Source organism: Ureibacillus aquaedulcis (assembly GCF_030418165.1).
Taxonomy (GTDB): domain Bacteria; phylum Bacillota; class Bacilli; order Bacillales_A; family Planococcaceae; genus Ureibacillus; species Ureibacillus aquaedulcis.
On the sequence record NZ_JAUHTQ010000015.1, the window covers coordinates 57,502 to 97,919 of the forward strand.

Below are 40,418 nucleotides of genomic sequence, written 5' to 3' on the forward strand. Positions count from 1 at the left end.
ATTGCCTTGTGTAATTGTGATATATGCTGTAGGTTGCTTGGAATTTCTTTTTGTTGCTCGGTTAAAACCGTACTTTCTCTTAAAAGTTGTTCTTTCATATGATAGTGCTTGTCCACAAGCTGTTTTTGTTCAGACTCCAGTTGTTCAAGCATGGATTTCAATTGTTTTAAATTCTTTTTATAGGCCACAAGCTTTGCGTCATCTTTTTTTATTTGCTCAATTTTCAAGTTTAACTCGTTATATTGCCCAGTAATTTCCTGTTCTTTTTCAAGAGGTGCACTAAATTTCTCTAGTTCTTGTTCACATTGTGTTACCTGTGCTGCATGTGCACTCATTTTGGCTTCAGCTCTATATTTTTTTTGCTCAGCCTCAGCCAAACGTGCCTTAAGATTCTTGATTGTTGTTTCATCAACGCTCACAGTATGCTCACTGGTAATCTGTTTGTGTTCTGTACTTCCGCATACCGGACAAGGTGCTCCTGGAACTAAGCTGGACGCCAGGATGGAAGCCTGATTTGTTAGCCATTTTCCTTCTTCAAGGTCGTACAATTGTTTAGCAGACTGGTATTCCTTCTCAGAAGTATTTACATTCATCTGCAAGCCCTGCAGCTCATGCTTTAACTGATTATAAAGTGAGAAAAGATTTATGATTTGTTTCAACTTCGTTTGCTGCTCTAGATATTCATTGAAGTTTCCCTTCTTTTCTTCGAGCTGTTCGATAAGTTGGTGAAGCTGATCAACTTTCTCTTTTTCCCCATTAAGCTGCTTTTCAATATTGGCTAGCGCATTATGAGCTTCTTTCTCTGCTATCTTTAGCGATTCAACTTTTTTGCTCAATAATTCAATTTGTTCATAGCGGGGCAATAATTTTTGAAGATCATTTAGCTGTTGTGAAGCTTGCTCACGCTCTATTTGTTTAGAACTCTCAATCTCAAACACTCTAGTTGCTTCTGCCAGATCATTTTTGGCCAGTTCCAGCCTTTGAGTTGCATTTTCCAGATGGTTTTGCTTGTCCACCTTTTCTTTGTGCAGGGCATGGCATTGTTGATTTAAAGGCTGAATCTTACTTGCTCGGATGGCTGCTTCATAGTCACTTTTCATCTGCTCATAAGTAGGCTTTTGCTGTTCCAGCTCTTGAAGCTTTTGCTTTCTTTGTTGATAATTATCGATTCGGTCATTAATGGCTTTATCTTGAATGAAACGATTGTATTGATCATCATGTTTTATTCTTGCTTCTTCATAGTGTTTTCTATCTTCTTTAATTTTTTCTCTATAAAATTTCACTTCTTCATCTAGTGCATCCTGAATCTGATAAACATTGGATTCTTGCGCAAGCACGGCAAATAGGAACGAATCCCTTTTTGGCAGGGCCCCTTCGATTTGAGAAATATAGCTATTTTTCAATGTACGTGCCCGATCTAATTCCATCTCTGCCTTGCGTTTCTTTTCCTCTAGCTTTTGAGCCATTTCGCCATATCGGTTTGTTTTAAAAATCTTGCGCAAAATTTCTTCTTTGTTATCGGACTGGGAAGTCAGCAGCTTGCGAAATTCACCTTGCGGCAGCATGACAATTTGATTGAATTGATCATAAGATAATCCAATAAGTTCTTCTATTTTTTGATTGATATCGGTTACTCTTTGTCTTTCGACTATTGCTGCTTCCTGACCATCTACTTGAATTTCAAACAGCTCGTATTTTTCCCCTGTAGCTGTTTTTCGCCCTTCCTTCACATGGGAAAGCTGGCGTAGAACACGGTAGGTCCTTCCATGGATTTCGAACACTAATTCCACCGCTGTATGAACCGTATCTTCCGCAAAGTCGCTTCTTAGCGTTTTTGTTTCTTTCCGGTCTTGTCCACTGCCGAAACCATATAGAGCAAAGGAAATCCCATCAAAGATTGTCGTTTTTCCCGCTCCGGTTGAACCTGAAATCACAAATAATCGGTTGTCTTTTAGCTCATTGAAATCAATTACTTCTACATTTTTATACGGCCCGAATGCCTTCATTGTAAGTTTAATCGGCTTCACTTTGCTACCACCTCCTTCGTAGTTTCACGTTCCTCGCTTAGCATTTCCTGCAAAACTTCTTCAAATAGTTGCTGAGCAATCTCACCTGGCTCCTGCCCCGAGATTTCCTTATGAAAAGCCTTGAATAAGCTGAAGTCATCCATTTGCTCTCTTCGAATTACCTCCGCTTCCCCTTCAAACGATTCTCGAGGAATTGCCTTACGTTCAACATGCATCGCATTTGGATAGACTGTTCGAATTTGTTCCATTGCCCCGATTACCGGCGTTAAGTCAGTTAGTCGAACAAAAACATAATCTTCGCTTACAGTTTTTCTCAGTATTTCTTGAATCGTCCCTTCGACAATTCGTAAATCGCGTCTTGGAGTAAATTTGCGTTTTTCAATTGAAGCTTGTCCGCACTTGTCCAGTTCCACAATTAAATAACCCTTTTCATGATTTGCTTCCGAAGAAGAATATTTTAGAGGTGAGCCAGAATAACGGATTGTTTCGTTCATGACATAATGCGCCTTATGTAAATGGCCAAGAGCAGTGTAATGGAATAAATTAAAATACTCCGCACTCACACATTCAGATCCCCCTATCGCTAAGGGACGCTCCGAGTCACTTGTATTGTCTGCTTTTTCTCCATATGGCGTTACAAAAGCATGTCCAACAAAAACATGACGCTTGGACTTGTCCATTTTTTCTTCAATTTTTTCTACGATTTTTTTCATCGCATCATCGTGTGTACTAATAGTGTCGTCCCCATATACACTTTTCACTGTAGATGGTTCTGTAAAAGGTACCAAATGAAAATGCACTTCCCCGAATTCATCCTTTAGAATAATAGGCTCTAGATCCTTAATATCTCCAGCGATGTGCAAGCCCGTTTCTTTCATCAATTTACGGCCAAATTGAAGTCGGGTAGGGCTATCATGATTTCCTGCGATACTTAGCACAGGCACTTTTCGTTTCAATACAATCTCGGCTAGTATCTCGTCCAATAAATCAACGGCTTCGACTGGAGGAAGTGCACGGTCATATAAGTCGCCGGCAATAATTACAGCATCTGGTTGTTCTTCGTCAATGGCTTGCAAAAATTGCTCCAATACATAGCGTTGGTCGTCCGTCATATATACACCTTGTACAAGCTTCCCTAAATGCCAATCAGCGGTATGAAATAGTTTCAATTACACTCAGTCCTCCATTTGAAAATGATTTTTTCCATTATACCATCTTTCGAAAAAAAAAGACCGACTTCTACGAACAGGCATTCGCAAAAATCAGTCTTATTTGAAGTGTAATTTTTGGTTACTTACACAGCTTTATGTTGAGCCACCATTAAAATGCCCAATTGCCTTTTCGGAAGATTGGCTGCACTGTTCCGTCCGGCAAGATTCCGTCGATGTCCATTTCGTCACTGCCGACCATAAAGTCGACATGTGTGATGGATACGTTTATGCCAAGTGATTCCAGTTGGCCTTCTTCAAGATCTTGACCGCCTTCAAAGCAAGTTGGGTACGCTTCACCTATTGCTAGATGGTTTGATGCGTTTTCATCAAATAGCGTATTGTAATATAGGACTCCTGATTGGGAAATTGGCGACCTGTGTGGAACAAGAGCCACTTCCCCTAAGTAGGATGATCCTTCATCTTGCGTGATTAATTCCTGCAGCAACTCATTGCCTACTTCAGCACGGGCTTCCACGATTCTACCCTTTTCAAAAGTTAAGGAGAAATTATCGATAATATTTCCTTGATATGCTAAAGGTTTTGTATTACTTACAACGCCATTCACCCCGTACTTGGCAGGCAAAGTAAACACTTCTTCCGTCGGCATATTGGCAATGAAAGTTGTACCCTGTGGTGTCTTGCTGCTACCAGAGATCCATAAATGTTTTTTGGGAAGCTCGATTGTCAAGTCCGTTCCAGGTGCTTTGTAATGCAGCTTCGCAAGTTTCATATTGTTAAGTTGGCCAGCACGGTCATGCAATGTCTCAATATGTTGTTGCCAGTTACTAACGGCTTCCCCTTCGCCTATGCGGACTGTTTTGAAAATCGCCTCCCATAAAGCAGGCATTTGCTCAGACTCAGGTAAATCCGAGAACACTTTTGCAGCCCATTTTTTTGATGGAACAGCAATGATCGACCACGCGATTTCATCATTCATAATGGCCTTGCGATAGCGAACCAACGCTGTACCGGATGCTTTTTCTTGGGCTGAAATACGGGAAGATGGAATCCCGGCCAAAAGGTCTGGATCCTCTGCATCTATCCATAACAGTGCCCCTTTTCGTTCAATTAGTTCATGTCTTTGGGCAACAGTCCATTTGGGAAACTTACTGAATTCTTCCTCATCACCAAGTTCATAAAAAGATCGTGTAATCTCTGGATCCGTCAGGTTTACTTGAACTCTGCCTGCTCCCGCTTCATAAGCTTTCTTCACTACAATACGCGTAAATTCTAGTGTGTCCGTAGTAGTATTAATCAGTAAATACTGCCCCTTTTGAATGTTTACGCCAACTTTTACAGCTAATTCGGCATACTGCTCTAATTTCTCCTCAAAAGTCATCCTAATTCCCTCTCTTTTGTGTAACGGTTTTTGAGTTCCCTTCCACTATACTGCCTTTATTCCATACTTTTTGAACCGCCTTGACTTTCATTTCACGTGTCAGCTTCTTATAGTCTTTTTCATCTTTGTATGAAAGCAAAGTCAGCACTTCACCATCTGCACCGGCACGTCCGGTACGGCCTGAACGGTGTGTATATTGTTCAATCGTTCGTGGGACGTCCACATGAATTACATGTGTCAAACCTCCAATATCCAATCCACGAGCAGCAATATCTGTGGCAATTAGAATGCGAGCTTCCCCTTTTCTGAATGCATCCAATGCTTTTTTACGCTCTTCTTTTTTCATCTCGGAATGCAGCGTTACAACCTTTGCATCACGGTATTTTAATTTCGTTTCTTTCATAAGTACTTGGTCGATATTATTTACGAATGCCAATCCCTGAAGGCCTTCGATATTGGAGAGTCGACGAAGCATCTCCGTTTTATCACGCTCATCAACCTTAATAAATGAATGTTCTACCCTGCCTACTTGAACCATATCTTCCGGCTTAATCGCGATATGAATCGGTTCAAACATCAAGCGGCTTGCAACTAGTTTGATTTCTTCCGTAATCGTTGCAGAAACAACCACCACTTGTCTTCCATAAGCAGCCCCCTCGATAAAGGATTTAACGGTTACACGATATTCGCGGCTTAGTAGTTGGTCGCATTCATCCAGAACGACGATTTGTATTTCTTTTAGCTTTAACTTATTGGCTCTTGCTAGTTCGTTTAAACGTCCTGGTGTTCCAACTACAATTGTTGGTTTTTTCTTTAGTTTTTCGATTTGACGGGCCGAGTTCGCTCCGCCAATTAGTTGTTGTACTGTTATGTCCGAACCAGCCGTCCACTCGCGAATCACTTCAACTATTTGCATCGCCAACTCTTGAGAAGGTGCTACGATCAGGGCCTGTGTCTGTTTTTTGCTACCATCTACTTTATTTAGTATCGGCAGTACATATGCCAATGTTTTCCCTGATCCAGTAGGAGATTCTGCCACAATGTCTTTCCCGTCGAGCATGGCTGGGATCATTTCGTCCTGAACCTTCATCGTTTTTTCATAGTTCCATTTGCTTTGTAATGTTTCGTTTAATAAATCTATTACGGTCATGATTAGTTTACCTACCTTTATTTACTTGCGTTTAGTGTACCATATATTGATTAGTTTACCCGACTTTGGAATGATTTTTCTATTCTGTGTGAAGTATTTTGTACGCTTTAAGACACAATTGGGAATTAATGTGTTCTCAATAACATGATTCATTATATTATTTTTAGAAGCTACCGCTAAAATTTACATGAAGAAAGTTGTTCTACTTAGAAATCGCAGCCTACTATGTAAGCTGCGCAAATAATCCCGAAGTTTAAGAAGGAGACACTTTCGTGAGCGGGCCTTTACATAAGCCGCTGCCAAAAGCGCCACATCGTGTGGCAATGGCAGCATGACCAACGTCGTGTTGGCCTCATAGACAAGTCGTAGAGACAATAAATTGGCTCTGCGGCTTGTGTGCTTAGACCGCTCACATTAAAAATAATAAATTAGAATCTTTATGAGTAATACCTAATATCCCAATTGTTTCTAAACAATAAAAAACCCGCCTTAAAAAAGGCAGGCTTAGACTCTTATTGGATTATTTAATTCGTAGCCGCATGCAATGATGGCACTTTCGGCCAATATCAATAGCGAATCAATATAATGGCGTTCTAATTTTAAATCTTTATTTACAATCGAAAGCTCCGTACAGCCCAGAATAATTTTGTCGCAGTCCAGCTGAAGCATGGCTTGCTCTATGACATTCCATTGTTGTACGGTAACTTCCTTTCCGGCTTTCACGTAATCATAAATGACTGACATCACTTGCTGTTGAATTGCCATATCCGGAACGACCGGTTCAATGTCTTGTTCAATCAATGCCTGTTGGTAAACGCCTGAAGCAAGCGTACCATCTGTTGCCAGAATCCCAACACGTTTTGCCCCAATAGAAGCAGCCCTTTTCGCCGTCTCGCGAATCATATGAATCACAGGGACAGGAGAGGCTGATTGTAATTCTTCGTAAAAAGTATGCGCTGTATTACAAGGAATACATATCAAATCCGCACCGGCATTTGCTAATTTTGCTGCATCTTTTATTAAGTAAGGGACTGGGTTTTCCTTTGTTTGGTCTAGAATATACGCTGTACGATCCGGAATTGAAGTATCGTTATCTATGATTGTATGCACATGCTCCTGATCTTTGGTGGCACTCGTTCGGCGGACAATCATTTCGCCGATGAACATTGTTGCCAACGGACCGACCCCACCGATAATACCTAATGTTTTTCTCATTCTTCCAAACCTTTTTTATTAAAATATTTTTTATACTTACGATAATAGTTTAAATTATTTAAGGTTATTTTAACCCAACGTTTTAAATTCATGTCCTCTTTATAGAATAAAGAGTTTGTCCATTTTCCTTGGCGGATTAAGCTTTTTGCTTCAATTTTCATTTTCTCGTTAGAAGCATATTTAAATAGAACACCTTTAGGAATAATCATCCATAGATGCTTATTATTCGCATATGTCAGCTCTTGCTTAATGTTTAACATACGATCATCCGCTACGTATTTCATTAGGTTGTAACCGGCGGCAGTAACGAAATAACTGGAACGGCCATTGCGGAGATTGATTTCAAATAACTTGTATTCGCCATCACGGGCATCGTACTTCATATCAAAGTTCGCAAAACCTGTGTAGCCAATATCCTCAAGGAAATGGCGTACTTTATCCATCAGCTTTTCATCGTAGGTTGTGATGATTGCCGCGTAACTGCCAATTCCATCCGGTGAATGTTCCTCCAGAATTGGATTACCCAGACACATTAATTTCACTTTGCCGTCTTTCCCGACATAGGCATTCAGCACACGCATATAAGAATCATCACCCGGGATAAATTCCTGTACGATCATTGTATCTTGATAGCTTGATGAATAAATAGCTTTCAGGATAGCTGTTTTCTCGGCTTCATCATGTGCTACAAACACTTTCTTTTTACCAGGGAAACTGCAAGCCCAGTAAGCGACTGAATTGGACGCCTTTAAAATAATGGGATACTCGAATGGCGGCGTGAACTCATGATGATTTTCTGCTGTAACCGTTGTGGTACCCGGATATTTGAAGTTGTATTTTTCACACATTTTATAGAAGTTTTCTTTTAATAAGATTTGATCCATTAAGGATTCATCGATATATGGAACTGTAAAGTATTTCTCAAGTTCCTGTTTATTTTTAATAATTAGCTTTGCATAATCATCGCCGCAAGCTAGCAGCAATAATTTTTTATCTGGATATTGCTTTGCGATTTTTTCCAGGGCAGGAACAAAAACTTCCTGTTGGTTCAAATTTGCGATTGCCTGGAAGTGTAGGATGCGGCTATCTTGCGTCGCCGTTAGATGGGAACGCCCTAGTATAAGCGGTTTTAAGCCGTATGCCTCATAAAATGCACGTGCCATGCCATACGCGTTCATATCAGAACCTAATAATATCGGTAAAAATGGTTGTTCCATTATCTTTCAGCTCACTTTAATCGTTATAGTATTTTAGAGATCAAATGTACACAAAGTGTTTTTTGTGCACTCATATTTATTAAAGAACAAATTATGTTATTTTTATTAGTCTAAATGATAGTTTAACACATTTTACTTAGATGTTAATATCCATCTGCAACTTAAAAATCTCTTCTTAATATTTCTGTAAAGAATGAAAAGTTCCACATCTCATAATTAGGATTTTATACTAATAAAACAAGTTTATTGGAAACTATATTAAATCTGTTTACGTCCTTCCCCGTTTAAGGCCAGTTCTTCTTGTTGCACTTAATTTATACGCAAAAAAAGACCTAGAAGTTCCATTCTAAACTTCTAAGTCTAATAACCATTAAACCGATTCAATTACCATGGCGATGCCTTGCCCTCCACCTATACATAGACTAACTACGGCATACTTTCCGCCACGGCGTTTTAATTCATAGCAGCTTGCCAATGCGATTCTTGTGCCGCTTGCACCCACAGGATGTCCTAATGCAATCGCCCCGCCGTTAACATTTGTAATTTCGCGTTTTAGCCCCAGCTCTTTTTCCACAGCTAAATACTGGGCTGCAAAGGCTTCATTCACTTCTATTAAATCCATATCATCCATCGTTAAATTGGCTTTTTGCAATGCTTGTTTAATCGCAGGAACAGGGCCAATTCCCATAATAGTTGGGTCAACCCCGGCAACTCCCCATGAGACAATTCTTGCGATTGGCTTCAAATTATTTTCATTTACAGCTTTTTGGCCAGCAACCACCACTGAAGCAGCGCCATCATTAATCCCAGATGCATTTCCGGCAGTCACAGATCCATCTTTTTTAAATGCCGGTCGAAGTTCCGATAAACTATCGACACTAGTGGCTTCCTTTATATGTTCATCCGCATCAATTATCTTTTCGCCTTTTCGTGTTTTTAGCGCCAAAGGGACAATTTCTTCACTAAAGTACCCAGCTGCCCTTGCCAGTGCAGCTCTTTGATGGGATAACACTGCAAACTCATCTTGTTCTTCACGGGAAATTTCATATAGTTCCGCTAATTTCTCCGCAGTCATTCCCATCCCTGAACCCGTATATTGATCGGTTAAGGTAGCTTGCAACATATCAACGAATTGCAGATTCCCCATTTTCGGTCCATTAAAGCGTTGTTCAAAATTGGAGTATGGGGATTGCGACATATTTTCAGCGCCGCCTGCCAACACGATGTTCGCTTCTTCTAGTAAAATTTGTTGAGCTGCTGTGACAATCGATTGCAATCCGGAACCGCATAGTCGATTTAGCGTTAAAGCAGGCACTTCCTTTGGAACACCGGCTTTCAATCCGATATGGCGTGCTAAATAGGCTGCATTTACATTCGATGCAATCACTCCGCCGTATACAACATGATCGACCTGTTCAGGCCGTACATCCGCTCTTTTTAATGCTTCTATTGCTGTTTGTGTACCAAGCTCCACTGCATCTACAGCGGCAAAAGAGCCGCCAAAGGCTGTAAAAGCAGTTCGTGCTCCGTCTATAATATAAACATTTCCCATATCCATTCCCCTTTATATATTAGCCTTGTGCTGTTTCACTTGCTTTAGGTTTTAATGTATGTTTTAGGACTTTACCGGATGCATTGCGCGGAAGCTCTTCCAAGAATTCTATTTCCATTGGAATCTTATAGTTGGCTAACTGTGTTCCACAATATGTCACCACTTCTTCGGCAGTCAGGGATTGTTCCCCTTTAACTACAACAAAAGCTTTCGGCACTTCTCCATATACTTCATGTGGAATCCCAACAACAGCGGCCTCCAAAACTTGCGGGATTCTATATAATACTTCCTCAATTTCTATCGGATATATATTTTCGCCGCCCCTTATGATCATGTCTTTCTTTCGATCAACGATATATAAAAATCCCTCATCATCAAAACGGCCTAGATCTCCCGAATATAACCATCCATCCTGGATAGTCCTCGAAGTTTCTTCTGGATTTCGTAAATACCCCTTCATCACTTGAGGACCTTTTACGCAAATTTCCCCGACTTCCCCGAGAGGTACTTCCTCTCCTAAGGCATCGACCAATTTGATATCAGTTCGAGCTAATGGTTTTCCTACCGATCCAATCTTCGTGAGTGCATCTTTGTCTGTTAAAGAAGAAGCAGCAGGTGTATTCTCCGTCTGTCCATAGCAATTTTGAACTTTTACTTTTGGGAACGTGTCCTTTAAACGTTTCACTAATTCGTAAGGCATTGGTGACGCGCCATAAACGAACAATCTTAAATGCTCAAAGTTAGTAGTTTCAAGCTCAGGTTTATTTAGTAGAATCGTGTACATTGCTGGAACCCCAAAGAAAATAGTTGCTTTTGTATCAACTAATTTTTTTAATGTACGTTCAGGTGAAAATGCTTCTTCAATAATGATTGAGCCACCTTGGTACATGGTTGGCACCGCAAATACGTGGCTTCCAGCACAATGGAAGAGGGGCGTACAAATGTACATGCGGTCCTGGTTTGTCATTTTCATAGATTCGGACCAAATTTCCGCCGTCTCATAAACGTTTCTATTGGATAACTGCACTCCTTTTGGTTTTCCTGTCGTACCTGAAGTATACATGACGACTGCAGTATCATCAGGATTCAATGCAATTGGGTAAATTTCATTTTTATCCGCTTTCAGGATTTCGCGAATTTTAGCAACATTGATTTTTTCTTTGAAGCTGTGTGAAGAATCAGCAACCGTTTGTTCAATTCTTTCATCAAGGAATAACACCTTTGCCTCCGAATGCGAAAATATATATTCTACTTCAGGCGGGGCAAGCTTTGTGTTTACCGGCATAATTGTAAGTCCCGCCAATTGTACGCCATAATAAACAGCCATAAACAAATCGGAGTTCAACATAAACTGCGCAACAATATCCCCTTTTTGATATCCTTCCTGCTGTAGGTATCCGGCAATTTTCTGGGCATTCTCATAAAGATCTTTATATGTCCACTCATTCTCTTCAAAAGCAACCGCCAGTGCGTCGGGTGTATTCGTTGCATGCTGCTCCAAAACATTTAATATAAACATAGTCATCCCCCTTATTTTTAAGTGAACAAACTTAATCCCCTCTACCTTAGAATCTCTTTGGCAATAATCCCCTTCATGATTTCCGTCGTTCCTGCGTAAATTGCCGCTACAGGAATATCCCTGAAACGTCTAGCAATCTCGTATTCTTCCATATAGCCATATCCCCCATGAAGCTGAAGGCAGTCTGCGGCAACCCGTTTAGCCATTTCACTAATCCACCATTTCGCCATTGATACTTCTTTTACGATTTCTTGGCCGTCAATATGCTTTACTACGAGATTGTTTATATAATTTCTGCCGATATCAATTTCAGTGGCCATCTCTGCTAATTTAAATTGTGTACTCTGGAAGTCTGCAATGGTTTGATTGAATGCTTTTCTAGTTTTCACATATTCTCTAGTTAGGCGGAACATTTCTTCCGCTTCAATTTGAACCTCAATAGCCACCAGCAACCGTTCCTGCTGCAATTTATCCATTAAATAATAAAAGCCTTTCCCTTCTTCACCGAGCAGATTCGAGACCGGCACTTTCGCATCTTCAAAAATCAGTTCGCCCGTATCCGACGAATGCATCCCAATTTTATTTAGTTTTTTACCTCTTTTAAATCCTGGTGTACCATTCTCGACTACGATCAAACTAATTCCTCTGTGTGTTGGATTTGCTTTTGGATCTGTTTTGCAAACAACGACTACATAATCCGCATTAATGCCGTTGGTAATGAAGGTTTTCTCCCCGTTTAAAATATAGTAATTTCCTTCTCTACGCGCCGTAGTCCGAATACCTGCCAAATCAGACCCAGCTCCTGGCTCCGTCATCGCGATGGCAGATATATATTCACCACTCACACTTTTGGGTAGCCACTTCATCTTTTGTTCTTCAGTCCCATATCCCTCGATATACGGGACAACAATATCAGAATGCAGAACGATCCCACTTGCCGGTCCAGCCCCGACACGTTCCAATTCTTCTGCCAGGATCATAGAGTAACCAAAATCAAGCCCCAACCCACCATAGGCCTCGCTTACCATTGGACATAGAAATCCGTGTTCCCCCAGCTTCCTCCAAAAAGACCTTGGTACTTCTTTATGTAGTTCCCATTCATCAAAGAAAGGATAAGCATCCTTTTCCAGCATTTTGCGCAGTGCGCTTCGAAACATTTCATGTTCTTCCGTAAAGATGTCACCTAACATAGCAATCCCCCTTTCAGAACTTAGAATTTTCCGAAAATATAAGTAAATTTTAACAATCGCTACTGGAATTTTCAATCATCAAAGGTTGTATTTCAGTGTTTTTTAGAGAATAATTTTCGCGCAAAGTAGAATAAACAAGAAAGTCCCATAACAAACAACACACGGAATATGGCCAATTTCTCCGTTATTATTTAAATTTCTTGTTAATAGTTCACGAGGGCCCTTCCCACTGACTATTACACATCACATTCATCTTCAATAGTCCCTTAGAACCCTACTCACGGACTGTTAACATCGTATTTCTTCTTTGATAGTCCCCGACAGCGTAAAATAAAATCTCTTCTACCTGCAATAAAAAAAGCTACCCAAGTTTTAAAACCTGAATAGCATTATCATTATATTTGGCATTCGCCTAATTATGTCTTTTTTCATCAGGAGATTCTTTTCTGAATACTTCTGTAATCAGTTCGTCATCCTCAGCTTTTACACGTTTATTTAATTCTGCCACCGGAATCGCGTCAACGGTTTGCATATCCTCATGTAAATCGAACAGACTTATGGAATCTGAGTCCACCATATCTGGTTTTTCCTTAGCCGGTAAGTCTGCAAATTCTTTTTTTGATTCTAGAAATGAATTTTGATCTTTATTCATCGTTCACATACTCCTTTCCTTCAGTATGTGAATCTATTGTTAAATTATTCTTAACTTTAAAAATCGATCATAGTCACGATTCACTTAAAACTCTATGCTAAACGCCTTTACGACAATTCCATCATCCAATGGAACAAAATCATAATCCGGTTTTCGTTTGAAACCCATATCTGTATATAATTTCACTGCTGATTCCATATAATCTGCTGTATGTAATCCCATTGCTTTGTATCCTTTTTCCTTCGAACGATCAATACATTGCTGAACCAACGCTTTTGCTACACCTTTACCTCTGGCCTTTGGAGAAACTGCTAACATTCTTAGTTCCGGATGGCTCAATTGTCTCTCTACTAGACCTTTATAAGCTTCAATTTCCGGAGAAAACAACACTACTGTCCCAACAATTTGACCATCAATATCAGCTATAATCCGTTCTACTCCTTCTTGTGTTTCTTCATCTGAAAGGATAGATTGCTTTAATGCTTCCCAATGTGCTTCTGGAATTTTTCTAGCGTGCTCTTTATAAGACTGTAATCGTAATTCTTTAATCTGTTGAAATTCTCCCTCTATTGCATCCCTAATTATCATTTCCTTCTCCTTTATATTTGGATTTATCCTATTCAATAAGGAACTTCTCCTTTTTTCCACTGATTGCTTCACGATGATGTGGCGAATGAATACCCGATAAAATCAGGACCTTTTGGTAACATATTTAAACACTTTTTTGATCATCACTAGCGATGTGATTTGATAAATGATAATGAATTTTTATGGCATTGAAGTCTGTTGTATCACCAAATCCTGGTGTTTGATATAAATCTCTTAAATAGTTCCATAGATTTGGGAAATCAACAATCCGATTCCGATTTTCCTTAAAGGCAGAATAATATGCTACATCAAATCGCACTAGTGTGGCATAGAGTCGCACATCTGAATCCGTAATGTAATCACCAAATAAGAACCGACTAGCTGCTAAACGGCTCTCCAGCTCATCTAGTTAGTTGATTGAACAATGTATCATAGGCCTCTTCGTAAGCTTCTTGGGAGCGTGCAAACCCACATTTATATACTCCATTATTTATTTCATGAAAAATAATATCATTTAGCTCATCAATTTCCTCACGCAAATGTTCTGGATATAGAGTTGGTGCATTTTCTTTATGAAACGGGGACCACACTGTTTCAAAATAATTTGTCAATCGCAAGTAATCGTTATTTACAACCTTCTTTGCTTTCACATCTACCATTGCAGGAACTGTTGGACGCCCTTCATAGCTGGGCTCTGCATTCAAATACACTTCGCTAATATATTGAACTTCTAATATAGGGTCTTCATTTCCCTCATCTAGTGAAAACTCCCAGTCAACACGTGGGATTTTAGGACGCATTGGACTAGCTGTCCCCAAGCTAATAGCCTCTTCTAATCCAAGTATTCTACGAACAATAACAGAGCGATGAGCCCAAGGACATACAGGAGACCATAATAATCGGTAACGCCCCGCTTCAACAGGTAATTCCCCTGGGTTGTTTCCAAAGGGGGTTGTGAAGCGATTTTTTTGACGATTAAACTTACCGCTTTTGTAAACTTCTAACGGTGTTTCTTTTTTGTTACCTTTTTCCATTTAGTAGTCATCTTTCACCTTCATCTTATTCATTAAATTTTAATATGTAAATTTTCTGATTTCAATTATAAAAAATGGGGTGACCAATTAGTTATAATGGTCACCTACATACATTAATTTTGAGGATGAATTTGTCTTTTCACTTCTGCTACATCTGTGTCACTATACACTTCCGTATTTCTGCCGCCAGTTTTCGCAAGTTGCTCCATTACTTCTTTATAAGACAAACCCGATTCCGCATTTTTTCTTTTTACTTCTTCAATATCTGTTCCACTAACCGTATATTTTTGATTTTGCATAGATCTGCTCCTTACAATGGATACTAATTGTACATGGATTTGCTATAGATGAATAAAAACGCCCCTAGATAGAGGCGCTTTTACTTAACTAATTAAAATTGATTCTTCCCTTGTTCAGCTTGTTGGTTTTGTCTTTTTACTTCTGCAATGTCTGTACCAGCCATTGTTTTACCTGCTGAAGGTTGTTGAGAAGGAACATTAAAAGGACCTGATTCTTGAGCAATTTCTTCTCTCACTTTCTGGATGTCAGTTCCAGAAGCTGTTTTCCCGCCAAATGATTGTGATGCTTGGTTTGAAGAGAATTGACTACTGAATGGAGCTGACTCCTGGGCAATCTCTTCTCTTACTTTTTGGATGTCAGTTCCAGAAGCTGTTTTCCCGCCAAATGATTGTGATGCTTGGTTTGAAGAGAATTGACTACTAAATGGAGCTGACTCCTGGGCAATTTCTTCTCTTACTTTTTGGATGTCAGTTCCAGAAGCTGTTTTCCCGCCAAATGATTGTGATGCTTGGTTTGAAGAGAATTGACCACTAAATGGAGCTGACTCCTGGGCAATTTCTTCTCTTACTTTCTGGATATCAGTACCAGAAGCTGTTTTCCCGCCAAATGATTGAGGGGCTTGATTTGAAGAGAATGATTTACCAAAAGGAGCTGCCTCTTGGGCAATCTCTTCTCTTACTTTCTGGATGTCAGTCCCAGAAGCTGTTTTGCCGCCAAATGATTGTGAAGCTTGATTTGATGAGAAGGAATTACCAAAAGGAGCTGATTCCTGGGCGATTTCTTCTCTCACTTTCTGGATGTCTGTACCTGATGCTGTTTTCCCGCCAAAAGACTGGGGGGCTTGGTTTGAAGAAAATGACTTACCAAAAGGACCTGCCTCTTGTGCGATTTCTTCGCGCACCTTTTGTGGATCAGTTCCAAATGATTGTGCACCCGAAAATCCTTGTGCATTTTGGCGCTTTACTTCATCGATATCTGTACCCGTTTGTGTAAAACGTTTTCCATTACCATTATTGTTTTGCATGTCAAAAACACCTCCAAAATGTTATGCCTTTATCATGTCAAAATAACGATGGTATTATGAGTAGAATAATTTAATTTCCTTTGTATAATTTCGATTTTCTTGTCTTTCCTTTATTGTTCTAGATTTTTTTACTACACTAAAATAAATATTAAACAATTTCCATGTTTGAAGGTGAAAAAATGAGATATGCTCTTTTGGGGGATCTACACTCAAATATTGATGATACAAAAGCCGTTTTACAACAAATCGAAGAAATTGCTCCAGATGCCCGTTTAATCGGATTAGGCGATCTTTTTGAATGCACAATTGGCAAGAAGAAGGCATTAACTATTTCGAATGCACCACTAAAAGCTGCCGCCATTATTGAAGATGATTTTGAAGAATTATTAACTTTCCCATCAATCCGCGGGAACCAAGAAGAGCGGATTACCAAGGTTACGGGGATTGAACGATTTGCCGCATTACCGGAAAGGTTGGTAATTGAAAAAGCGACATTGATCCACGGCCACCAAATAGAGTGGGACGAGCATTGGGAGCCAATCAATTCCTCGACTCTTGGAATTGAGACCGCACTGGTCTTTTTCGGTCATAGTCACAGAAGCGGGCTTTATAAAGAAAAAAAGAAAATTCACGATCCCATCCATTTTGGTAAAGAAATGAAATTGGAGATGAATAATTACTGGATTAATGTTGGTTCAGTGGTGGACAACAAAGAATGGTGTTTATATGATAGCTCGCAAAACTCAATCCGATTCATGAAGGTATCCAATTTATAAAGAAGCAGGATCTCTATGGATTTGTTTCTTTTATTAAAAAGCGGCTACCGTTCATTTTCTGTACAACCCTTTCATAAAATAGTGCATGTCCAGTTTATGAGGGGTTTTGCATGCAATTTATACGGAAAGGCATAGCTATCATTGTAGGCAGTATTTTCTTATCCTTGGGTATCAATGTATTTTTAACGCCCTTTGAAATTTTGGATGGCGGGATTATCGGACTTTCATTAATCATCTATTATTTGTTCAACTTAAAAATTGGTCTAATGATTATTGTTTTAAGCATTCCTATCTTTGTACTAGCATGGTTTAAATACAAGCCTTATTTCTTTAATAGTTTACATGGGTTACTTATTTCTTCAGCAGTAATCGATCTATTTAAACCATTGCGAACTTTCCTCGAAATCGAACCCATAATCAGTTCCATCATAGGCGGGGTATTTGTCGGGATAGGTATTGGACTTATGCTGCGGTTTGAGACAAGTACTGGCGGAACGGATTTATTAGCGCAGTTCATCTCTGACAAGACACATATCAATGTCGGTATTGTTATTTTTGCCATAGACGCTGCTGTTGTTTGTTTAGGTGGTATATTCATTTCATCCAATACTTTTCTTTTATCCATTGTAACCATTCTTTGTGTAGGAATCACCACCAGTGCACTTACCAAACGTCATACATAGGTGCGTAAAAAAAGCCGCCTTTCTAGTTTCAGGGCGGCAATAGCTTATATCAGTTTTTCTACGCTTTTCTTTTTTAGGAAGGATAGTTTTGTTTCGGCAATCATAATTGCACATAGAATCAAGACTGCCCCGATGATCATTCTGGTTGTTAACACTTCACTCAATAGGATGACTGAAAATACCATTCCCCAGAAAGATTCGGTTGAAAGAATAATCGCTGCCTTCGTTTCATTCGTAAACTTTTGTGCAATCGTTTGGAAAAGGTAGGCAAGGGTTGTTGAGAAAATGGCTAAATATAGAATCGCCGACACGGCTTCCATTTCAAAGGAAAAATTGATTTCCCCTTTTGCAAGAACAACAATCCAAGAAAAAACAGCTGCAAAAAACATTTGCACAATTGTTAAGGTTATGGGATCTTCGTCCTTTACATATTTGGCTGTATAAAAAATTTGATACGCAAAGGCTACAGCACAGCCAAGTGTTAAAACATCTCCTATATTTATATTGGTTGAGAATTGGAGCGATAAAAATCCAATTCCCAAAATCGCTAAAATTGCTCCGGTTAATTCGAACTTATCGATTCTTCTCTTATAAACCAATAACGCAATAAAAGGGACGATTACAACATTAACTGCTGTTAAAAAAGCATTTTTTGAAGGCGTTGTATATTGCAAGCCCACAGTTTGCAGGACAAAGGCCAGGTATAATAAAAATCCTAACACTAATCCTTTTATAATAATTTCTCTATTCAAGAGCTTTAGTTTCTTATAAAAAATTATGCTTAACACAAGAAACCCAATCAAAAACCTTCCGGCAATGACTTGATAAGGGGTATAGTGCTCCAGCGCAATACTGCTCACAACAAAGCCGCTTCCCCATATAATTGCTGTAATACACAGCATAATTTCTCCCATATACTTACGCATTTTTCCCTCCAGATTATGTATAAGTCATTTATGTAATTGTATCATTATACATCGCGCCGGGGATATATGAATCCAATATTAGCTTGGTTTTGGTTCATATTTTAGAATATCAGTTCCAAAATCCGATGAAATCCACGATTACCTTCATCGCACTTTATACAACCCTTTCATAAACTATTAGTAACAAATACTCTAAAAACGGAGTTGACAATAATGCTTCACGCTGTAAAACGAGGAGAAACACTATTTCAGATTTCCGTCGACTATCGTACACCACTATCAAGGATTATCCGTGCAAATCCTTCTATTAATCCAAATGTCATTAATGTTGGACAATTAATTGAAATACCGGGGTTTCCAGATCCCAATACCCTTCCTTACCGGATTGTAGTTTCGATTAATGGACGTTGGTTGAGGCTGTTTCACAATGGGCAACAACAAAAACAATATCCTATTGCGGTTGGAAGAATGCTGTTTGATACGCCGGTTGGCAACTATATTATTATTAATAAGGCACCAAATCCCGGGGGTCCTTTTGGAACCATGTGGATGAGTTTATCAAAACAAAGCTACGGGATTCATGGAACAAATGATCCGAGTTCTATTGGGAAGGCTGTATCAAGAGGCTGTATACGCATGTATAACAAAGATGTTGAAGAATTATCAAGAATCATCCCGCTTGGTACGCCGGTAAACATTCATCTTTAACCAAAAGGACGAAAAAATTTAGACACTCCTTTTTTCTACCAAGGAATGTCTATACATAGTGCATCGGTTATTATTCCGCAAGTTTCTTTTCTGCTTCAACAATTGCACGATCGATTTGTTCCTTGGGATTGACTAATACCTTGCCATGACCTGCAGCAAGAATTTGAGGATATAATTGCTGAATTTTTTTAGCGCTTTCGAGGGAAACTTCTTTATTCCATGTAGCAAATGTTGGGAAAGGAAACAAAGGCACCAGCTGTCCGCAGACAGCAACTTTTTGCTGGGTTTGAAAAGCATCTCCTACGATAATCATGTTATTTATTTTATCTAGCAAAGAAATAGATCCCGGAGTATGACCAGGGGTTTCAACCACTTCAAGGGATCCAACTTGATCCCCTTCTTTTAATAGACGATCTGGTACGATTTCAAGATTTTTTGGCACCCCACCTTTTATAGGTGTTGGCGGTTCGTGTTCATCCAAGGTTTTATCCCCTCGCAGCAGTCGGCTATCATGCTTTGAAATGGATACAAGAGTTTCCGGATATTCGTTCTTCAACCTCAATAACGAACCAACATGATCCCCATGCGCATGCGTTAAAATGATATTTGTCAAAGGTTTCTCTAACTTATTCAACAAGTTAACAATGCCTTTAAAACTTGCAGGCATTCCTGTATCTATTAAAATAAGTTCATTTGGTTCCTCGATTATATAACAGTTAACTGGAAAAAAGTTTGGCCACAATGTTAACTGATACATGTTACTAAACTTTGAAATTCTCAATATAGTCCCCCTCTAACTCTGCTTTCTTCATACACATTATTTATTATATAAAAAAAGGTTACAAATAATTGTAAATTATTTGTAACCTTTAAATTAGATGATTTGAACTTCCTGAATCTTGCGTTCATGCTCATTTCTTTTAATGATAATGCTGATTTTTTGGTACCATTTTGTACATTCCTTAAAGATATCTTTGTATTCATCGAGTTCTTTGGGAATTTCCTGTTCATTGTCCAAAAAGATGTATTCAAGAATCGGATCTGCTAGATCATCTACTACAATTTTAAGCATCAACTTTTTGACTTCCTTAGCCTTCTCTTTCTTCTCGGGTGATTCCTCCAACTCATTCACATGGACATCCACTTTAGCTCCCCCATCTATTAAGGACCAGCCGTGGACGCCACCTTTTGATGTCAGCGCAACATTATTGCCGTCCTCAATAATTGCTATTTCGTAGAGTTCCTCAAAATCATATTCCTTTTTATCAAAATCTTCATCTATTTCTTCTCTTTCCAGTATTCTAAATGTATTGGAGTTTTCATCAAGCATTAATGCACTTAAATAATCAGAAGCTATGATATAGCGAGTATGAGGGTGCTGTTCAACTTTTTGGATTGTTTCGTTAAGCAATGCTTCACTTCGTTTTTTCACGTCTTTGTTTAACTCATAGAGCCACCAGGCACCTAATCCTACTGCAACAATCAAATATAAAGTACTTCCAGTTTTAAATGCTAAAAAAAGATAGACAACTTCTAATAATAATAAAAATAATTGGAACAACCTACTCACCCCTTTTAGAAATTTTTTCTATCAGTTATAAAATAGTATTCAGGAACTTCTCTTTTCATTCTCTTTTTTAGTAGATTTTAATATAAACAAGTTAATTTTCTGCAATTAAAAAGACTAATCCACTATCATCGTGGATTAGCCTGCTTTCAATCATGTTATACGCTAATAATTTTTTCCTTGAGATTATTATTCACCCTCTCAATGATTGTTTCATAATTCGCCGGTTTGCTGATGAAATATCCCTGCATCAATTCACATTGATAATCGGTTAACAATTCGAATTGTTCCTTATATTCGACCCCTTCTGCAACGACTTTTAGGCCAATATTATGGGATAATGCAATAATTGTCTCGACTATTTTACTATCCTTTTTTGATTCAAGCATTTTATCGATAAAACTTTTATCAATCTTCACATGATCGATTGGTAAACTATTTAAATAATTCAGGGAAGAATAGCCGGTACCAAAATCATCAAGATGCAATGAAATGCCTTTTTCTTTTAACTCATAGAGCTTATTGATATTCTGATCGAATGATTCCATTAGCGATGTCTCAGTAATTTCTAGATCAATCCATTCCGGCTTGACTCCAGTTTCCTCTATAATCTCTTTAACATTCGACACAAAATCCTGTTGCATAATATGCAGTGCAGAAACATTCACCGATATATGCAACGGAACTTCCACTTCTTTATTGATTTTTTGTATTGAAAGACACGCTTCTCTCAAGACCCATTTATCAATCTCTATTATTTGCCCTGTTATTTCAGCGGTTTGTATAATTTGAAAAATATTAAATTTCGATAAGGCAGATGATTTACTTCTTAACAATGCTTCAACGTTTGTAATTCTGCCTTGTTGTACATTAAAGAGTGGCTGAAATACAAGTTCAAAATTATTCTCTTTTAAACATTCACCTATGCCAAGTTCAATTTCTACTTTTTCATCAACTGCTTTTTTTATATCCTCATCAAAAATCTTATAGCCATTTTTGCCAAGGCCTTTCACTTGGTACATGGCCATATCCGCAAATTTTATTAATTCTTCTGTAGAATCTGCATGAATGGGAAATAAAGCAACACCCATACTTGCTGTTACATTCAGTTGTTTTGCATCGACTATTAAAGGCTCATCAAAAGTCTGAACAATTTCTTTGGCGAAAGCTTCAATTTCGTTTTCGGATTGTAAATCATGGATAATTATTATAAACTCATCCCCGCTAATGCGGGCCACATTCTTATTGCCGGCGGTAATTGAACTTAGTCTATTTGCAACTTCAATGATTAGCTTATCACCCATGGTATGACCCAATGAATCGTTTACTGTCTTAAAATTATCCAGGTCCAAAAAAATAATTCCTTTTAGTGATTCTCCATTATGGTGTTCGATGGACTCTTCCAAGAGCTGCATCAAACTTCTTCTATTTAGCACCCCTGTTAGTGGATCATAGGAAGCTAAATGCAATATTTTTTCTTCACTAGCTTTTAGCTGTTCATATTTACTTCTTAATTGCCCTTCGGTTTTCTTCAACTCATTATAAGTAAGATTTAATTCTCTATCACGTTTCTTAATGGCACGGATCATACTATTAAATCCTTTTGATAGTTGATAGACTTCTAGATACTTTTTTTCTTTTGCATACACGTCATAGTTTCCCAGTTCGACATAGGACATCAGGGTACCCAGATTTTTTAAAGGTTTAATCCCTCTTAGAAGAACCAGATACGCCATGCTGCTAAATAACAGCAAAGTAACTATTCCGGTTAATACGATTGGATATAAACTTTTGATTAAATAATTCTGAAGTTCCTTTTCATTAATTGCCGTCAGGATGCTCATGCCATTTTGATCAATTGTCATTGTATGTATCAAATAGTTTTGGCCATCTATAACATAGGGTACTTGTTCATCGAAAGACCGCTCAAGTAATGCCTCCTGATTGTTCGCGATGATGGATTCACTAATTAAATAATTGTCCCGGTTTGCCAATATCTTACCACTACTACTAATCAACATGACCAAACCTTTTTCGCCAATTACAGATTGGCTGATGATGCTGCTTATATCATCAATACTGAATTGAATTGCTGCTATACCATTATGTCCATTATGCTTTACTGGAATGGATGCAGATATAACAAGTTCTTGTGTAAGATAATCTAAATAAGGCTCGGTCCATGAAACCTCATTTCCGTTCCCCGTGTTTTGATACCATTCTTGTTCAACCACTTTATAGCTATCTGGAAGTAGTTGTTTTGAACTGAGATAATATTGCCCATTTTCAAGACCTAAATAGATCGGGCTATTTGAAGGAGTTAATCTCTCATAAAATTGCAAAGTATTGAAGACATCAACAAAATCCTTTTCTAACTCTTCGCTCACACTAGCCAATATAGTTTGTACATTTGAAAACTGGACAGTAAAATTATTTGAAGATTGTTCCAGTACTGATTCAGATTCATTAATATACTGATCTTTTAGACTTTTAGAAATTCTGGTATAAGATAAAAAAACAAATAAAACGGTTGTAATGAAAGATACAGCCGTTATTGATATTAATGCCCAAAACCTGATTCCTCTACGCCTCAAAAGGCTCACTCACCTTCTCACAAGTTTCTCATTCTCTGTTTAAGAAATATTCCACCATATAATCTTTCCCTAGAATCGTTGCTATGTTTCTAATAGAATTATAATCCTTGCTTTCTATCTTCACGTATTTATCAAACGTACTGTCCAATTGTTTTAATTCACCAGGTATTTCAAGGTGCATTTCCAACATTGCATTTGTGAACTTCTGTTGTATTTTTTTATCTAATTCAGCATTGGCAACATAAGGTGAACCTGGTATCTCATCAGATTCCCATATGATATTAAAATTGGCATCCTCGATTTTTCCATTTTCAATTAAATCATTATATTGAATACTGCTAATTGCTCCTGCATCAACTACTTTATCCTTTATATCTACAGGAACTTGTCCATGAGATCCTGAATAGTGAATGTTATTAAAATATTGCTCCATATCTATCTTTCTGCTTTTGAATAGGGCGTAAGGGAGCACAAAGCCTGATGTCGAACCTTCATCAACAAAAGCAAAGTTTCGACCCTCCAATTCATCGATTGACGTAATACTCGAGTTTTTGCTTGATAGTATTAAGGAGTGGTAATGTATTCCTATGTCTTTTCTTTGTTCAACGATTAAAGGTATCAATTCCATTTCACTTTCAGCCGCTATGTAGGAAAAAGCTCCGTAATAACCAATATCTATATTTCCGATTTTCATGTTTTCCACTAAATCAACATAACTTTCCATTACGACAAATTCTACGGGTAAATCTAGCCTATCCTGCAAATACTCTTGAACCGGCTTATACTCTTCCAGCATATCTTCTTTGGTTTTTAACGGAATCATGCCGATTCTTAAAGTATCGCCCTCCCCTTTACAGCTTGCCAATAGAAGCGAGATTACTAAAAATAAAAAGACTTTTCTCATCATATATCTGCACCCCGCTATGAGTCCTCTATTACACTTCATACTCGTACCTATCATACTATAATATTGTAAATTTACTGTAAATTCTTTATCAAAGTGACAGTACCTATATCATTGCCTTGAAAGTAAAATTAGTCTCTTAAGGCTTTTCGTATAGTTCAACATGCATCTACCTATACTGTTATTTAGTAAATGTTGTGGAAAAGAGGGATCAATTTGTCTGATAGAAAAAGTACACTTTCGATTTTTGCTTTAGGCGGTATAAATGAAATCGGCAAAAATATGTATGTTATTGAATACGGTAACGATTTAGTCATTGTTGACTGTGGTGCAAAATTTGCAGATGAGTCGCTGCTTGGAATTAATCTGATCATTCCTGATGTCTCCTACTTACAGGAAAACAAGGATAAAATCCGCGGACTGGTTGTCACACATGGTCATGAGGATCATATCGGCGGAATACCCTACTTTCTGAAAAAATTAAATATCCCCATCTATGCAACTAGATTCACACTTGGGTTAATCGAATTGAAGCTACGAGAGCATAAAATTTTACGGGAATCTACTCTAATCGAAATTAACTCGGAATCCAAATTGGACTTAGGTGAGATGAAAGCTAGTTTCTTTAGAACAAGTCATAGTATTCCTGACTGTCTGGGAATTGTATTCGACACTCCAGAAGGCAAAGTTGTTCATACAGGTGACTTTAAATTTGATTATACGCCTGTAAATGACCAATATTCCGATATTCATAAGATGGCGAAGATTGGGGAAGAAGGTGTCCTTGCCCTGATTTCTGAAAGTACAAATGCTGAAAGGCCAGGCTCAACGCCTTCAGAAAGCAAGGTTGGTTCACATATTGAGGAAGCTTTTCTTAACGCGACGGGAAAAATTATTATCTCTACATTTGCTTCAAATGTGAATCGCGTACAGCAAATCGTCCATGCAACCATCAAAACAAACCGTAAATTAGCTCTATTGGGCCGTAGCATGGTCAATGTTGTAAAGGTCGCGAAGGAACGGGGCTATGTTGAGATTCCAGATTGGATGCTAATTGATTCGAGGGATGTGAAACAATACCCACCAGGGCGTGTTGTTGTTTTATGTACCGGCAGTCAAGGTGAGCCACTAGCAGCTCTATCTAAATTATCCACAAACAATAATAGGGATGTTCGAGTATTACCTGATGATACGGTAATTTTTGCTGCATCCCCTATACCTGGCAATGAAAAAGGGGTTTCAAAAATTGTTGATAACCTCTTCCAATTAGGGGCAAATGTTATTTACGGTTCTTCGACCATCACTGGTATGCATGTTTCAGGGCATGGTTATCAAGAAGATCTAAAGCTTATGCTTACACTTATGAAGCCGAAATACTTTATCCCGATCCATGGTGAATATCGTATGCTTCACCTTCACCGTATATTGGCTGAAGCGGTCGGTGTTGAACGCAACAATACCTTTATTATTCGAAATGGCGATGTAGTGGACATTGCAGAGGGTGAAGCTCGTCAAACCAGAAAAGTAACGGCTGGGGATACTTATGTAGACAATGTTGGGGATGATGAAATTGTTGAAATTGTACTCCGTGACCGCAAGCAGCTTTCTGAAGAAGGGATGCTGGTCGTGGTCGTCACGATTAATAAAGAAGATGGTAAACGAATCTCAGATCCCGATTCCATTTCCAGAGGCTTTGTTTATGCAAGAGATTCAGAAGAGTTGCTGCAGGGCATCAATGACGTTGTAAAAAGAACTGTAGATCCATTTAAAGATCCTAATATCATCGGCATGAAGAGAGCTATAAAAAAAGAGGTGGGTATTTTCTTATTTGAAAAAACGAAGAAAAAACCGATGATTCTCCCTATAATCATCGCGATTTAAATAATGGCGAATTGTTACTTGTCAATGTGTAACAATTCGCCATCCTTATTTCCGATTATAGATTTATATCATTATGTGTGGAGAAATGAGGAGGATTTGGATTCGGTTTTTTACCAATAGGTAATGGATCTTTCAAGTACATAAAGTCTCCCGTACCATCAGGGGCAGATCCTTGTGCCCATAGTCCCTCTGATGATTGCGTTCCTGCTGATAAATCCCAGAATTCGTAAGCATGCTGCTGAGAATCCATTTCCGCTTCTGGCGGGAATGAGCCTGGTACAGCTACACCGTTCTTCTCTTCCAGTTCAGCAATAGCTGCCATCCATTGATATTGGTGATAGCGGTCACGCGCAATCATATTACGGAAAACACTTCGAACTCCTTCATCGGTTGTCATTTCATATACACGCGCTACTTGCAGACGCCCTTGGGATTCGGCATTCAAATTGGCACGAAAATCAGCTAGTAAATTTCCGCTTGCAGCGATATAACCGGAATTCCATGGCACACCATTCGAATCTTTCGGTGTGGCTCCCAAACCACTTACAATAAGATGCTGCGGGTTTGTACCACCCATGATTGCGGCCGTCATCGGATCCTTCGCCGCTTCGATTTGTTCTGCTGGTGAAACTCCATCAAGTAATTGGCTTATAAGATTACAAAGCATCTCCACATGGCCAATTTCTTCTGTCCCGATATCCATCAACATATCCTTGTACTTTTCTTCCCCACGACAGTTAAATCCTTGGAAAAGATATTGCATCATTACACTCATTTCACCAAACTGCCCACCGAGCAATTCCTGAACCTGTCTTGCTAATACTGCATCTGGACGTTCCACCTTCACTTCAAATTGTAGTTCTTTTTGATGTCGAAACATTGGTAACCTCCTGAAAACGATTATTACTTCGATTACTTTGTTCGAAGTTAACTATCAATTTCACTAAATTTCAATGCATAAACATAAAAATATATTATTTTTAAGAATACTTTTAATTTACAGGGGGAATAGTAGTATCGGTTATTTCTAAATTTGCAAAGCTTTGGAAATAAAATTAATGCGATTAAACCAAAAGAGAGGATGCTGTTCATGGAAAAAGACCCTTCAAAACAAGAAAAATATCAAACTAACTACGAAGATGATGCAACATTAACCAACAGACAAGGACATCCGATTACAAATAACCAAAATATCCGAACTGTAGGAAATCGCGGACCGGCTACTTTAGAGAATTACGACTTTATTGAAAAAATCAGTCATTTCGATCGTGAAAAAGTTCCGGAACGAATTGTACATGCCCGTGGCGCTGGTGCCCACGGATACTTCGAAGCCTACGGTTCAGTAGGCGGTGATCCTGCTTCAAAATATACACGTGCAAAACTGTTTCAGGAAAAAGGAAAACAAACTCCTGTATTTGTCCGCTTTTCATCTGTAGTGCATGGATTGCATTCGCCTGAAACACTGCGCGATCCACGAGGGTTCGCCGTAAAATTCTATACAGAAGATGGCAACTGGGATTTGGTGGGCAACAACCTGAAAATCTTCTTCATCCGCGATGCCATGAAGTTCCCGGATATGATTCATGCCTTCCGTCCAGATCCTGTGACTAATATCCAGGATTCGCGCCGTTTCTTCGATTTCTGTGCCAATACACCCGAATCCTTCCATATGGTGACTTTCGTTTATTCGCCATGGGGAATTCCCGCGAATTATCGCATGATGCAAGGCTCTGGTGTTAACACTTATAAATGGGTAAACCAAGATGGAAAAGCTGTGTTAGTAAAGTACCACTGGGAGCCAAAACAAGGGATTAAAAACTTAACCGTTAAAGAAGCAGAGGAAATCCAAGGTAAAAACTTCAACCATGCAACACAGGATTTGTATGAAGCCATTGAAAAAGGAGACTACCCTGAATGGGAGCTATTGGTTCAAATAATGGAGGATGGACCTCATCCCGAGCTTGATTTTGATCCACTTGACGATACAAAGCTATGGCCGAATGATCAATTCCCATGGCTGCCTGTTGGACGCATGGTATTAAATAAAAATCCTGAAAATTACTTTAACGAAGTAGAACAAGCGGCTTTCGGCACTGGTGTACTTGTTGATGGATTAGATTTTTCTGATGACAAGATGCTGCAAGGACGCACTTTCTCCTATTCGGATACACAACGTTACCGTGTAGGTGCAAACTATTTGCAATTGCCAATAAATGCTGCGAAAAAACGTGTTGCAACAAATCAAGAAGGCGGTCAATTACGTTACTATAACGATAAAGCTCCTGGCCAAAATCCTCATATTAACTATGAGCCCTCCAGTATGGGTGGTTTAAAGGAAGCCGAGCAAGCAGGTGTAGAGCACACGCCTAAAGTTGAAGGGAACTTGGTGCGTGAATCCATTGACCGCAATGACAATACGAAGCAGGCGGGTGAAACCTACCGTAATTTCGAACAATGGGAAAAAGACGAGCTGATCAACAACTTGGTAAATGATTTAGTCCATTGCCCTAAAGATATCCAAGATAAAATGATTGCTCTTGCCCAGCAGGCCGATGAAGAATATGGCCGCCGTTTAAGTGAAGGCATTGCACAGAAAACAGAATCGATGTTAAAAGAAGACCCAGGATTCAGTCCACGTCCACTCGGTGCCAAAAATGCTGCACAGGCAGTGGATGATGCAGTAGAAAAAGGACATGAAGCCGATCCGTACTAATGCATATTAAAAAGCCCGCGAAATCCTCACGGGCTTTTTCGCATTTTATTAAATTGACTAATCATTATAAGGCCTTTCTATAATTTCGTTTTCCATCATACGTATAGAGGACTGGTTTATTTTCGACATATGTTTCCATATGAACGGGGCGACCCCATAGTTGATAAATGTATGGCAATACATGTTCCAGGTAATGTGGATCTAGCTCCATTCCCTCGAAACCATGCTTTAAATACAACTCACCATTTCGTAAATAGTCCCCATTGTCTACAACGATATATGGGAAACCACCATTTACTCGCATGGAAACCAGCTGGTCGCGTACATTTTGATAATCTTTATCCGTAATTTTATAATCGGTGCCCTTCTTTTCGAACAAATACATGTCTTCTTGTTCAACCAGCTCTTTTGTTAAGTAGTTTCTGATAAAGGAAATGTCCGATTCAATTTCACGGACTTCGAAGATTTTTTCCCTTCCTGAACCCGGTTTTACACCCATCTTAATCATTTCTTCAGTAGGGTTATCGTAGCGCCTTTCAATATCTTCAAAGATTTTCAACCCTAGGTAGTATGGGTTAATGGATGTTTTGGATGGCTGGACAACACCTGCATTTAGTTTTGCATACTCGATGGTTTCATCCGTCGTTAGGTTCAGTTCTCTCATAATACGTTGGTGCCAATAAGACGCCCAACCCTCGTTCATTATTTTTGTTTCTAATTGAGGCCAGAAATAGAGCATTTCTTCCCGCATCATTGTTAAAATATCTCGCTGCCAATCTTCCAGCTCTCGACTGTGCATTTCTATGAACAGAAGCAAATCCTTTTCAGGCTTTGGCGGGAATTTTTTCTTTTTGTATCGAACCTGCAACTTTGGCTCCTCTTTTTTATCTAAATCCCATAAATCATCATACGGTGATTTTGCAACGGTCACCTCATCCTCTTCAAGCTCATCTTCATATTGCAATAAATTTGGCCTGACAATGGAAGGATCAATATGTTCCTGAATTGCCAGGATTGCATCCAAGAATTCCTCAACTTCCTCTTTTCCGTAAAGCCGTTCGTAGCTTGCAATTCGATCTGCAGTAGCAGTCATGCTTTCTACCATATCACGCCTTGTATTGGAGAATCGAACATTATTTTTGAAAAAATCACAGTGAGCCAATACATGAGCGATAATTAGTTTATTTTGAGTTAACGTATTGGTATCCAGCAAAAATGCGTAACAAGGATTAGAGTTAATCACCAATTCATAGATTTGGCTCAGGCCAAGGTCATATTGCAGCTTCATTTTGTGAAATTGTTTTCCGAAGCTCCAGTGCGAAAAACGTGTCGGCATTCCATATGCACCTATTGTATAGATAATTTCTGCTGGACAAATTTCATAATGCATTGGAAAGAAATCTAAGCCAAAACCTATGGCAATGTCATTTATATCTTCAATCGCTTTATGAAGCTCTTTTTCCACCTTATCTCCCCCAATAGAAAAACACGATTTTCACCCGAAAAGTGAATTTACCTTTAAACTGCTTTTCGTTAAACAGTCGTCTCTTGCTTTTGGAAAAAGTTTTTCAATGTATCATATACATCTTTCTTCTGCCTTATCACATAGTGACGGAACTTAGGGTTATCAATTTTCTTAAAGGTTGACATCAATGAAGAATAACGATTATTTGGATTGACCTCACCATAACCAAACATACTGGAAAGCTCTATTAATTCATTTACTAACCTCAAACATTTCTCGTTGTCAGTTGAAAAGTTTTCGCCATCTGAAAAATGTACCGGATAAATATTATATCGAACTGGATTATACTTTTGCTCAATCAATTCCAGGGCTTTGGAATAGGCTGACGAGCAAATTGTTCCCCCACTTTCACCCTTCGTAAAAAACTCTTCCTCAGTCACGACTTTTGCTTCTGTATGATGTGCTATAAATTCGATTTCAACTGTTTTATATTTTGTTCGCAAAAAACGAGTCATCCAAAAGAAGAAGCTTCTTGCACAAAACTTTTCAAAATTCCCCATGGAACCACTTGTATCCATCATTGCAAGCACAACTGCTTTGGTTTCGGGTTTTGTGACTTCATCCCATGTTTTAAACCGTAAATCATCATTATGAATGGGGGTAATTTCTGCTTTTCCCTTCATTGCATTTCTTTTAATGGCGGTCAGAATCGTTCTTTTCTTATCGATATTCCCCATTAGGCCTTTTCTGCGGATATCATTGAACTCTATCTTTTCCGTTGAAATGTCGGCAGTTTCTTTTCTTTGCAGATTAGGAAGCTCTAACTCCTTGAATAGCATTTTTTGAACATCTTCCAAACTTACTTCGGCTTCATAATAGTCATCACCAGGCTGGTCTCCAGCTTTTTTGCCCTGACCCTGCGCTCCTTGATTTCCAGGTTTTCCATCACGGGCAACGACATCTCCAATCTGGCTATCGCCTTGTCCTTGGCCAACATGTTTTGACTTTCCGTAGTTATAGCGTATTTTATACTCATCCAATGAACGAATTGGGATTTTAATAACCTCTCTACCATTCGACATTATTATACTTTCTTCACTGATCAAGTCTGGTAAATTGTTTTTAATAGCATCCTTTACCTTATCCATATGCCGTAGTTGATCTTGGTACCCTTTACGATGGAGTGACCAGTTTTCCTGAGAGACGACAAAGTTTCGGTTCTGATTTTCACTCATGTTATCCTCACCCATCTTTACTAAAGTTTCAATTTTCTCATGAAAAGAAAAAGACTTTTCTTATGATATGCGAATTTTCTGACAAATTGCATTACTTTACTCAATAAATATCTACTTGATACAAAATATTCTAATGACCCAATATTTATCTCTTACAAAATTTTTGTAATATGAAGATAAAAAAATGAGTGTCCTAAATTTTATGGACACTCCTCTCAATATATTCCTTCTATTAACTATCTATTTAGTAAACTTCCGACATACCTTAATAATTCGTTGGCTGAGTTGGAGTCATAGCCATGCTCATCTATTAATCTTGCAACCACCTCATTAATCTTTTTCAGCTGTGATTCATCAGGCGTTTTTGAGGAAGTCGTGATTTTCACCACATCTTTTAAATCCGCAAACAGTTTTTTCTGAATGGCTTCTCTTAATCTTTCATGCGAATTATAATCAAATCGTTTTCCTTTACGCGCAAATGCAGACAGTCTGATTAAGATTTCTTCACGGAATGCCCGTTTCGCATTCTCGGAAATACCGATTTGTTCTTCAATCGAACGCATCAGTTTTTCATCCGGATTCATTTCTTCCCCTGTAATTGGGTCACGAAGCTTGTTTTTATTGCAGAATGCTTCTACATTATCCAGATAGTTATTCATTAAATGCTTCGCAGATTCCTCATAGGAGTAGACAAATGCTTTTTGTACTTCATTCTTCGCGATTTCATCGTATTCTTTTCTCGCGATAGCAATGTAATTCATATACTTTTCGCGATCTTCTTCAGAAATGGATGCATGCTGGTCAAGCCCCTCTTTTAAAGAACGCAATACATCCAGGGCGTTAATCGAAGGAACCTCTTTACGAATAATCGCAGAGGAAATTCGATTAATTACATAACGAGGGTCAATACCGTTCATACCTTCGTTAGGATATTCCTTCTTTAATTCCTCTACATCAACCGAATTGAATCCTTCGACACTTTCCCCATCATAAAGCCGCATTTTCTTAACTAAATCGATGCCTTGCTTTTTGGGTATTTCCAACCTTGTTAAAACAGAGAAAATCGCTGCAGCCCGGAGTGCATGTGGGGCAATATGAACATGTGCCATATCACTTTCTCGTATCATTTTCGCATAGATCCGCTCTTCCTCACTTACCTTTAAGTTGTAAGGAATCGGCATGACGATAATTCGAGAATGCAGTGCTTCATTCTTTTTGTTTGAAATAAACGTTCGATACTCAGTTTCGTTTGTATGAGCGACAATCAATTCGTCTGCACTAATGAGCGCAAAACGGCCAGCTTTGAAGTTTCCTTCCTGTGTCAAGGATAACAGGTGCCATAGAAACTTTTCGTCCAACTTCAGCATTTCCTGGAATTCCATCATTCCTCGGTTTGCTTTGTTCAGCTCCCCGTCAAAGCGATAAGCCCTTGGATCTGATTCTGAACCGAACTCCGCAATTGTCGAGAAATCAATACTGCCTGTTAAATCCGCAATATCTTGTGATTTTGGATCGGATGGTGTAAAAGTACCAATACCTACCCGTTTATCCTCCGAGAAAAAGATTCTCTCTATCGTAACATCTTCAATATGGCCGCCATACTCTTGTTCAAGACGCATTGTATTTAATGGGGATAAGCTTCCCTCTATGCGAATTCCATATTCTTTATAGAAGTCTTCCCTTAGATGCTGCGGTATAAGATGAAGAGGGTCTTCATGCATCGGGCACCCTTTTATAGCATATACAGCACCTTCGTCCGTCCGCGAATATTGCTCCAACCCTCGCTTGAGCAGCGTAACTATTGTTGATTTACCACCGCTTACAGGACCCATTAATAATAGGATACGTTTACGTACGTCCAACCTTCTAGCAGCTGGATGGAAATATTCCTCCACAAGTCTTTCCAATGCCGTTTCCAGTCCAAAAATTTGTTCTCCAAAGAACTGGAACATTTTCTTGCCATCTCTTTCTTCTACTCCAGAACTCTTAATCATATTGTATACACGCGAATGAGCTGTTTGAGCAACTTGAGGTCTTTCCTTAACCAACGCTAAGTAATCTGCAAATGTACCTTCCCACTTCAGGCTGTCCTCTTCTTCTTTGTAACGTCTAACCCTGTTTAAAATATCGATAGTTCTTACCTCCATTCAGGGTGAGTTTTTATCAATGTATGAAGCGAATCACTTAATGATACCGAATACTTTTTTATAATTTTTGGAGTCACCGCACTTAATAGGAAAGCAATTTACATCAGAGAAGCAAGGCTGCGAAAGATACATAGAACTATGAAAATCTAGATGCGTATTTTATTTACTTATTTTGCTTCAAGGGGTTTGTATGAATATTTTAATCTTGGGGTTCATATACATGGGTTGTTAGAATGCTAGGCTTATTGATACGGTTCTTTGACAATAAGACTTAGTTGCACCTGTGCAGACAAGAAAGTAATCTGCCAAAAATGAAAGGAGGATCTTATGTTTTCTCAGTATAAGTATTGGAAACCTTTCGTTGGTCCATTTGATCCCTGCAAACCAATACGCGTTAAAAGTTACAACACCCCTCCACAGCTGTATATGAATTTTCAGCCACCAGGCCTTCAACAATTTACGCCTCGCGAAGCACTAATGTCCGGTACACTTTGGCCACAACTATATAGCCCTTATCCAGATCCGCATAAAGGAGGGAAACCACATGGCTAAGCAAATGCCACCAGAGTATTATCAATGCCTCGAAGAAATTCAAGCGTTAGACTTTGTATTAGTGGAACTAAACCTCTATTTAGATACCCATCCTCACGACTTTGATGCTATTCAACAATTCAATGAAACTGCGCAAATGAGCATGCAGCTAAAAGTAGAATTCGAAAAGAAATTTCACCCGCTGATGAACTTTGGCAGAAGCTACTCAAACTATCCATGGAATATCGACGACTCCCCATGGCCATGGCAAGTCTGAAATTTGAAGAACGCTCGCCCAGCTCTGACAACAACTGGCCGACAAAAACGCCACGTCCATGTGGCATTGTCGGCACTTGCACAGTCCGTGTGCGGCGCAGGGGCTGACTGTAAGGACGCTCTTTGTCCTTGCAGTCAGCACCGAAGTTGTCGAAGAGCTAGCGTTCGCAACTAGACAACACAAGAGGAACTCAGCCAAAGAACGTTACACACGCAAGCAATGGCTAAGTGACCCACTTCCTGTGGGCCCAAGAACGCTCGCCCAGCTCTGACAACAACTGGCCGACAAAACGCCACGTCCATGTGGCATTGTCGGCACTTGCACAGTCCGTGTGCGGCGCAGGGGCTGACAAAAGGACGCTTTTTGTCCTTGAAGACACCATCAAAGTTGTCGAAGAGTTAGCGTTCGCGATTAAAATATCATATGGAACTCAGCCTAAGAGCGCTACACACGAGAGCAATGGCAGTGATCCATTTCGTGCCGGCATAAGTGAAGCGGCTCACCCATCAGTAACTAAAAAGTGAGGATTGTGAGGGGAGGAAGAAGGAATGTTTTATTATGAAAAGAAACTGCAATACCCCGTTAAGGTCAGTACATGTAACCCGATGCTTGCGAAGTTTTTGATCGAACAGTACGGTGGTGCTGATGGAGAGTTAGCAGCTGCCCTCCGGTATATGAATCAACGATATACAATCCCTGATAAGGTTATTGGCCTACTTAATGATATAGCGATGGAAGAATTCTCCCATCTGGAAATGATTGCCACAATGATTTATAAACTCACGAAAGATGCCACTCCAGAACAAATGGTTGCCGCTGGACTTGGCGATCACTATGTAAACCATGATAGAGCATTATTCTACCATAATGCTGCTGGTGTTCCGTGGACGGCTTCATACATTCAAGCAAAAGGCGACCCAATAGCGGATCTCTATGAAGATATCGCCGCAGAGGAAAAAGCCCGCGCAACTTATCAATGGATTATCGATATTTCCGATGACCCAGATTTGAATGATGGATTGAAATTCTTGCGTGAAAGAGAAATTGTACATTCCCTCCGTTTTAGAGAAGCGGTGGAAATTTTAAAAGACGAGCAAGGCCAAAAAAAAATCTTCTAATAATCTTTCCCTATCTTGCAGATATGCAGGAGGGGGATTTTTTTTTGATGGTGTACACCTGTAAATTGTTCTTGCTAATCTGTCTATTAACATGAGAAGATAGTTTCTATTGATTCTAATAGAAAGATTGGTGAGCATTTGTGAATACAAAAGCTTTATTATTAGGGCTCCTTACTGTTCTTATCTGGGGTTCAACCTTTGCGGCAAATAGCTTTAGCCTTCAAGGTGGATTTTCAGCAGGACATCTACTATTATTTCGGTTTCTTGTTGCTTCAATTATCTTTGCTTGTATCGCCCTTGTTCCGAGCATGAAGTTTCGTTTACCAGATAAGCAAGATATCTGGAAAATTGTACTGTTGGGAATTATCGGGATTAATGGCTATCATATTTGCGCTACCTTTGGACAATTAACAATCAGTGCCGGTACTTCTGGAATGTTGATTGGTTCAGGTCCTATTTTCACAACGATTTTTGCCATCCTCGTATTAAAAGAACGTCTAAGTAAAGTGGGATGGATTGGATTAGCCTTTGGTTTTACTGGAATTTCGCTAATTGCAGTTGGTTCGGGAGATACGACTTTCGGTATCGCACCAGGCGTATTCCTGACAATCCTGGCTGCCATTGCGACATCCATCTTTTTTGTATATCAAAAGCCTTTGTTTAAAAAATATTCTGCCATCGAGTTAACGGCATACTTTACATGGGTAGGTACAATACCGTTCCTTCTCTTCGCACCTGGCTTTCTGGAAGCCATTCAAACCGTGCCAGTTGAAGTGAATATAACGGCAATCTATATCGGTGTATTCCCGACAGCTATTGCTTATTTAACTTGGGCTTATGCATTATCCCAAGCCCATGCAAGCTCCATCTCTACAGTATTGTACTTAGAACCGGTCATCGCCATAATTGTTGCTTGGGTTTGGTTGAGCGAACTTCCGAAATCCGTATCCATCATCGGCGGAATCATCGCCATATCAAGTGTTCTTCTTGTCAATTTCTATGGCAAAAGTCAAAATACCTTAAGTAAAACACAGCTTGACCCAAATAAGCTGAGTTGACGAGCATCACTTTGCAGCATGTTCCCTCTGGCCTAAATGAAAGCAAACCTACTCCAAAAAAATGTCCCAAAGAACATAACCTTTGGGACATTCTTTCATCTATCGATTACGATGAACAATTCGATTTAAGAACAACTTCAAAAAAGACGCATTTCCGGGAATAGATTCTATTGCTTCAACCGCTAAACAATATTGTTCCCATAATTCCCTTTTAGCCCCATCTATGCCCAGGATTGTTACAAAAGTAGAAGTATGATTCTCTTTATCAAGTCCAGCAGGTTTTCCTAGATATTCAAATTCTCCTTCACTATCAAGTAGATCATCTCTTATTTGAAAGGCAATTCCGGCATGACGGGAAAATTTCTTTAGTGCATCTATTTCTCTTTCATCTGCTTTCGCTAAAATGGCAGGCATCAGAAGGGCTGCTTCAAAGCCCAAAGCCGTCTTATAAAAACACATTGTCACAAGCTCATCCTTGGTCAGCCTTTTCTCCCTGGATTCTAAATCCATCACTTGCCCTTTACATATGTTGGCCGTGACTTGTGCAGAGTAACGTATTAACTCAAGAACAGTTTTTGCATCATATTCTTCCAGGAAGGTTTGTTGTTCAATTGCCTTTTGTGTAAGGAACAAACCGGTTATCTCTGCAATGGCGACATTGTATATTTCATGAATGGTTGGGCGCCCCCGTCTGTAGGCAGCATTATCTTGTGATGGCAAGTCATCAAAAAGAAGAGAGGCAGTATGCATAAATTCCAGCGACTTGAAAAGTGGAAAAAGACTGCTTTCGTTCAAACCATACATTTCTACTCCCGCGAACCATGCCATAATCGGTCTTAGTCGTTTGCCTTCCCCCATCAGACTGTAATTTGCTGCTTCCAAAACAGGGTCTTCTATAAACACCGATTCCTGGTCAGGCGAAATTAAGAGGGTTTGATTTACTTTTTCCTTCACGCTTTGTACTTTTTCTTTAAATGCTTCCTTTTCTTCACGCTGTCTTTTTAAATGGTCAATCATATGGTCACGTAGCAGCTTATCAAAGAACTCTACATCATCCCCCTTTTCAACCATCTTTTGCAAAGTTGCATTAAATTGAGGGAATCCCGAAGCAAATTGCTTCATCACCTTTTCATACTTCGCGCTGCCATGCTTTTCCTTAAATCGCTTCAGCCCATTGATGGCTCTATTCAAGATTACCTCACGGGTTTGATTGTCTGAATGATAGACATTATGAATTAAATTCGAAATCACCGCCCAATACATTTCAAAAGGATTGATCAAGTCTTTTCGAGAATGGTGATGCTGCATAAAATACGTATACGGTGTAACGGCGCCTGCTTTTAGATCTTCAAACATATCGGCAAAGTCATCCGCTAACTGATTATAGATACCATAGAAAAATGTGCGCTCCTCGAACCCATTGTCCGTTTCTTGAATGACAGATCGCGCAAGCAATCTGGAAGATGAAGACTTTAAGATGATCGGAATATAAAGATCTTCATTCGTATACGTATTATTGGATAATTCCTTTTGTCGGTCTAATTCTTGGGAATGGAAGAATACAAAAGCTTGCTCAAAGAAGTTAGCAGATGTTTGTTGGGTTTGAATATATTCAAATGCTTCTTTTAGTTCTGCATGAATATAATCCAGTATTCGGAGAGTCTCTTCTTTCCAGTCACTTCCTAAGTTTGGTACATTTCCGGTTAGGAGGGAAGTACGAATCAGCTGTGAATATTGTTCCTTCTCTTCTTTGGATAATAGATTGGAATCAAGAAGATCATCTATAAAGGGATAGGTTAAACCATAACAATAGCCCAACCGGATGGCTTTATCGAGCTTTTCTTTCCGTTCATCTTCAAAAGTACCTTCATTAAATCCATCTATTGTATGGAGTAGAACACCAGCAATGATTTTAATGAGCTTACGCTGTGCATTTACTGCATCCAGCTCTTCAGGTATATTGGCAGACACCGTATTTAACTTATTCAAAAGCCAATCCACCGTTAAAAGAATATCTTCTTGTTTGCCCTTTTGAATAATCCAGTCCAAGCTAAATAAATCCTTTTTTTCATTTTTTGCCGAATCCGTAAGAGATACCTTTAAGTCCTGAACAACATGATTAATTTTTGACTGTGTTTCAGGATGATCAAGTGTCTTACCTAGATCGCGTAAGTAGATATAAGAAATACTTCGCTTTAAATAATCCTCTAATTTATTTGTATAATCCAACCATTTAATATAATGAATCGTTTCTTTGGAACTTGGTTTTTTCTGTTTGGAAGAAAGAAATGAAAAAAAGGAAGGATGATGGATGTGGTTGACTTTCCACTCTTGAAAATCATCTACTAATTTAGGAATATAACTCTTTTCTGTTATCTGCTCATTGAGCAGTTGAAAATATTGCCTCGCTTGTTCTTCTAGTTGCCGATAAATTTGATCAGCATTAATGACTGCATTCATTTTTTCACCCTTGCCTTTTGCTCTTTTTTTCGAATAAGGTGGAGCACCAACTTTTACATCTCACAGTCTACTGGGGATACAACATTTACTGTATGTAGTTAAATCATATTCTGGCCACAGCATCTAAATGCCCATATGTATTACACAAGATTTTTTCAAAGATATAAGAAGAGGCTCAACCTTCGAATTTGAGCCTCTTTTTATTGTTTTCAAATAATAGCCGATAAGTGTTTTCTATAAATCTTAGGATATCTTGTTCTATCTCCTGTTCCACTTCACCTTTTTAGCCCAATAATCCTTCTTTTTGAATACAACTGCCTATTCTACAGTAATACTTCCATTATCAGAGACTAGCTTAATCACAATGTTTCCTTTTCCAATCGCTTGTTCAGGTATAGATTGACCATAAATATTGACGCTTCCGTTATCTGTCTTCACATCAAATCGTATATTTTCGGATTTATTCGTTGTTTTCACAAGAATTTGACCATTATCTGTTTCTAAATCCATCGGCTGCTCTATATTATCCGTTATAACCGTAAGCATACCATTGGATGATTCACCGGTAATCCTTCCTGTACTGTCTTCGATCACTGCATCTCCATTGTCTATCTCGACATCAATGTCTTGACTTGCAATGTCTTTCAATATAATTTTCCCATTATCTGACTTTGCAATGACCTTTTGACTTTCAACTTCTTCTAGCAAGATTTCCCCATTGTCTGTATCTGACACTAACTCCGCCGCATTTATCTGCGTGACATTTATTGTTCCATTATCCGTTTCTGCTTTTATCGTATCATAATCCTTCTTGGGTAACCCTACTAGGACTGCAGGTTTTTTTGAAAAGAAATTAAAAGAAAACCATCTAAATCCTTTACGCTCAACTACGATTTCCAAAGTTTCATCCTTTACTTCCACATCTAGTTTATAGCGGTTATTATCATTATTATCTAATTCAACGGTTGCTTCATCCTTTTGGATGGGCAAGAGTAGAATATCTGCATTGTCACTTTCTACCTCAACCCGAGAAAAATCTTTATCGATTGTAATGTCTTCCTCTTTTCCATTTTTCATAATCTGAAAGACAACTACAGCAATAATTGCCATTAAAGCAACCCAAATAAAGACCCTCTTTTTTTCCACGTTTACACTTTCCCTTCCATCATTACACTTTAATCTTATGATATATGTTAAAGTGACTTACCATAACGACCCTTTGCTGTAAATTTCTCTAAGCCTTGAGACGTAGCTAACGAAAGCAAAAAAAGTGGCGCTTATTAAAACGAATGAATAAGAGTTGATTAACGGCCTAAGCATGATGCTGGGACAAAACAAAAAACACCAAACTCACCGG

The 40,418-nt window shown here is 38.9% G+C and carries 35 protein-coding genes (1 of these 35 running past the window's edge); 9 read left to right on the top strand and 26 right to left on the bottom strand.

Annotation, left to right across the window (positions count from 1 at the left end; all coding sequences use genetic code 11):
• The 15 genes from QYB95_RS16005 to QYB95_RS16070 all read right to left on the bottom strand — a co-directional run.
• Positions 1-2,027, bottom strand: partial view of an AAA family ATPase gene (locus QYB95_RS16005; RefSeq protein ID WP_301139378.1) — the 5' portion only. It extends 1,051 nt beyond the left edge of the window; the window shows 2,027 of its 3,078 coding nt (coding positions 1-2,027); the start codon lies at positions 2,025-2,027; its stop codon lies beyond the left edge, outside the window.
• Positions 2,024-3,196: an exonuclease SbcCD subunit D gene (locus QYB95_RS16010; RefSeq protein ID WP_301139379.1), complete on the bottom strand. Its 1,173-nt coding sequence runs from the start codon at positions 3,194-3,196 to the stop codon at positions 2,024-2,026. Before QYB95_RS16010 ends, QYB95_RS16005 begins: the two co-directional genes overlap by 4 nt.
• 151 nt (positions 3,197-3,347) lie before the next feature.
• Entirely contained in the window at positions 3,348-4,577 is a 1,230-nt protein-coding gene (locus QYB95_RS16015; RefSeq protein WP_301139380.1) for an aminopeptidase, read from the bottom strand.
• 1 nt (position 4,578) lies between these two features.
• Complete coding sequence (locus tag QYB95_RS16020) at positions 4,579-5,727, bottom strand: DEAD/DEAH box helicase (RefSeq protein ID WP_301139381.1); 1,149 nt, start codon at positions 5,725-5,727, stop codon at positions 4,579-4,581.
• Positions 5,728-6,231: 504 nt separating this feature from the next.
• The gene (gene cuyB, locus QYB95_RS16025) at positions 6,232-6,942 is read right to left on the bottom strand and encodes a cysteate racemase (protein WP_301139382.1); all 711 of its coding nucleotides are present in this window, start codon (positions 6,940-6,942) and stop codon (positions 6,232-6,234) included.
• The gene (locus QYB95_RS16030) at positions 6,939-8,159 is read right to left on the bottom strand and encodes a carboxylate--amine ligase (RefSeq protein WP_301139383.1); all 1,221 of its coding nucleotides are present in this window, start codon (positions 8,157-8,159) and stop codon (positions 6,939-6,941) included. The genes cuyB and QYB95_RS16030 overlap by 4 nt, the downstream gene beginning before the upstream one ends.
• A gap of 370 nt (positions 8,160-8,529) precedes the next feature.
• Positions 8,530-9,711: an acetyl-CoA C-acetyltransferase gene (locus QYB95_RS16035; protein WP_301139384.1), complete on the bottom strand. Its 1,182-nt coding sequence runs from the start codon at positions 9,709-9,711 to the stop codon at positions 8,530-8,532.
• Positions 9,712-9,730: 19 nt separating this feature from the next.
• Positions 9,731-11,236, bottom strand: coding sequence for a class I adenylate-forming enzyme family protein (locus tag QYB95_RS16040; protein WP_301139385.1), 1,506 nt, complete (start codon positions 11,234-11,236; stop codon positions 9,731-9,733).
• A gap of 35 nt (positions 11,237-11,271) precedes the next feature.
• Positions 11,272-12,420 carry an acyl-CoA dehydrogenase family protein gene (locus QYB95_RS16045; RefSeq protein WP_301139386.1) on the bottom strand — a complete coding sequence of 383 codons (1,149 nt, stop codon included), beginning with the start codon at positions 12,418-12,420 and terminating at the stop codon, positions 11,272-11,274.
• A gap of 412 nt (positions 12,421-12,832) precedes the next feature.
• Positions 12,833-13,072, bottom strand: a complete 240-nt coding sequence (locus tag QYB95_RS16050; protein WP_301139387.1) for a hypothetical protein — start codon at positions 13,070-13,072, stop codon at positions 12,833-12,835.
• An 84-nt stretch (positions 13,073-13,156) separates the two neighbouring features.
• Entirely contained in the window at positions 13,157-13,660 is a 504-nt protein-coding gene (locus tag QYB95_RS16055; RefSeq protein WP_301139388.1) for a GNAT family N-acetyltransferase, read from the bottom strand.
• Positions 13,661-13,784: 124 nt separating this feature from the next.
• Positions 13,785-14,060 carry a glutathione S-transferase C-terminal domain-containing protein gene (locus tag QYB95_RS19255; RefSeq protein ID WP_345783727.1) on the bottom strand — a complete coding sequence of 92 codons (276 nt, stop codon included), beginning with the start codon at positions 14,058-14,060 and terminating at the stop codon, positions 13,785-13,787.
• Position 14,061: 1 nt separating this feature from the next.
• The gene (locus QYB95_RS19260; protein ID WP_345783726.1) at positions 14,062-14,694 is read right to left on the bottom strand and encodes a glutathione S-transferase family protein; all 633 of its coding nucleotides are present in this window, start codon (positions 14,692-14,694) and stop codon (positions 14,062-14,064) included.
• Between the two features lie 113 nt (positions 14,695-14,807).
• The gene (locus QYB95_RS16065) at positions 14,808-14,993 is read right to left on the bottom strand and encodes a gamma-type small acid-soluble spore protein (RefSeq protein ID WP_301139389.1); all 186 of its coding nucleotides are present in this window, start codon (positions 14,991-14,993) and stop codon (positions 14,808-14,810) included.
• Positions 14,994-15,085: 92 nt separating this feature from the next.
• A complete protein-coding gene (locus QYB95_RS16070; RefSeq protein ID WP_301139390.1) occupies positions 15,086-16,018 on the bottom strand; it encodes a hypothetical protein in 933 nt (310 codons plus the stop codon).
• Positions 16,019-16,197: 179 nt separating this feature from the next.
• Between QYB95_RS16070 and QYB95_RS16075 the strand changes: the two genes are divergently transcribed.
• Both QYB95_RS16075 and QYB95_RS16080 read left to right on the top strand, forming a co-directional pair.
• Positions 16,198-16,794, top strand: coding sequence for a metallophosphoesterase family protein (locus QYB95_RS16075; RefSeq protein ID WP_301139391.1), 597 nt, complete (start codon positions 16,198-16,200; stop codon positions 16,792-16,794).
• Between the two features lie 110 nt (positions 16,795-16,904).
• The gene (locus tag QYB95_RS16080; RefSeq protein WP_301139392.1) at positions 16,905-17,477 is read left to right on the top strand and encodes a YitT family protein; all 573 of its coding nucleotides are present in this window, start codon (positions 16,905-16,907) and stop codon (positions 17,475-17,477) included.
• 44 nt (positions 17,478-17,521) lie between these two features.
• Here the strand turns inward: QYB95_RS16080 and QYB95_RS16085 are convergent, their stop codons facing one another.
• A complete protein-coding gene (locus tag QYB95_RS16085; protein ID WP_301139393.1) occupies positions 17,522-18,403 on the bottom strand; it encodes a DMT family transporter in 882 nt (293 codons plus the stop codon).
• A gap of 213 nt (positions 18,404-18,616) precedes the next feature.
• Between QYB95_RS16085 and QYB95_RS16090 the strand changes: the two genes are divergently transcribed.
• Positions 18,617-19,111: a L,D-transpeptidase family protein gene (locus QYB95_RS16090; RefSeq protein ID WP_301139394.1), complete on the top strand. Its 495-nt coding sequence runs from the start codon at positions 18,617-18,619 to the stop codon at positions 19,109-19,111.
• Positions 19,112-19,181: 70 nt separating this feature from the next.
• Here the strand turns inward: QYB95_RS16090 and QYB95_RS16095 are convergent, their stop codons facing one another.
• The 4 genes from QYB95_RS16095 to QYB95_RS16110 form a co-directional block, all read right to left on the bottom strand.
• Positions 19,182-19,892, bottom strand: coding sequence for an MBL fold metallo-hydrolase (locus tag QYB95_RS16095; protein ID WP_301139395.1), 711 nt, complete (start codon positions 19,890-19,892; stop codon positions 19,182-19,184).
• A gap of 93 nt (positions 19,893-19,985) precedes the next feature.
• Positions 19,986-20,672, bottom strand: coding sequence for a hypothetical protein (locus tag QYB95_RS16100; RefSeq protein ID WP_301139396.1), 687 nt, complete (start codon positions 20,670-20,672; stop codon positions 19,986-19,988).
• Positions 20,673-20,836: 164 nt separating this feature from the next.
• Positions 20,837-23,272 (bottom strand): bifunctional diguanylate cyclase/phosphodiesterase, encoded by a 2,436-nt coding sequence (locus QYB95_RS16105; protein ID WP_301139397.1) that lies wholly within the window; start codon positions 23,270-23,272, stop codon positions 20,837-20,839.
• Between the two features lie 28 nt (positions 23,273-23,300).
• Positions 23,301-24,179, bottom strand: coding sequence for a phosphate/phosphite/phosphonate ABC transporter substrate-binding protein (locus tag QYB95_RS16110; protein WP_301139398.1), 879 nt, complete (start codon positions 24,177-24,179; stop codon positions 23,301-23,303).
• Between the two features lie 189 nt (positions 24,180-24,368).
• Here QYB95_RS16110 and QYB95_RS16115 point away from each other — a divergent pair, with 189 nt between their 5' ends.
• A complete protein-coding gene (locus QYB95_RS16115) occupies positions 24,369-26,057 on the top strand; it encodes a ribonuclease J (protein ID WP_425609215.1) in 1,689 nt (562 codons plus the stop codon).
• A 55-nt stretch (positions 26,058-26,112) separates the two neighbouring features.
• Here the strand turns inward: QYB95_RS16115 and QYB95_RS16120 are convergent, their stop codons facing one another.
• The gene (locus QYB95_RS16120) at positions 26,113-26,937 is read right to left on the bottom strand and encodes a manganese catalase (protein WP_301139400.1); all 825 of its coding nucleotides are present in this window, start codon (positions 26,935-26,937) and stop codon (positions 26,113-26,115) included.
• Positions 26,938-27,147: 210 nt separating this feature from the next.
• Here QYB95_RS16120 and QYB95_RS16125 point away from each other — a divergent pair, with 210 nt between their 5' ends.
• Positions 27,148-28,770, top strand: coding sequence for a catalase (locus tag QYB95_RS16125; RefSeq protein ID WP_301139401.1), 1,623 nt, complete (start codon positions 27,148-27,150; stop codon positions 28,768-28,770).
• Between the two features lie 64 nt (positions 28,771-28,834).
• On the opposite strand, the gene QYB95_RS16130 is transcribed toward QYB95_RS16125, so the two are convergent.
• The 3 genes from QYB95_RS16130 to QYB95_RS16140 all read right to left on the bottom strand — a co-directional run bounded on the left by QYB95_RS16130 (position 28,835) and on the right by QYB95_RS16140 (position 33,617).
• Positions 28,835-30,235, bottom strand: a complete 1,401-nt coding sequence (locus QYB95_RS16130) for a SpoVR family protein (protein ID WP_301139402.1) — start codon at positions 30,233-30,235, stop codon at positions 28,835-28,837.
• A 68-nt stretch (positions 30,236-30,303) separates the two neighbouring features.
• Positions 30,304-31,470, bottom strand: a complete 1,167-nt coding sequence (yhbH, locus tag QYB95_RS16135; protein WP_301139403.1) for a sporulation protein YhbH — start codon at positions 31,468-31,470, stop codon at positions 30,304-30,306.
• A gap of 236 nt (positions 31,471-31,706) precedes the next feature.
• Positions 31,707-33,617, bottom strand: a complete 1,911-nt coding sequence (locus QYB95_RS16140) for a PrkA family serine protein kinase (protein WP_425609216.1) — start codon at positions 33,615-33,617, stop codon at positions 31,707-31,709.
• 327 nt (positions 33,618-33,944) lie between these two features.
• Between QYB95_RS16140 and QYB95_RS16145 the strand changes: the two genes are divergently transcribed.
• The 4 genes from QYB95_RS16145 (at position 33,945) to QYB95_RS16160 (ending at position 36,601) form a co-directional block, all read left to right on the top strand.
• Positions 33,945-34,169, top strand: coding sequence for a spore coat associated protein CotJA (locus QYB95_RS16145; protein ID WP_301139404.1), 225 nt, complete (start codon positions 33,945-33,947; stop codon positions 34,167-34,169).
• Positions 34,162-34,425: a spore coat protein CotJB gene (locus QYB95_RS16150; protein ID WP_137729980.1), complete on the top strand. Its 264-nt coding sequence runs from the start codon at positions 34,162-34,164 to the stop codon at positions 34,423-34,425. Before QYB95_RS16145 ends, QYB95_RS16150 begins: the two co-directional genes overlap by 8 nt.
• 548 nt (positions 34,426-34,973) lie before the next feature.
• Positions 34,974-35,543, top strand: a complete 570-nt coding sequence (locus QYB95_RS16155; RefSeq protein ID WP_301139405.1) for a manganese catalase family protein — start codon at positions 34,974-34,976, stop codon at positions 35,541-35,543.
• A 140-nt stretch (positions 35,544-35,683) separates the two neighbouring features.
• Positions 35,684-36,601, top strand: coding sequence for a DMT family transporter (locus tag QYB95_RS16160; protein WP_301139406.1), 918 nt, complete (start codon positions 35,684-35,686; stop codon positions 36,599-36,601).
• Positions 36,602-36,700: 99 nt separating this feature from the next.
• Here the strand turns inward: QYB95_RS16160 and QYB95_RS16165 are convergent, their stop codons facing one another.
• Entirely contained in the window at positions 36,701-39,061 is a 2,361-nt protein-coding gene (locus QYB95_RS16165) for a polyprenyl synthetase family protein (RefSeq protein ID WP_301139407.1), read from the bottom strand.
• A 318-nt stretch (positions 39,062-39,379) separates the two neighbouring features.
• Entirely contained in the window at positions 39,380-40,207 is an 828-nt protein-coding gene (locus tag QYB95_RS16170; protein ID WP_301139408.1) for a DUF4097 family beta strand repeat-containing protein, read from the bottom strand.
• Between the last annotated feature and the right edge of the window lie 211 nt (positions 40,208-40,418).

Excerpts from the sequence above, each read along its gene's own strand:
- QYB95_RS16075 (WP_301139391.1), top strand. The coding sequence starts at position 16,198 with ATGAGATATGCTCTTTTGGGGGATCTACACTCAAATATTGATGATACA.
- QYB95_RS16070 (WP_301139390.1), bottom strand. The coding sequence starts at position 16,018 with ATGCAAAACAATAATGGTAATGGAAAACGTTTTACACAAACGGGTACA.
- cuyB (WP_301139382.1), bottom strand. The coding sequence starts at position 6,942 with ATGAGAAAAACATTAGGTATTATCGGTGGGGTCGGTCCGTTGGCAACA.
- QYB95_RS16040 (WP_301139385.1), bottom strand. The coding sequence starts at position 11,236 with ATGACTATGTTTATATTAAATGTTTTGGAGCAGCATGCAACGAATACA.
- QYB95_RS16150 (WP_137729980.1), top strand. The coding sequence starts at position 34,162 with ATGGCTAAGCAAATGCCACCAGAGTATTATCAATGCCTCGAAGAAATT.
- QYB95_RS16065 (WP_301139389.1), bottom strand. The coding sequence starts at position 14,993 with ATGCAAAATCAAAAATATACGGTTAGTGGAACAGATATTGAAGAAGTA.
- QYB95_RS16055 (WP_301139388.1), bottom strand. The coding sequence starts at position 13,660 with ATGATAATTAGGGATGCAATAGAGGGAGAATTTCAACAGATTAAAGAA.
- QYB95_RS16045 (WP_301139386.1), bottom strand. The coding sequence starts at position 12,420 with ATGTTAGGTGACATCTTTACGGAAGAACATGAAATGTTTCGAAGCGCA.
- QYB95_RS16110 (WP_301139398.1), bottom strand. The coding sequence starts at position 24,179 with ATGATGAGAAAAGTCTTTTTATTTTTAGTAATCTCGCTTCTATTGGCA.
- QYB95_RS16035 (WP_301139384.1), bottom strand. The coding sequence starts at position 9,711 with ATGGGAAATGTTTATATTATAGACGGAGCACGAACTGCTTTTACAGCC.
- QYB95_RS19260 (WP_345783726.1), bottom strand. The coding sequence starts at position 14,694 with ATGGAAAAAGGTAACAAAAAAGAAACACCGTTAGAAGTTTACAAAAGC.
- QYB95_RS16080 (WP_301139392.1), top strand. The coding sequence starts at position 16,905 with ATGCAATTTATACGGAAAGGCATAGCTATCATTGTAGGCAGTATTTTC.
- QYB95_RS16145 (WP_301139404.1), top strand. The coding sequence starts at position 33,945 with ATGTTTTCTCAGTATAAGTATTGGAAACCTTTCGTTGGTCCATTTGAT.
- QYB95_RS16125 (WP_301139401.1), top strand. The coding sequence starts at position 27,148 with ATGGAAAAAGACCCTTCAAAACAAGAAAAATATCAAACTAACTACGAA.
- QYB95_RS16050 (WP_301139387.1), bottom strand. The coding sequence starts at position 13,072 with ATGAATAAAGATCAAAATTCATTTCTAGAATCAAAAAAAGAATTTGCA.
- QYB95_RS16140 (WP_425609216.1), bottom strand. The coding sequence starts at position 33,617 with ATGGAGGTAAGAACTATCGATATTTTAAACAGGGTTAGACGTTACAAA.
- QYB95_RS16085 (WP_301139393.1), bottom strand. The coding sequence starts at position 18,403 with ATGCGTAAGTATATGGGAGAAATTATGCTGTGTATTACAGCAATTATA.
- QYB95_RS16165 (WP_301139407.1), bottom strand. The coding sequence starts at position 39,061 with ATGAATGCAGTCATTAATGCTGATCAAATTTATCGGCAACTAGAAGAA.
- QYB95_RS16115 (WP_425609215.1), top strand. The coding sequence starts at position 24,369 with ATGTTGTGGAAAAGAGGGATCAATTTGTCTGATAGAAAAAGTACACTT.
- QYB95_RS16120 (WP_301139400.1), bottom strand. The coding sequence starts at position 26,937 with ATGTTTCGACATCAAAAAGAACTACAATTTGAAGTGAAGGTGGAACGT.
- QYB95_RS16155 (WP_301139405.1), top strand. The coding sequence starts at position 34,974 with ATGTTTTATTATGAAAAGAAACTGCAATACCCCGTTAAGGTCAGTACA.
- QYB95_RS16020 (WP_301139381.1), bottom strand. The coding sequence starts at position 5,727 with ATGACCGTAATAGATTTATTAAACGAAACATTACAAAGCAAATGGAAC.
- QYB95_RS16090 (WP_301139394.1), top strand. The coding sequence starts at position 18,617 with ATGCTTCACGCTGTAAAACGAGGAGAAACACTATTTCAGATTTCCGTC.
- yhbH (WP_301139403.1), bottom strand. The coding sequence starts at position 31,470 with ATGAGTGAAAATCAGAACCGAAACTTTGTCGTCTCTCAGGAAAACTGG.
- QYB95_RS16015 (WP_301139380.1), bottom strand. The coding sequence starts at position 4,577 with ATGACTTTTGAGGAGAAATTAGAGCAGTATGCCGAATTAGCTGTAAAA.
- QYB95_RS16030 (WP_301139383.1), bottom strand. The coding sequence starts at position 8,159 with ATGGAACAACCATTTTTACCGATATTATTAGGTTCTGATATGAACGCG.